The sequence below is a fragment of the uncultured Sphingomonas sp. genome (genome assembly GCF_964244265.1).
In the GTDB taxonomy this organism is placed as follows: Bacteria; Pseudomonadota; Alphaproteobacteria; order Sphingomonadales; family Sphingomonadaceae; genus Sphingomonas.
This window is the reverse complement of sequence record NZ_CAXTHV010000011.1, coordinates 1-55683: the sequence shown is the minus strand read 5'-3', so window position 1 is coordinate 55683 and position 55683 is coordinate 1. Positions and strand designations below refer to the sequence as shown.

General features: G+C 65.7%; 63 protein-coding genes and 1 tRNA gene (1 of these 64 only partly in view). 41 read left to right on the top strand and 23 right to left on the bottom strand.

Going from position 1 to position 55683, the window contains the following annotated elements; all coding sequences use genetic code 11:
• Positions 1 to 694, bottom strand: the 5' portion of a protein-coding gene (gene serS / locus ACFE7K_RS06425) for a serine--tRNA ligase (RefSeq protein ID WP_375397349.1). Its footprint begins 584 nt before the window's first position; only the first 694 of its 1278 coding nucleotides appear in the window; the start codon lies at positions 692 to 694; the stop codon falls past the left edge of the window.
• 9 nt (positions 695 to 703) lie between these two features.
• Between serS and ACFE7K_RS06420 the strand changes: the two genes are divergently transcribed.
• The 4 genes from ACFE7K_RS06420 to ACFE7K_RS06405 all read left to right on the top strand — a co-directional run bounded on the left by ACFE7K_RS06420 (position 704) and on the right by ACFE7K_RS06405 (position 3122).
• Positions 704 to 937, top strand: coding sequence for a hypothetical protein (locus ACFE7K_RS06420; protein WP_375397348.1), 234 nt, complete (start codon positions 704 to 706; stop codon positions 935 to 937).
• 93 nt (positions 938 to 1030) lie between these two features.
• Entirely contained in the window at positions 1031 to 1567 is a 537-nt protein-coding gene (locus tag ACFE7K_RS06415) for a hypothetical protein (protein ID WP_375397347.1), read from the top strand.
• 638 nt (positions 1568 to 2205) lie between these two features.
• Positions 2206 to 2670 (top strand): RNA polymerase-binding protein DksA, encoded by a 465-nt coding sequence (gene dksA, locus ACFE7K_RS06410; protein WP_375397346.1) that lies wholly within the window; start codon positions 2206 to 2208, stop codon positions 2668 to 2670.
• A gap of 77 nt (positions 2671 to 2747) precedes the next feature.
• On the top strand, positions 2748 to 3122 hold the full coding sequence (locus ACFE7K_RS06405; RefSeq protein WP_375397345.1) for a PilZ domain-containing protein: 375 nt from the start codon (positions 2748 to 2750) through the stop codon (positions 3120 to 3122).
• A 62-nt stretch (positions 3123 to 3184) separates the two neighbouring features.
• Here ACFE7K_RS06405 and ACFE7K_RS06400 read toward each other — a convergent pair whose 3' ends face one another.
• Positions 3185 to 3340: a YdcH family protein gene (locus ACFE7K_RS06400; RefSeq protein WP_375397344.1), complete on the bottom strand. Its 156-nt coding sequence runs from the start codon at positions 3338 to 3340 to the stop codon at positions 3185 to 3187.
• A 146-nt stretch (positions 3341 to 3486) separates the two neighbouring features.
• On the opposite strand from ACFE7K_RS06400, the gene ACFE7K_RS06395 reads away from it, so the two are divergent.
• The gene (locus ACFE7K_RS06395) at positions 3487 to 3684 is read left to right on the top strand and encodes a DUF465 domain-containing protein (RefSeq protein WP_375397377.1); all 198 of its coding nucleotides are present in this window, start codon (positions 3487 to 3489) and stop codon (positions 3682 to 3684) included.
• An 83-nt stretch (positions 3685 to 3767) separates the two neighbouring features.
• Positions 3768 to 4214, top strand: coding sequence for a DUF1465 family protein (locus tag ACFE7K_RS06390; protein WP_375397343.1), 447 nt, complete (start codon positions 3768 to 3770; stop codon positions 4212 to 4214).
• Positions 4215 to 4221: 7 nt separating this feature from the next.
• Here ACFE7K_RS06390 and bla read toward each other — a convergent pair whose 3' ends face one another.
• The 5 genes from bla to ACFE7K_RS06365 all read right to left on the bottom strand — a co-directional run bounded on the left by bla (position 4222) and on the right by ACFE7K_RS06365 (position 9472).
• The gene (bla, locus tag ACFE7K_RS06385; RefSeq protein ID WP_375397342.1) at positions 4222 to 5103 is read right to left on the bottom strand and encodes a class A beta-lactamase; all 882 of its coding nucleotides are present in this window, start codon (positions 5101 to 5103) and stop codon (positions 4222 to 4224) included.
• Positions 5103 to 6056, bottom strand: a complete 954-nt coding sequence (locus tag ACFE7K_RS06380; protein WP_375397341.1) for a LysR family transcriptional regulator — start codon at positions 6054 to 6056, stop codon at positions 5103 to 5105. The genes bla and ACFE7K_RS06380 overlap by 1 nt, the downstream gene beginning before the upstream one ends.
• A 187-nt stretch (positions 6057 to 6243) precedes the next feature.
• A complete protein-coding gene (locus tag ACFE7K_RS06375; protein WP_375397340.1) occupies positions 6244 to 7434 on the bottom strand; it encodes a cytochrome P450 in 1191 nt (396 codons plus the stop codon).
• Positions 7431 to 8192, bottom strand: a complete 762-nt coding sequence (locus ACFE7K_RS06370; protein WP_375397339.1) for an SDR family oxidoreductase — start codon at positions 8190 to 8192, stop codon at positions 7431 to 7433. The genes ACFE7K_RS06375 and ACFE7K_RS06370 overlap by 4 nt, the downstream gene beginning before the upstream one ends.
• A gap of 95 nt (positions 8193 to 8287) precedes the next feature.
• On the bottom strand, positions 8288 to 9472 hold the full coding sequence (locus ACFE7K_RS06365) for a cytochrome P450 (RefSeq protein WP_375397338.1): 1185 nt from the start codon (positions 9470 to 9472) through the stop codon (positions 8288 to 8290).
• A gap of 222 nt (positions 9473 to 9694) precedes the next feature.
• On the opposite strand from ACFE7K_RS06365, the gene ACFE7K_RS06360 reads away from it, so the two are divergent.
• From ACFE7K_RS06360 to ACFE7K_RS06345, 4 genes are all read left to right on the top strand, one after another.
• Positions 9695 to 10069, top strand: a complete 375-nt coding sequence (locus ACFE7K_RS06360; RefSeq protein WP_375397337.1) for a VOC family protein — start codon at positions 9695 to 9697, stop codon at positions 10067 to 10069.
• Positions 10070 to 10302: 233 nt separating this feature from the next.
• Positions 10303 to 12726 carry a TonB-dependent receptor gene (locus tag ACFE7K_RS06355; RefSeq protein WP_375397336.1) on the top strand — a complete coding sequence of 808 codons (2424 nt, stop codon included), beginning with the start codon at positions 10303 to 10305 and terminating at the stop codon, positions 12724 to 12726.
• A 12-nt stretch (positions 12727 to 12738) separates the two neighbouring features.
• The gene (locus ACFE7K_RS06350; protein ID WP_375397335.1) at positions 12739 to 13992 is read left to right on the top strand and encodes an MFS transporter; all 1254 of its coding nucleotides are present in this window, start codon (positions 12739 to 12741) and stop codon (positions 13990 to 13992) included.
• Between the two features lie 12 nt (positions 13993 to 14004).
• Positions 14005 to 15270, top strand: a complete 1266-nt coding sequence (locus ACFE7K_RS06345) for an MFS transporter (protein WP_375397334.1) — start codon at positions 14005 to 14007, stop codon at positions 15268 to 15270.
• Positions 15271 to 15303: 33 nt separating this feature from the next.
• Here ACFE7K_RS06345 and ACFE7K_RS06340 read toward each other — a convergent pair whose 3' ends face one another.
• On the bottom strand, positions 15304 to 17082 hold the full coding sequence (locus ACFE7K_RS06340) for an amidohydrolase family protein (protein WP_375397333.1): 1779 nt from the start codon (positions 17080 to 17082) through the stop codon (positions 15304 to 15306).
• A 171-nt stretch (positions 17083 to 17253) separates the two neighbouring features.
• Between ACFE7K_RS06340 and ACFE7K_RS06335 the strand changes: the two genes are divergently transcribed.
• Complete coding sequence (locus ACFE7K_RS06335; protein ID WP_375397332.1) at positions 17254 to 18048, top strand: SDR family NAD(P)-dependent oxidoreductase; 795 nt, start codon at positions 17254 to 17256, stop codon at positions 18046 to 18048.
• 49 nt (positions 18049 to 18097) lie between these two features.
• Here the strand turns inward: ACFE7K_RS06335 and ACFE7K_RS06330 are convergent, their stop codons facing one another.
• The gene (locus tag ACFE7K_RS06330) at positions 18098 to 18391 is read right to left on the bottom strand and encodes a hypothetical protein (protein WP_375397331.1); all 294 of its coding nucleotides are present in this window, start codon (positions 18389 to 18391) and stop codon (positions 18098 to 18100) included.
• A 356-nt stretch (positions 18392 to 18747) separates the two neighbouring features.
• Here ACFE7K_RS06330 and ACFE7K_RS06325 point away from each other — a divergent pair, with 356 nt between their 5' ends.
• From ACFE7K_RS06325 to ACFE7K_RS06210, 24 genes are all read left to right on the top strand, one after another.
• Positions 18748 to 19494, top strand: coding sequence for an alpha/beta fold hydrolase (locus ACFE7K_RS06325; protein WP_375397330.1), 747 nt, complete (start codon positions 18748 to 18750; stop codon positions 19492 to 19494).
• Between the two features lie 118 nt (positions 19495 to 19612).
• Entirely contained in the window at positions 19613 to 20191 is a 579-nt protein-coding gene (locus ACFE7K_RS06320; RefSeq protein ID WP_375397329.1) for a TetR/AcrR family transcriptional regulator, read from the top strand.
• 54 nt (positions 20192 to 20245) lie between these two features.
• Complete coding sequence (locus ACFE7K_RS06315; protein WP_375397328.1) at positions 20246 to 20824, top strand: 2-oxoacid:acceptor oxidoreductase family protein; 579 nt, start codon at positions 20246 to 20248, stop codon at positions 20822 to 20824.
• Positions 20821 to 21081: a 4Fe-4S dicluster domain-containing protein gene (locus ACFE7K_RS06310; RefSeq protein WP_375397327.1), complete on the top strand. Its 261-nt coding sequence runs from the start codon at positions 20821 to 20823 to the stop codon at positions 21079 to 21081. Before ACFE7K_RS06315 ends, ACFE7K_RS06310 begins: the two co-directional genes overlap by 4 nt.
• Positions 21078 to 22187 carry a hypothetical protein gene (locus ACFE7K_RS06305; RefSeq protein WP_375397326.1) on the top strand — a complete coding sequence of 370 codons (1110 nt, stop codon included), beginning with the start codon at positions 21078 to 21080 and terminating at the stop codon, positions 22185 to 22187. The genes ACFE7K_RS06310 and ACFE7K_RS06305 overlap by 4 nt, the downstream gene beginning before the upstream one ends.
• Positions 22184 to 22990 (top strand): thiamine pyrophosphate-dependent enzyme, encoded by an 807-nt coding sequence (locus ACFE7K_RS06300; RefSeq protein ID WP_375397325.1) that lies wholly within the window; start codon positions 22184 to 22186, stop codon positions 22988 to 22990. The genes ACFE7K_RS06305 and ACFE7K_RS06300 overlap by 4 nt, the downstream gene beginning before the upstream one ends.
• A 19-nt stretch (positions 22991 to 23009) precedes the next feature.
• The gene (locus ACFE7K_RS06295; RefSeq protein WP_375397324.1) at positions 23010 to 24407 is read left to right on the top strand and encodes a class I adenylate-forming enzyme family protein; all 1398 of its coding nucleotides are present in this window, start codon (positions 23010 to 23012) and stop codon (positions 24405 to 24407) included.
• The gene (locus tag ACFE7K_RS06290; protein WP_375397323.1) at positions 24404 to 25351 is read left to right on the top strand and encodes an NAD(P)-dependent oxidoreductase; all 948 of its coding nucleotides are present in this window, start codon (positions 24404 to 24406) and stop codon (positions 25349 to 25351) included. Before ACFE7K_RS06295 ends, ACFE7K_RS06290 begins: the two co-directional genes overlap by 4 nt.
• A gap of 149 nt (positions 25352 to 25500) precedes the next feature.
• Entirely contained in the window at positions 25501 to 25692 is a 192-nt protein-coding gene (locus tag ACFE7K_RS06285; protein ID WP_375397322.1) for a hypothetical protein, read from the top strand.
• Between the two features lie 12 nt (positions 25693 to 25704).
• On the top strand, positions 25705 to 26409 hold the full coding sequence (locus ACFE7K_RS06280) for a hypothetical protein (RefSeq protein WP_375397321.1): 705 nt from the start codon (positions 25705 to 25707) through the stop codon (positions 26407 to 26409).
• A 121-nt stretch (positions 26410 to 26530) separates the two neighbouring features.
• Positions 26531 to 27157: a class I SAM-dependent methyltransferase gene (locus tag ACFE7K_RS06275; protein WP_375397320.1), complete on the top strand. Its 627-nt coding sequence runs from the start codon at positions 26531 to 26533 to the stop codon at positions 27155 to 27157.
• Positions 27158 to 27809: 652 nt separating this feature from the next.
• Positions 27810 to 29189 carry an integrase arm-type DNA-binding domain-containing protein gene (locus tag ACFE7K_RS06270; RefSeq protein WP_375397319.1) on the top strand — a complete coding sequence of 460 codons (1380 nt, stop codon included), beginning with the start codon at positions 27810 to 27812 and terminating at the stop codon, positions 29187 to 29189.
• 77 nt (positions 29190 to 29266) lie between these two features.
• Positions 29267 to 29662, top strand: a complete 396-nt coding sequence (locus tag ACFE7K_RS06265) for a hypothetical protein (protein ID WP_375397318.1) — start codon at positions 29267 to 29269, stop codon at positions 29660 to 29662.
• 68 nt (positions 29663 to 29730) lie between these two features.
• Positions 29731 to 29928, top strand: coding sequence for a helix-turn-helix domain-containing protein (locus tag ACFE7K_RS06260; RefSeq protein ID WP_375397317.1), 198 nt, complete (start codon positions 29731 to 29733; stop codon positions 29926 to 29928).
• Between the two features lie 61 nt (positions 29929 to 29989).
• Positions 29990 to 30574: a hypothetical protein gene (locus tag ACFE7K_RS06255; RefSeq protein WP_375397316.1), complete on the top strand. Its 585-nt coding sequence runs from the start codon at positions 29990 to 29992 to the stop codon at positions 30572 to 30574.
• Between the two features lie 73 nt (positions 30575 to 30647).
• A complete protein-coding gene (locus tag ACFE7K_RS06250) occupies positions 30648 to 32690 on the top strand; it encodes an AAA family ATPase (RefSeq protein WP_375397315.1) in 2043 nt (680 codons plus the stop codon).
• Positions 32691 to 33013: 323 nt separating this feature from the next.
• Positions 33014 to 33634: a hypothetical protein gene (locus tag ACFE7K_RS06245; RefSeq protein ID WP_375397314.1), complete on the top strand. Its 621-nt coding sequence runs from the start codon at positions 33014 to 33016 to the stop codon at positions 33632 to 33634.
• A 26-nt stretch (positions 33635 to 33660) separates the two neighbouring features.
• A complete protein-coding gene (locus ACFE7K_RS06240; RefSeq protein WP_375397313.1) occupies positions 33661 to 33837 on the top strand; it encodes a hypothetical protein in 177 nt (58 codons plus the stop codon).
• 439 nt (positions 33838 to 34276) lie between these two features.
• Positions 34277 to 34474 carry a hypothetical protein gene (locus ACFE7K_RS06235; protein ID WP_375397312.1) on the top strand — a complete coding sequence of 66 codons (198 nt, stop codon included), beginning with the start codon at positions 34277 to 34279 and terminating at the stop codon, positions 34472 to 34474.
• A 121-nt stretch (positions 34475 to 34595) separates the two neighbouring features.
• Positions 34596 to 35165 carry a hypothetical protein gene (locus ACFE7K_RS06230; RefSeq protein WP_375397311.1) on the top strand — a complete coding sequence of 190 codons (570 nt, stop codon included), beginning with the start codon at positions 34596 to 34598 and terminating at the stop codon, positions 35163 to 35165.
• Complete coding sequence (locus tag ACFE7K_RS06225; protein WP_375397310.1) at positions 35162 to 35758, top strand: hypothetical protein; 597 nt, start codon at positions 35162 to 35164, stop codon at positions 35756 to 35758. Before ACFE7K_RS06230 ends, ACFE7K_RS06225 begins: the two co-directional genes overlap by 4 nt.
• Positions 35759 to 35775: 17 nt before the next feature.
• The gene (locus ACFE7K_RS06220; RefSeq protein WP_375397309.1) at positions 35776 to 36120 is read left to right on the top strand and encodes a hypothetical protein; all 345 of its coding nucleotides are present in this window, start codon (positions 35776 to 35778) and stop codon (positions 36118 to 36120) included.
• A complete protein-coding gene (locus ACFE7K_RS06215) occupies positions 36117 to 36404 on the top strand; it encodes a hypothetical protein (protein ID WP_375397308.1) in 288 nt (95 codons plus the stop codon). Before ACFE7K_RS06220 ends, ACFE7K_RS06215 begins: the two co-directional genes overlap by 4 nt.
• Positions 36405 to 36412: 8 nt before the next feature.
• Entirely contained in the window at positions 36413 to 40291 is a 3879-nt protein-coding gene (locus ACFE7K_RS06210) for a hypothetical protein (RefSeq protein ID WP_375397307.1), read from the top strand.
• 6 nt (positions 40292 to 40297) lie between these two features.
• On the opposite strand, the gene ACFE7K_RS06205 is transcribed toward ACFE7K_RS06210, so the two are convergent.
• The 8 genes from ACFE7K_RS06205 to ACFE7K_RS06170 all read right to left on the bottom strand — a co-directional run bounded on the left by ACFE7K_RS06205 (position 40298) and on the right by ACFE7K_RS06170 (position 47654).
• Positions 40298 to 41329, bottom strand: coding sequence for a DUF2971 domain-containing protein (locus ACFE7K_RS06205; RefSeq protein ID WP_375397306.1), 1032 nt, complete (start codon positions 41327 to 41329; stop codon positions 40298 to 40300).
• A 70-nt stretch (positions 41330 to 41399) separates the two neighbouring features.
• Complete coding sequence (locus ACFE7K_RS06200) at positions 41400 to 41642, bottom strand: hypothetical protein (RefSeq protein WP_375397305.1); 243 nt, start codon at positions 41640 to 41642, stop codon at positions 41400 to 41402.
• 184 nt (positions 41643 to 41826) lie between these two features.
• Positions 41827 to 41902, bottom strand: a tRNA-Lys gene (locus ACFE7K_RS06195).
• A gap of 113 nt (positions 41903 to 42015) precedes the next feature.
• Positions 42016 to 43143, bottom strand: a complete 1128-nt coding sequence (rodA, locus tag ACFE7K_RS06190) for a rod shape-determining protein RodA (protein WP_375397304.1) — start codon at positions 43141 to 43143, stop codon at positions 42016 to 42018.
• Positions 43140 to 45200, bottom strand: coding sequence for a penicillin-binding protein 2 (gene mrdA / locus ACFE7K_RS06185; protein WP_375397303.1), 2061 nt, complete (start codon positions 45198 to 45200; stop codon positions 43140 to 43142). Before mrdA ends, rodA begins: the two co-directional genes overlap by 4 nt.
• Positions 45197 to 45706, bottom strand: a complete 510-nt coding sequence (gene mreD, locus ACFE7K_RS06180) for a rod shape-determining protein MreD (protein ID WP_375397302.1) — start codon at positions 45704 to 45706, stop codon at positions 45197 to 45199. Before mreD ends, mrdA begins: the two co-directional genes overlap by 4 nt.
• On the bottom strand, positions 45703 to 46575 hold the full coding sequence (gene mreC, locus ACFE7K_RS06175; protein WP_375397301.1) for a rod shape-determining protein MreC: 873 nt from the start codon (positions 46573 to 46575) through the stop codon (positions 45703 to 45705). The genes mreD and mreC overlap by 4 nt, the downstream gene beginning before the upstream one ends.
• 35 nt (positions 46576 to 46610) lie before the next feature.
• The gene (locus tag ACFE7K_RS06170) at positions 46611 to 47654 is read right to left on the bottom strand and encodes a rod shape-determining protein (RefSeq protein WP_375397376.1); all 1044 of its coding nucleotides are present in this window, start codon (positions 47652 to 47654) and stop codon (positions 46611 to 46613) included.
• A 142-nt stretch (positions 47655 to 47796) separates the two neighbouring features.
• On the opposite strand from ACFE7K_RS06170, the gene mutL reads away from it, so the two are divergent.
• Complete coding sequence (gene mutL / locus ACFE7K_RS06165; RefSeq protein WP_375397300.1) at positions 47797 to 49557, top strand: DNA mismatch repair endonuclease MutL; 1761 nt, start codon at positions 47797 to 47799, stop codon at positions 49555 to 49557.
• A gap of 454 nt (positions 49558 to 50011) precedes the next feature.
• Here mutL and rplI read toward each other — a convergent pair whose 3' ends face one another.
• The 4 genes from rplI to ACFE7K_RS06145 form a co-directional block, all read right to left on the bottom strand.
• The gene (rplI, locus tag ACFE7K_RS06160; protein ID WP_375397299.1) at positions 50012 to 50608 is read right to left on the bottom strand and encodes a 50S ribosomal protein L9; all 597 of its coding nucleotides are present in this window, start codon (positions 50606 to 50608) and stop codon (positions 50012 to 50014) included.
• A 12-nt stretch (positions 50609 to 50620) separates the two neighbouring features.
• Complete coding sequence (gene rpsR / locus ACFE7K_RS06155; protein ID WP_066583513.1) at positions 50621 to 50845, bottom strand: 30S ribosomal protein S18; 225 nt, start codon at positions 50843 to 50845, stop codon at positions 50621 to 50623.
• A gap of 11 nt (positions 50846 to 50856) precedes the next feature.
• Positions 50857 to 51282, bottom strand: coding sequence for a 30S ribosomal protein S6 (gene rpsF, locus ACFE7K_RS06150; protein ID WP_375397298.1), 426 nt, complete (start codon positions 51280 to 51282; stop codon positions 50857 to 50859).
• Between the two features lie 160 nt (positions 51283 to 51442).
• Positions 51443 to 51796: an RcnB family protein gene (locus ACFE7K_RS06145; protein ID WP_375397297.1), complete on the bottom strand. Its 354-nt coding sequence runs from the start codon at positions 51794 to 51796 to the stop codon at positions 51443 to 51445.
• A 195-nt stretch (positions 51797 to 51991) separates the two neighbouring features.
• Here ACFE7K_RS06145 and fabD point away from each other — a divergent pair, with 195 nt between their 5' ends.
• The gene (gene fabD, locus ACFE7K_RS06140; protein WP_375397296.1) at positions 51992 to 52927 is read left to right on the top strand and encodes an ACP S-malonyltransferase; all 936 of its coding nucleotides are present in this window, start codon (positions 51992 to 51994) and stop codon (positions 52925 to 52927) included.
• On the opposite strand, the gene ACFE7K_RS06135 is transcribed toward fabD, so the two are convergent.
• Positions 52924 to 53289, bottom strand: coding sequence for a hypothetical protein (locus ACFE7K_RS06135; protein WP_375397295.1), 366 nt, complete (start codon positions 53287 to 53289; stop codon positions 52924 to 52926). The genes fabD and ACFE7K_RS06135 overlap by 4 nt on opposite strands.
• Positions 53290 to 53309: 20 nt before the next feature.
• Complete coding sequence (locus ACFE7K_RS06130) at positions 53310 to 53570, bottom strand: hypothetical protein (protein ID WP_375397294.1); 261 nt, start codon at positions 53568 to 53570, stop codon at positions 53310 to 53312.
• A gap of 75 nt (positions 53571 to 53645) precedes the next feature.
• On the opposite strand from ACFE7K_RS06130, the gene fabG reads away from it, so the two are divergent.
• The 4 genes from fabG to ACFE7K_RS06110 all read left to right on the top strand — a co-directional run.
• Complete coding sequence (gene fabG, locus ACFE7K_RS06125; protein WP_375397293.1) at positions 53646 to 54383, top strand: 3-oxoacyl-[acyl-carrier-protein] reductase; 738 nt, start codon at positions 53646 to 53648, stop codon at positions 54381 to 54383.
• Positions 54380 to 54949 carry a hypothetical protein gene (locus tag ACFE7K_RS06120; protein WP_375397292.1) on the top strand — a complete coding sequence of 190 codons (570 nt, stop codon included), beginning with the start codon at positions 54380 to 54382 and terminating at the stop codon, positions 54947 to 54949. The genes fabG and ACFE7K_RS06120 overlap by 4 nt, the downstream gene beginning before the upstream one ends.
• A 128-nt stretch (positions 54950 to 55077) precedes the next feature.
• Positions 55078 to 55314, top strand: coding sequence for an acyl carrier protein (locus ACFE7K_RS06115; RefSeq protein ID WP_375397291.1), 237 nt, complete (start codon positions 55078 to 55080; stop codon positions 55312 to 55314).
• 119 nt (positions 55315 to 55433) lie between these two features.
• The coding region (locus tag ACFE7K_RS06110; protein ID WP_375397290.1) for a beta-ketoacyl synthase N-terminal-like domain-containing protein at positions 55434 to 55683 on the top strand (250 nt) is incomplete at its 3' end.

The following is a 55683-nucleotide window of genomic DNA, read 5'->3' as shown; positions in this document are numbered from 1 at the left end:
CGGCGGTGGGGATCAGCCAATGGCCTTCGGTGGTACGGAACATGTCGTCCGCCGCCTTGGGCAGCTGGCCGGTGCCGAACACGATTTCGTCGCGCACCAGCAGCGGCGGCACAACCAATTCATAGCCGTGCCGGCCGGTCAGCCGGTCGATCATCAGCTGGCCCAGGGCGCGGTGCAGCCGGGCTGCGGCACCCCGAACCAACGTGAAGCGTGCCCCGGACAGGGCCACGCCCCGAGAAAAATCGAGGCCCAGCGCCGGGCCGATCGCGTCATGCTCCCGGGCCTCGAAGGTGAAGGCAGGCGGCTCGCCATGGGTGGCGACCAGCGCATTTTCCTCTTCGTCGGCACCATCAGGAACGTCGGCCAGAGGCAGATTGGGCAGGATCGCAAGCCGCGCGTCGAGCGCCGTCGCCAATTCCCGCTCCTCCGCTTCCAACGTGGGCAGGCGCGCCTTCAGCCCGGCGACCTCGGCCATCAATGCCGCCGCGACGCCCTCGTCCTTTGCTGTCCGGGCCGCCCCGATCGCCTTGGATGCCTCGTTGCGGCGTGCCTGCCCCAGTTGAAGCTCGGTGGCGGTCGCGCGACGGCGTTCGTCGAGCGCGATCAGCCCGGCGGCGATCGGGGCAACGCCGCGGCGCGCGAGTGCCGTATCGAACCCGGCGGGATCGTTGCGGATCAGGCGGATGTCGTGCATTGCCGGCCTATGGCGGCGCCGACCCCGCCGCGCAACCCGCGCGCCGTGCGACCTGGACCCGGCACGACGCGGTGCGTGCCGCCGGCAGGTCAGGCGGCGATCGTCGTTCGCCTTGCCAGCCGCTTGCGCGCCACCAACGCGGCAGCAGCGCCGCCGAACAGGAAGATCATCGGCGGCGCCGGCACCGGGGCGGGCGGGCCGCCGGTCGATCCGGTGCTTCCCGAGCTGCCGGTCGAGCTGTAGCCGCCATTGGACGACCAGCCCCCGTTCGAGCTCCAGCCCTTGCTCGACGAGCCATAGCTGGAGGACGATGTCGAGGTCGAGCTGCTCGAACCGTTGGAGGAACTCGACGTCGACGATGCGACGTTTCCCGACGAGGACGACGACGATGAGGATGAGGATGAGGATGAAGATGAGGTAGACGACGAGACGTTGCCGCTGGAGCTCGACGACGATGAAACGTCGCCGCTGGATGCGGACGAGACATTGCCCGAGGACGACGACGAGACGGCGCCGCTCGATCCGCCCGAGGCCGACGAGACGTTGCCCGACGAGGAGGAAGAGGTGCTCCCCGACGAGAACCCGCCGGTCGAACTCGATGTCGACGATCCCCCGGTTGAGGTCGACGACCCGCCGGTGGATGTCGAGGAAGACGACCCGCCCGACCCGCCGCTGGAGGTCGAGGTCGATCCGCCGCTGGTCGACGATGTCGAGGAAATCACCACGCTGCCGCCGCTCGACCCGCCCCCGCCGCCGAAGCCCCCGACGAAAAATCCGCCACCGCCAAAGCCGCCGCTGCCGCCGACCACGGTCGAAAAGCCACCACCGCCGCCGACCACCGGCACCTCGCCGCTGGAGCCGACGCCCGCATAAGCAGGGGGCAGGGGGATTGGCGTGCCGGCGGTCGTCACCGTGACGACCGCCGGCGGGCAGGACGCCGTCGTCCGCGTGACGACCCGGCGCACGCCGGTCCGGCGGGCCGCCGAAGCCACCGTGGTACGGCGCACCACGCGCTTCTTGTAGGTCTTGGCGTAACCCGAGCGGGCGCTTGAGCCCTCCGCGACCTTGACCGCGCCGCCGCCGACAATGGCGCCGCCGCAAGCGCAAGCGCAAAGTTTTGCCATGGCCATCCGCACAGACATCGCGTCACTCTCTCGTTTATTCGGCTCCACAACCGCGAAGTCGATGTGATCCTGTCGCAGCTGAGGAACCGCTATCGCGGCATGGACGAAACAAACTGTTAATTTCAATTGCGTTAACCAGCATTATAGTCTTCATCATCAACTTTCCGCTAATTATTGGCTTCGCTGCATAGTTAACGTTTCATTGTTGTACACTGATGCGCGTCGCCCCCTGTTATGCGAGCGCCGGCGACCGGCAGGACGCATCGCCTCCCAAAAGCGTATATCGTCAATTGCTTGTGGAGCAGTCGCCGCGTGGCTATACGCCCGCTCGCATCGGGTGCGTAATCGGCGTGGGGGAACGCTTTGTACGGTGACGGAGGAGTGGGGATGGCGACGGCTTTGAACCGCGTGGATGGCGGGGGCAGCAGCAGGAGTAGCGGCATCGTCGAGGCCGATGGCTATCGACCCGCCGCGGACGAGCCGTTCATGAACGCACGGCAGCAAGCGTATTTTCGTGACAAGCTATTGAAATGGAAAGAAGCCATTTTCAAGGAAGCGGAGGCCACATTGTCGCAATTGCAGGTCGAGTCGCTGCGCGAGGCCGACCTGACCGATCGCGCATCGAGCGAAACCGATTGGTCGATCGAACTGCGCACGCGCGACCGCCAACGCAAGCTCATCTCGAAGATCGACGCGGCGCTGCGCCGGATCGACGAAGGCGAATATGGCTATTGCGAGGTGACCGGCGAGCCGATCTCGCTCGGTCGGCTGGAGGCCCGTCCGATCGCGACGATGACGGTCGAGGCGCAGGAACGCCACGAACGCCATGAAAAGATCAGCCGCGAGGATTGATGCCAACGCGGGGTTAACGCTTTCGACAAGAATTTACGTTTACGCTGCTACCGCACGGATCACCTCTCGAGCGGACGATGGATCAGCTTACCCCAAACCCTTTTGCTGAGATATCCGACAACGACGCGGCGCTGCGTCGCCAGGAGTCGCGCGACAGCCTGTTGCTCACCGCTCAGTTTCGCCTGGTCGACGGCGAGGACGTTATCCAGGTCCGCATCCGGAACCTGTCGGCGGGTGGACTGATGGCTGAATATGCCGGCGTCGCGGATGTCGGTACGGCGGTCAGAATCGGGGTACGCGGCGTCGGCTGGGTTTCGGGCCGGATCGCCTGGGTCACCGCCGGCCGAATCGGCATTGCATTCGATCATCTGATCGACCCGAAGCTGGCTCGCCAGCCGGTGGGACGGGCCAAGCGGGCCGCGCCGCCAACGATTATCGCACCGCCGCGCTGATTGGTACAGCAAGGGCCGACGACGACGGACAACGCGCCGCGCCGTCCGTCCCGGCATTGACGCTAACAGGCGGCTATCGCCTCCTTCACCCGTAATTTCTGCTTCTTGAGGTCCGCCAGGATACGCGTATCAGGAAGCGGCCGCTGTCGTTCGGCATCGATCTGCCGATCGAGCACCATGTGCTTGGTTTCCAGGGCCGAGAGGTGCGAGTTCTGCATCGAAGCTCCTCCTGTAGTGCGTTGGGGGGACATCGAGTAGATCACGTTCCGATCATACTCGCCACCGATTTTGCTTGCGATTCGACGCGTTGCATTGTTTTGGCGACGATCGGTTGATTGCGACCACGCGGCGTGGATGGTGGGTGGTGGACGAAGCGGAGATCGCCAAGCGGCTTGACCTTCTACGGACCGACCATCGCGATCTCGACGCGGCGCTGGCCGCGCTGATCGCGACCGGATCGGCCGATCAGTTGCGCATCGCGCGCCTGAAGAAGCGCAAGCTGCTGTTGAAGGACGAGATCGCGATGCTCGAGGACCAGCTGATTCCCGATATCATCGCCTGATTGCCTTTTCCCGGGACAAGAGCGGCCATGGCGATCTGCCCCGCGAACCGTTATGGCATCGTCGCGGGATCGCAGAGGGCGCAATGGAATCGGGCATATTTCGGCGTGTGGTGGATTCGCTTTATACCGAGGCGATGCTGCTCGCCGACGAGGCGCGCTCGTATTTCGACGTGGGCGGTCGCGCCGAGCGTGATGCTTTGGCCCCGCTGGCCCGGGTGACCTTCTCCTGCGAATCGCTGAAGGTGACGACCCGGTTGATGCACGTCATCGCCTGGCTGCTGACACAACGTGCGGTTAACACCGGTGAGTTGTCGCCGCGTGATGCCCTGGATCCGTCGCGCCGGCTGGGCGATGCGCCGATGACCGAGGACGATGTGCTTGCCGCCATGCCGGGCGACGCACGCCGGGTGATCCTCGCCAGCCTCGACCTTCACTGTCGCGTGGCGCGGCTGGAGACGGCGCAGGCCGAGCCGGTCATCGACCACAGCCCCGTGCAGCTCCTGCAGGCCCGGTTGGCCATGGCGTTCTGATCGTCGGTCAGGCGCCGGTGATCGCCGCCGCGGCCAGCGCGCCGATTGCCGCATGGACCGGATTGCGCGCCAGCGGCTCCCCGCGGCCACCGGTAATATAGCAGGCCAGAAAGGCAGGGTGCGTCCGCTCGCGCCCGGGCGGCCACAGCAAGGCGACCTCATTATTGCTGCCATGATCGCCCGCGCCGGTCTTGTCCCCGATCGACCAGCCGGCGGGCAAGCCTTTCTTCAGCCGCTCGCCGCCGGTCCGATTGGCCGTCAGCCAGTCGATCAGGATCTGTCTCGATGCGGGACGCAGCACGTTGCCCGCCGCAAGCCCGTGGAGATTGGCCACCATTTGCGCCGGAGTGCTGGTATCGCGCGGGTCGCCCGGAACTGCTTCGTTCAGGTCGGTTTCGATGCGGTCCAGCCGCGTCAGCCGGTCGCCGATCGAGCGCTGATGACGGGTCAGTCCGGCCGGCCCGCCAAGGGTTGCCAGCAGCAGGTTGGCCGCGGCATTGTCGCTCTGCGTAACCATCGCCTCGCACAATGTGCGGACGGGCAGGGCGCCCTCGGCATGATCACTGCTCACCGGAGAGTTGGCGATGATCGCCGCCCGGGGGATCGTCACCATGCGGTCGAGCGACTCCAGTCCGCGGTCCACGCGGTACAGCACCTGTCCCGCCAGGAGCAGCTTGAACGTGCTGCACATCGGGAAGCGCTCGTCCGCGCGTCGGCCGGCCGCCAGCCGTTGCGGCGGGTCGACCAGCCATACGCCGATTCGCGCCCCGGCGCCGAGCGTCCGCTCAAGCGCCGCCACGCCGGCGATGAACGATGCGGCACGCGACATCGCCGCCGCCGGCAGCAGCGCCGCCGCGCCCCCCGCGACGAACCGGCGACGCGAGAGCATCACAGGCGCAACCTCCCCGGTGCCGCGGCATAGAGTGCCGGACGCACGTTTCGCGACAGTGGCGCCCGGAGCGGCACGGGATCCCGGACCAGGTCATGCAGAAAACGGATCACTGCCCGGATGCGCGGCATCTGGCGCAGATCGGCATGGACCGTGAGCCAATAGGTTCGCGGTTCGTTGATTTCATCTGGAAGGATACGAACGAGACCCGGGGTGAAGCCGGTTGCGAACCCATGCAGCATCCCCAGGCCCATCCCCGCCTGAACCGCGCTATGCTGCGAGATGATCGAGCTACTGCGGAACACCACATGCGGAGCATCGACGATCTGCGTCAGCGACCCGTGATCCTCGCTTTCCAGCAAGTCCTCGATATAGCCCACGAACCGGTGGCTCTGGAGCTCGTCAATCGAGGCTGGGGCGCCATATCGGTCGATATAGGCCTGGCTGCCATAAAGCCCCATGCTCATGTCGGCCAGCTTGTTGATGAACATTCGTCCACGTCGCGGACGCACGGTAGATACGACTAGATCCGCGTCGCGGCGTCCCAGGCTGACGGTGCGCGATTCGGGAATCATCTCGATGCTGATGTCGGCATGGTTCGCCTGCATCCGATGCAGGTTGGGCGTGACGAGGAAACAGCCGAACGCTTCCGGCACCGCGATGCGCACCGTTCCGGACAGCAGCGCCTCATGCCCGGCGACGCAGGCCATCAGCAGGTTCGTCTCCTGCTCGATTCGTTCGGCATGGACGAGCAGTTCGGCGCCTTTGCTGGTCAGCGTGATGCCCTGAGGCGAGCGATCGAACAATCGTGTCCCGATTTCCTGCTCGAACGCACTCATCTGCCGGGCGACAGTGCTGTGGTTCAACTTCAGCCGCGCGGCGGCCGCGCTTAGCCGTCCCGTACGCGCGACGTGGAGGAAGACGCGCAGGCGATCCCAGTCGAGATCGCTCATGCCGACCGCCAAAGGCTCGAGAGGTATGACATAGTCAGGCAGGGCTACGCCCTGCCATTCCAATTGTCATCAAATGCGCGGCCGTAAGACGGCTTGCTGTCGGCAACGGCCATGGGAAAGTCCGCGCACGTCAAGATCGTGATGCGGGTTGCCCGCAAACCCGCGCCGCGCGTTCCGGCGCAGACTCTCAGGCATGCGCGCCCGGCGACATCGGCAGGCCGCTGACGCCCCGAACGTTGGCGACAATGTCACGCCTCGCCCGTTCGCGATGGACCTTGTGGTCGGGAAAGCGCGCGAACATTTCCTCAAGCGCGATGCGCAGCTCGACGCGAGCAAGGTGGATGCCAAGGCATTTGTGGATGCCGAAGCCGAAATGGATCGCGCGGGTATCGAGTTTGCGGTCGAGGTCCACGCGGTCGGCATCGGCAAAGGCGGTTTCGTCGCGTGTCGCCGATCCGTTGACCAGCATGACCATGTCGCCCTTGGGAATGGTGACGCCGTGCAGCGTGACGTCGCATGCGGCCGCGCGGCCCTGGAACTGTGAAGGCGCATCCCAGCGGAGCAGCTCCTCGACCGCGTGACCGATGCGCGCGGGTCGGGCGGTGATCTTGGCGCGTTCGTCGGGGAACTCGTCTAGCGCGAGCAACGCGTTGGGAATGGCCTTGGCGACGGTCTCATGCCCTGCCGACGCGAGTTCGGAGAAATGATAGGCGATTTCCTCGTTGGTGAAGCGATGGACCGCGCCGACTTCGTCGGTTACGGCCATGTCGATCAGCGCGGTGATCATATCCTCGCGCGGGTGGCGGCGCCGGGCCTCGATCAGCTCGAGATAGATGGCGCGCCGCCTAACGTGCGACTCGCGTATCATCTCCATGCTGCCATCCTCGCCGCGCAACAGCGAGCGCGACGTCCAATGGTGGATTTCAGCCCGGTATTCCGGCGGGATGTCGATCAGTTCGCTAATCACGTCGAGCGGCAGTCGCACCGTGAAATCCTTGAATATGTCGACTTCCTCGTGGTCGGCGAGCGCCTCGATCAACTCGATCGCGCGCGCGCGGATGAACGGTTCGAGCCGGGCCATCCGCCTGCTGCTGAACACCTTGACCGCCAGCGCCTTGTGCCAGCTGTGATCGGGCGGATCGCGGGTGATGAGGTAGGGGAGACCCTTGCCCATCCGCTCGATGGTTACGCCCTCGCTGCTGATGAAGCGGCGGTGGTCGCGGAATGCCGCCAGCACGTCGTCATAGCGCGTCAACGCCCAGAACTGGCGTTCCTCGTTGTGATAGACCGGCGCTTCGGCGCGCAGCCGGCGATAGGTGGGATAGGGATCGTCGGTATGTTGGCGGCTATAGGGATCAAAATGGACCATGAGACTCATTCCCAGCGTGTCTTGGCATTTTCATAGCCCGGTTGCGCAGGGGCGCCGATCGCGGCAATCTGGCGGGCATGTACCTTTTCGAGCGCTGCGCGCACGTTGGGGTGGGTGATGATGAATGGGGCATTGTCGCGCACGCCCTCGACGATCGCGGCGGCGACGTAGCGTGCATCCATCCCCATGCCGACAGTCATGTTGGAGCGGGTAAGGCCGGGCGCCACCACCGTCACGCCGACGCCCGACGGCGCGAGCTCGATCCGCAGGATTCCGCTCAGGCCGACGACGCCGAATTTGGCGGCGCCGTAATCGCCCAGCATCGCCATCGGCACGAGCCCGGCCTCGGAAGCGATGTTGACGATGTGGCCGTATCCGCGTGCGCGCATGTTCGCCCCGAAGGTGCGCACGCCATAGAACACGCCGCTCAGGTTGGTGGCGATGCGCGTTTCGAAATCGGCAACGGGCATATCGAGGATCGACGACATGCCGGGCGGCAAGGCGGCGCCGTTGACGAGCAGGTCCACCGCGCCGAACCGCGCCTCCGCCTCTTGCTTCGCGCGTGCCCATTCAGCGAAGGAGGACACGTCCATGACGATGCCGAGTACCGGCCCGTCGAATGTCGTCACCGTCGCGTCCAGCCGCTCGCGATGGATGTCGGCGAGCACGACGTTCATTCCCCGGCGCGCGCAGATCCGTCCGATCTCCAGCCCGATTCCCCCACCGCCACCGGTGACGAACAGCGTCTTCAGGTCGTCGATCGGCATGCTTTGTCCATTTGCCGGTGAACGCGCCGCATTGCGCTGCGATCGATGCCTGTCCCAGGCGCGTCAACGGTCGAGATTGCCATGCCCCGGCGCCTTCAGGCGTGGCCGCCGGGCGAGATCGTCAGCGACCGCACGCCGCGCAGGTTCGAACTCGCAGCCCTGGTCACGCTCGACAGGTCGATCTCATACTTCGGAAAGCGGCTTAACAGCTCCTCCAGAACGACGCGGATCTCGGTTCGTGCCAGGTGGATACCCAGGCATTTGTGGATGCCCGCGCCGAAATGGATCGATCGGGGGTCGACGGGGCGCTGCACGTCCAGCCGACGGGGATCGTCGAAGCGGCGCTCGTCGTTGATGGCCGATCCCGCAACCATCAGCACGCGTTCGCCGGCCGGGATCGTCACGCCGTGCAGCGTCGTGTCGCGGCTCGTCGTGCGGCCGAGATATTGCGCGGGGTTATCGTATCGGAGCAGTTCGTCCGCCCCGCCCTCGATCAGCCCGGGATCCTTGCGCAACTTGCGCCGCTCATCGGGAAACTCGTCCAGCGCGAGCAGGCAATTGGGGAGCGACCGCGCCACCGTCTCATGGCCGGCATTGCCGAGTTCCGAATAGTGATAGACGATGTCATCCTCGCTCATCCGGTATGTGCCGCCCTGATCGTCGCTGATTTCGGCGGTCATCAGAAGCGTGATCACATCGTCGCGCGGGCTGCGTCGGCGTTCCTTGATCAGGCCCCGGAAGATGTCCAGCCGGCGACGGTGCGATTCCTTGATCAGCTCAGGATCGGCGTCGTCGCCGCGCAGCAGGAAGACGTTGGTCCAGCGGTGAATTTCATCACGAAATTCCGGTGGTATGTCAGTCAGTTCGCTGATCACATCCATCGGCAGTTTCGCGGCGAAATCCTCCGCCCAGTCGTAGCGATCGCGATCCCCCAGTTCCTCGAGCAGTTCGATCGCGCGCGCACGGATAAAGGCATCCAGTTTGGCCATCCGGCCGCGAGTGAAGATCTTGACCGCGAGGCCCTTGTGCCAGCTATGCTGAGGGGGATCCTTGACGAGCAGATAGGGCATGCCTTTCTCGGCGCCCTCGATCGTCACGCCCTCGCCGCTGACGAACGTCTCGTTGTCGCGCAATCCCGCATATACGTCATCATATCGTGTCAATGCCCAGAATCGCATCGCCTCGTTATGATAGACCGGCATCTCGTCGCGCAGGCGCCGATAGATCGGATAGGGGTTGCGGGTATATTCCGCGCCGTAAGGATCCAGTTCGATCAACACCGCCTCCCCCTTTCTTGTCGATGCGCTCTGAACGGCATCATCTTTGGGCTCGAGAAGAGCGCGTCCGGCGCCGTCGCGCAAGGGCGGATCGACGCGGTCGGAATGTACGGGGCTGCACCCCAGTATAACTGCGCCTCGGCGATATCGGTCGATCGACGTGGCCGCGATTGCCAGAGGTTGAATGGAGGTACATGGCAATGATGAACGAGGTGGGAGGATGATATGGCGACATTGAACTATTTCGCGGTTGGCTCAAACCGGCTGGACGAGGCCAAGGCGTTCTATGACGAGCTGTTGGCATCGATCGGGTGGGAGAAGATGTTCGATCACCCTTCCGGCGGGCGTCTGTACACCGCCCGGGGCAAGGGCATATTCGGGGTGCTCGCACCGATCGACGGTAACCCGGCGACCGTCGGGAACGGTTTCACCGGCGGCTTTGCCTTCGACACGGGCGAGGAGGTCGCGGCGTTTCACGCCAAGGCCATCGAACTCGGCGGGACCAACGAGGGCGATCCCGGCGAACGCGCGCCCAACATCCATTTTGGCTATTTTCGTGACTTGGACGGAAACAAGCTTTGCGGGTACAAGATGGGCTGAGAGCCTCGGCCGGCTGCCGGAGCAGCCGATACCTTATCGGATCGCTTCGGCCCCGGGGCGCCCCTGGCTCCTTGCCGGGACCGCCACGGCAGATTCCTTGGTCAAAGGTTGCACTGCCGTTGTGCAAAATTGCGGAGATTGCCGCCGCCGCCTTTGTATTACAGATCCTGACAAATCGCTGCACAAACCGACAGTGATAATCGCCGGAAAGGCGAAGTCAGGGGAGATGTCACATGGTGATCCGTTTCACGCGCGGCAGGCTGATGGCTGCGGCGGCACTTGCCGTCGTCGCATGGCCGCAGGCACAGGCATCCGCGCAAACCGGAAAGCCGGCCGGCAGGCAAACCGGTCCCGCCTATCCGACAGCGCCTCGCACCGCTCCCGATGGCACCGCTCCTGACAACGATGCCAGCGAAGGCGATATCGTCGTTACCGCGCTTCGCCGCCAGGAGCGTCAGGTCAGCGTTCCCGCCGCGGTGACCGTAGTGAACGCCGATACGCTGGTGAAGTCGGGGGTGAGCAAGTTCCAGGACCTCGGAAACCTCGTCCCGGGGGTGCAGATTTCGCGGTCGGGCTCCTACACGCAGCCCGCCATCCGCGGCGTGACCACGACGTTCGCCGGCAATGGGCAGGAAACGAACGTCGGCGTCTATATCGACGGATTCTATCAATCGGATCAGCTGTCGATCAATCAGGACTTTGCCAATCTGGCCAACATCCAGGTCCTCAAGGGTCCGCAGGCCGTGCTGTACGGCCGCAATGCAACCGGCGGCGCGATCCTGATCACAACCAAATCGCCGGGCGATCAGCTGGAAGGCAATGCGTCTATCAGCTATGCGCGGTATGACGACATCATTGCCCAGGCCTATGTCTCGGTGCCGGTCGTCAAGGACGTCCTTGCCGTCAATATCGCCGGATATTTCCGCAAGAATGACGGGTATTTCAAGGACGTCAACAATTTCGCCCCCAACCAGATCATCCGTACGCCCGGTTTACGCGATGCCATCGGGAGCGGTGACAATACGGTCAATTACCGCCAGCGTTCGCTCCGCGCAAAGGCCAGGTTCACGCCGGGCAGCGGCGTCTCCCTGACTTTCGGCTACAATTACACCTTCATCAACGATCCACGCGGCTTCGCCTACGGCATCATCGGCCAGTCTCCATATGCCGCCCTCGTTCCGACAGCCGCGGCGCCCAACGTACAGGTCAATCAGCGCGACAAGACCTCGCTCAACCTGCGTCCCCAGAATTTGAGTGAAGGAGACGAGTTCACGCTGCTCGGCGAATTCGACCTGGGAAGCGGAGGATCGATCACGACGCATACCGGCTATTTGACCAAGCGCGACCACCAGATCTATGATTTCGACGGAACGCCGTTCGACGGGTTTGAAGGCCTGCAGATAAACAAGCGGCGAACGTTTACCCAGGGATTGGATTATTCCGTTAACCTGGGGGATCGATTGACGCTGCTGGCCGGCGCTTTCTATTACAGCGACAGTTTTCGCACGACCAACGGTACGGTAAATTTCGTCGGAGCAACCGGCGTGCAGAATATATTCACCGTGCTTCCGTTCAGCACGCGGTCCTATTCCGCCTACATTGATGCCACCTACAAAATCGGCAACCATCTCTACTTAACGGCCGGCGGTCGCTACAATTATGACCGGAAGGTGCTTTCGAGGACCGACATCGTCACGGTTGGCGGGGTGGTCCAGCCGGTGACGACTGGCGGCGCTGCGCAGAATTTCGGCGGACCGGTTCGGGAAAGCAACAAGCGGTTCACGCCCCATGCCGTAATCCGTTATGAGTTCGACCCCGACACCAACCTCTACGCCTCGATCTCGACGGGCTTCAAGGCGGGCACGATCAACAGCGCCTTTCCCCTAAACGTGCTGAAACCGGAGACGGTCACCGCCTATGAGATCGGTTACAAGATGCGTCGCGGGCCGTTTTATCTAGACGCCTCAGGCTTCTATTACGACTATAAGGACAATCAGGTGGCGGCGCTGCTGCCGGTGATCGGCCAGACATCGACGTTCATCCAGAATTCGGGAGGCGCCGAAATCTACGGTGCGGACGGATCGATTACCGCGCGCGTCGCCGACGCGTTCAACCTGCGCGCCGGGCTGGCATACCTTCACGCCCGCTACACCAACTTCGCCAACGCCAACAACATCTCTATCAATGCGTCGGGCACGGCAAACACCACGGTCATCGCCGACTGGACGGGTCGCCGGATCGCCCGGGCCCCCGATTGGACCGGAAGCTTCGGCGGCGACTATACGGTCAAGCTCGCGGGCGGCGACCTTCAGTTTTCGGGCACGGCGTCGTTCTCCAGCCGCTATGCGCCGCAGAACGCCTCTTATAATTGCCGCGCATTCGGAGTCGTGAACGGCGTCAACACCTGCGTGGTGCCGGGAACACTGACGCCGGACCAGGGCAAGGGCCAGCCCGGCCGGCTCGAGGAAAATGGATGGTTTCTGTTCGGCGGCCAGATCCAGTGGACCGATCCGAGCGATCATTATACGATCGCCATCTATGCCGAGAACCTGACAAACGAGCGTTACAAGATCATTTCCTCGGCGAGCGCTTATGGTACCTATGAGATGTACAACCAGCCGCGCAGCATCGGAGGCCGGCTCGGCGTCAAGTTTTAGCGCGTGGCGGCGGTGAAGCGGGGCGCCGCGCTTGCCGAATGGCAGGCAAACTGGCCATTGGTCGTGGCGGCGACGATCGGCATGTCGATCACCGGCGTCCACCTCTATTCGCTGGGCGTGCTGCTCGCGCCGATCGCAGCCGAAACCGGCTGGAGTCGCACCGAGATCACACTGGGGCAGACATTGTCATCCGCGGTCAACGCGGTCCTGGCACCACTCTGCGGCGTACTGATGGATCGCTATGGGCCGCGCCGGATCGCGATCCCCGGCACTATAGTGTTCTGCCTCGGGATGGTGGCGTTTGCGGCGATCGGCCACTCCTTGTTCCACTGGTATGCGACATGGGGCATCCTCTCGGTCGGGCTCATCGGCCTGAAGCCGAATGTCTGGACAGGGGCCGTCTCCAGCGCTTTTTCGGCATCGCGGGCCCTGGCGTTCGCGCTGGTCATCAGCGGCGTCAGTCTTGCCGGCGCGCTGGTGCCCAGCATCACCAACCTGCTGCTGGACCATTATGGCTGGCGCGGCGCCTATGTCGGGCTGGGCATCCTATGGGCGGCGATGCTGCTGCCGCTCTGCCTATTATTCCCGAAGGCGCTGCCGCGCAGTCCCGCGGCGTTCGCTGCGGCCGACGGCATCGGCGTCCTCCCCGGCCTGACGGTAAGAGCGGGCTTGCGATCACGCGCTTTCGCGGGGCTGGCGATTGCGGGCTTCGTCTTCAGCACTGCGCTCTTCGCCATCACCTTCCACTTCGTGCCGATGTTGCGCGATCGGGGCTTCAACCCCGCGGCGGCGGCGGCGATCGCCGGGCTGATCGGGATATTCTCGATTATCGGGCGACTGATCACGGGCGTGCTGCTCGACCGCTATGCCGGCGCTCTGGTCGGCGGGATCGCGTTGCTGCTGCCGATCATCCCGGTAACGCTGCTGCTCATGCTGACAAGCGACAGCCTGTGGCTGATGACGTTGCTCGCGATCCTCATCGGCCTGTCGGTCGGTTCGGAGCTCGATATCCTCGCCTATCTGGCTACGCGATATTTCGGGCTGCGCTTTTACGGGACGCTGTTCGGCTGTATCATCGGTGTGCTGGCGGCCGCAACCGCGCTGGGCCCGGTGCTCGGATCCATGATTCGCGATCAGACCGGAAGCTACCGGCTTTTGCTTTGGCTGGCGCTGCCGGGCTTCGTCATCAGCGCGCTGGCGATCGCCACCGCCGGCCGCTACCCCGAATTCAACGGACCGCGGAGCCTGCCGCTTGACCCGGCCTGACCGACCGAAATGATGGATAGCGCGCGTGCCGAATGGCGAAGCTATTGGCATCTGCCGCTGCTGGGGGCGCTCGGCATGTCCGTCTCGGTGCTGCACGTCTATTCGCTGGGCCCGTTCATGCAGCCGCTCGCGCGCGAATTCGGCTGGTCGCGCGCGCAGATCTCCTCGGGCATCACCATCGCCAACGGCATGGCGTCGCTGCTGTCGGTCTTCGCCGGCATGGCGGTCGACCGTTTCGGACCGCGCCGGGTGGGGATTTGCGGCATCGCCATCATGTGCACCGCAATTGGCTCGTTAGGCGCGGCGACGGGCAGCAACGCGGACTGGGTCGGCCATTTCGTCCTGGTCGGGCTAGGATGCCTATCGGTCCACACGACGATCTGGGCAGGCGCGGTCGCCAGCCGTTTCCGGCAAGCGAGAGGGCTGGCGATCTCCATCGCGATGTGCGGCAGCGGGATCAGCGCGACGATCATGCCGCTGGCTGCGACCTGGCTGATCGGATCGTTCGGCTGGCGGGGCGGCTTTGTCGGTCTCGGTTTCTTGTGGCTGGCAGTGGCGATGCCGCTGATTATCCTCTTCTTCAGCGGCGCTCAGGACGAGGGACGCGGGCGCCGTGCCCGGCCCGAAACCGCGCCAATCATCCCCACAATAACGCTTCCCGGTCTTACCGTTGCACAGGGCTTGCACTGTCCGGCATTCTACAAGCTGGCGGTGGCGGGGGGGATGTATTCGTTCGTGTTGATTGGCACCATTGTTCATTTCGTTCCGATCCTGGAGGACCGCGGTCGCGCGCCGTTGGCGGCCGCGGCGACCGCGGGCCTGATCGGCTTCGCCTCGATAATCGGCCGGCTTGGCACCGGATTGCTGCTGGACCGCTTTCCCGGCAATCGGGTGGGCGCGGCGGCGTTCGTCCTGCCGACGCTGGGGCTGGCGCTGCTGCAATGGAGCGGCAGCGCGTTTGGCGAAGTGGCCGCGGCGATCGTCATCGGCCTGTCGGTGGGCGCCGAGCTGGACGTGATCGCCTATCTGTCGACCCGCCATATCGGGCTGCGCCGGTTCGGCGCCTTGTTCGGCATCATGATCACCGCGCTGAGCGCCGGCCTTGCCCTGGGCCCGGTGGCTGCGGGGACGACGTTCGATCATTTCGGGAGCTATGGCTGGTTTCTCGCCGCGGGCATGCCGCTGATGGCCGGATGTGCGATCGTCCTGGCAACATTGGGGCGCTGTCCCGAGTTCGCCCCCGTGGAGCCGGCCTCGACCGTGCCGCCCGTCACCTGATCACACAGGTATCGGTGAGCGGGACGCAGCTTTTCAAGCGGCCTCGGCGAACGCCTTCATGCGCAGCAGCCGGCCCGGCCGCGCGCCGGTGTCCTGGTCGTCTCGCCGGGTGACCACGCCCTTGACGATGGTCGCGCGATAGCCTCGCGCCCCCTGGACCATCCGGCCGCTGCCGAGCGGCAGGTCGAACACCATTTCAGGCATTTCGTTGTCGATCCGATCAAAATCGATGACATTGATGTCGGCGCGCTTGCCCACCGCGATCGTCCCGCGGTCCGCCAACCCGTACAGCGCGGCCGACGCGCCGGTAAGCTTGGCCACCATCGTCTCCAGCGGCAGCGTCGGCCCGCGCTTCCGATCCCGGCTCCAGAAGGAGAGGTGAAAGGTGGTCATCGCCGCGTCGCAGATCATCAACAGGTGCGCGCCGCCATCGCCCAGGCCACTGACGGTGTCGGGATGCGCGAGCATGTCACGCACCGAGTCCAGGCTGCCGCCGGTATAGTTCATCGCGAAATCGGCCGCCATGTTGCCGCCGTTCCCTTCAGAAAAGGTATCGTAGAGCACCTCCTCCATGGTCCGGCCGGTTGCCTCGGCGATGACATCGAGCCGCTGCTCGGGGCCGGGTTCATAGTCGAGCGGGGGCTTCATGACGTAATAGCGGTCGAGCACTTGCCGGAAGCGTTCAGCCAGACCGTGGATCCGCAAGCTCGGCGCCTGCTCGGGCGGCACGGCGGCTTCCGACAGGATCGCGCGGCGCCGTTCGGGATCGCGCATCGCGGCCGCCCGCTCGGCGCGCGGCAGGTGCGCGATCGCCATGTAGGAGGGCCGTGGCTGGAAGATGTGGTAGCCATCGAGCGCCAGCAGCAGCCCGACGCCTCGCGCGGCGACCTGCGGGTGGATGTCCAGCCCGCGATCATTGGCCGCCTCCGACGCCGCGATCATCGTCCGCCATTCATCCGGTGCGTGGTTGTGCGAATGGAGCAGATAGGTGACCGGCCGCCCCGCCGCCTCGGCGATACGCTCGAACCGGGCATGCTCGCCAAGCCGCTCTTCGGTGGGAATCTGGGTGCCGACGGTGTCGCCCGAACAGCCTAGCGGCACGATCTGGAACACCCCCTTGCCGGTCTCCCCCATCGCTTCGGCTATCGCGATCAGCTCGCGATCCTCGGCGAAGGTGCCCGGAACGAACTCGCCCTTGCTCGACTTGTGCTCGAGGATACGCGACCCCGAAACGCCGACCGCGCCGGCATCCATCGCTTCGCGCACGATCCGCTGCATCTCCGCGAGATCGGCGTCGGTCGCGGGCTCATGGCTGATCGCGCGCTCCCCCATCACCGCAACGCGCAACGGCGCATGGGCGAGGTGGGCGGCGACATCCATTGTATAGGCGTTGGCATCAAGCCGGTCGAGATAATCGGGAAAGCTCCGCCAGTTCCAGTCCAGCCCCTCGTCGAGGACGATGCCGGGAATGTCCTCCACGCCCTCCATCATCTCGACGAGCCGCGTGCGGTATTGTGGATCGGCGGGGGCAAAGCCGACGCCGCAATTGCCCGCAATCGCCGTGGTCACGCCATTGGAGAAGCTGGGCTCCAGCTGCTGGTCCCAGATGAACTGGCCGTCATAATGGGTATGGATGTCGATGAAGCCCGGCGTCACGATCGCACCGCCCGCATCGATCGTCTCGCGCGCCTCGCCTTCCAGCTTGGCGCCGACGGCAACGATCAGGCCATTGTCGATCGCCACATCGCCCGCAAACGGCGCCGCACCCGTGCCATCAACGATCGTCCCGCCGCGAATGATCATGTCGTGCATCACTGTCTCCTGGTCGCGCTGACCGTCTTGCGGACGGCATCGTTTGTTGACCAGATTGGCATCCAGTGACATCGATTGCAATGACACGGGACGACAGCATCCGTCCGGTTGCCCGAGCAAAACGACGGCAGGCAACGCCGCCGTCACGGGTGCGGCGAGGGGGAGGGCAAGATGGACTTCACGAGCAAGCGCGCGGTCGTGACCGGCGGCGCATCGGGGATCGGCGAAGCGGCGGTGCGGATGCTCGTCGGGGCAGGCGCCCGGGTCGCCATCATCGACACGAACGCCGCGGCCGGGGATCGCATCGCGGCCGAGCTGGGCGATGCCGTCAGCTTCTGGGCGTGCGACATCGCCGATGTCGAGCAGGTCGGCGGCGTGGTGACGGAGATCGCCGCCTGGCTCGGCGGGATCGATCTCCTGTTCAACAATGCCGGGATCGGCAAGTTCGGCACCGTGACCGACACCGATGCCGCGACCTGGGACTTCATGATCGCGGTCAATCTTAGCGGAGCGTTCCACCTGTCGAAGCAGGTCCTGCCGCATATGCGGGCCGATGGCGGCGGGGCGATCGTCAACACCGCGTCGATCTGCGGGCTGGCGGGCGATTACGCGCAGACCGCCTACAATGCCGCCAAGGGCGGGCTGGTCAATTTTACCCGGTCACTGGCGCTCGACTATGCCGATGACGGCATCCGGGTGAACGCGGTCTGCCCCGGGGTGATCGGGGATACGCCGATGACCGCGCACATGGACCAGCTTCCCGGCGGCACCGCGCCATATTTCGAACGTATTCCCTTGGGGCGGTTCGGCCGCGCGGTCGAGGTCGCCCGGGCGATGCTGTTCCTGGCGTCCGACGACGCCTCGTACATCACGGGACAGGCGCTCGCGGTGGACGGGGGGCTGCTGTGCCATTCGGGGCTACCGCGCATCCGTCGGCTCTCGCCAAAATCCGCGCTCGAGCGGTAACGGCGGGCATCGGAGGAAAATTCGCTGTTCCGCGAATACCAGCGGACCCTCAGGTCCTGATCGGACGCCCGAACCGCGCCCCGGGGTCGAACTGTTCCAGGACCTGCTCAAGCCCGCGCGGCGGCGGCTTGTTCGCCGGATTGTAGAACGCGAGAGGATATGGCGCATGCCCCTCTTCATCGGATCCGGCCGCTGTTTCGCGCGCTGGAACGCCTTGATCATAAAGGGTTCCAGGTAACACGGCGTGATCGAGGAGGCGTTGTTGAAATGCGCACACTCCCAGATGCGGCGCCCAATGCGGAAACACGCCGTCAAAGTCGATCCGGGGATAGCGAACCTTCATCGAGCATATTCCCTGGCCAAGCCGCAGCTTGTCATTCGCCGGCATCGAGATCAAGCGAGGCGCGCGTCGGCCCAACATGCTGTCCGCGGCGGCCGGATCGTAAAATGATCTATGTTGCCGCCATTGGCGCGTGGCGCGCAACGAAAGGAAGGCTAGACTTGAGCAGCGATCACCGCATTGACCCGTGGGTGTTGGAGGCCAGCCCCGATTATCCGCTTGTTTCGTTTCACGGAGCGCGGCCACCCGCGCCTGCATGGTACGAGGCGCTGCGGGATCAGTCGCCGGAGCAAATGCGGACTAAGGTGAACGGCGCCGAGATCGAAGTGCTCGCATGGGGTGAGCGAGGACGGCCTGGCGTGCTCCTGGTGCATGGCAACCGCGCTCATGCCGGATGGTGGGGGCCGGTCGCGCCGCTCCTCGCCCGGAACTATCGTGTCGCCGCCTTGTCCCTTTCCGGCATGGGCGGATCGGACTGGCGCGATACCTATACTAGCACTGACCATAGCGCCGAGCTGTTCTCCGCAATAGCGGCGGCCGGGCTGGCAGAGAGCGTCGTCCGGCCCTTGATCGTGGCGCATAGTTTCGGCGGCACCGTCGCCGGCAACGCCGTGCGTGGCCAAGGCGACAGGGTTGCGGGGGTCGTATTTGTCGATTCCGCGATGACCCCGCCGGCGATGCGAGAAGGCATCCGGTCGACGATGCGCGTGCCGCGTCGCTATCCCGATCTCGCATCGGCACTTGCCCGTTTCCGGCTGTCGCCCACGCAGCCGAGCCACTGTCCGTTCATCCTCGACGATGTCGCACGCGGCGGGCTGGTTGAGGAAGACGGCGTATGGCGCTGGCGATTCGATCCGATGATCATGCAGAAACTGAACACTGTTGAGGCCTGGGACGTCGTCCTCGATCCGCCGTGCCCGATCGCCTTCATCTATGGCGAGCGTTCGGCGCTCGCGAGCGAGCCGATCATCGCCGCGCAGCGTGCCGGCGCACCCCCGGGCACGCCGATATTCGGCATAGCCGAAGCATGGCACCATGTGATGTTCGACCAGCCGATCGCCCTCGTCGCCGCGATCCGCGCGCTTGCCGCCTGCTGGCAGGGATAGGTGAAGTACCGATAATCTGGGCCGAAATCGCAGTGATGCGGAGCTTCGGGCTTGCCATTCCCGGTCCATCGCGGCGAGTATGGGCGCCGTGCCCGCTATCGCTCCGCCCCGTCCCTCAATGCGCATCATCCAGCGGGAGTCAACTCGCCGCAACGTGCTCGCCGCCGCGCGCGCCTTGTTTTGCGCCGAAGGTGTCGATGCCGTATCGATGGAGGATGTCGCGCATGCGGCGAATGTCGGGCGGGCGACGGTGTACCTCCATTTCACGGGCAAGCATGCCTTGCTGGTGGCGCTGCTGACGGAAGATTGGGCCAGCCAGTTGCGCCTGTTCCGGAAACTGGGGGATAACGGCCAGGTAGACGATGGCGCTATAGAGTCGTGGCTTGGCCGGGTGATCGACGGCATGCGCAGCGCGCAAGGCAGCTTCGCCATCCATCGCATCGCGCTGGGGCAGGACGAACGCCTCGCCGATATGCACCGCGCCCATCGCCGCATGCTCGCTTCGGTCCTGCTCGACCGGCTGGCCACGCTGGGTGCGAGCGAGGTGGGCATACGGGTAGAAGCGGTAATGATCGTCGCCGAGATCGAGTATCTTGCTGCGGCAGCGGCGGTGGAGTGGAATGCGGAAGAGACCGCGGCGGGGGTCAAGCTGATGACCGATCGCCTCGCCGCATTTGCCGCGCGGCCAACTGGATAGACAGTCGTCCAGCAAGTTCCTATGACGCGGCAGCGCGGCACGAAAAGGATCAGCGTGGAAAGAGAAATCCTGTTCTCGGGGATCGGCGGCCAAGGCATCCAGCTCGCAGCGCGATCTTTAGCCGTCGCCGCGATGCGGGAGCGGCGCCGCGTCCTTATGTTCGGCACCTATGGTGGTGCCATGCGCGGCGGCGATACCGATGCCACGATCGTGATCGGCGTCGACAGCCTGGTCACGCCGCCGGTGATCGATCATGCCTGGGCAGGGCTCGCGATGCATCCCAAGGGCTGGCCCGCCATGGCGGCCAAGCTTCGCCCGGGCGGCCTCGTGATCGTCAATACCAGCGTGTTCGAGGAAACGGTGACCTATGACGGCATCGTCCTGCCGCTCGCCGCGACCGCGATCGCAGCCGGCGCCGACATGCCGCAGGCGGGCGCGATGATTGCGCTGGGCGCGTTCGCTGCGGCAACGGGGATAGTGGCGCTGGCCACGCTTCTGGAGATCGCCGAGGAGGTGCTGCCCCCCTATCGACAACAATTCGCCGAGCCTAATCGCTTGGCGCTGGCATTGGGTCATCAGGCTGTCACCGATTTGCGGTGCGCCGCCTGGTCGCGGCTGGAGATGGCGGCGTGAGCAGCGGCCAGCTGTCGCGCGGTACGCTCGTGATCGATGTCGATGCCTGCAAGGGGTGCGAGCTGTGCATCGACGCCTGCAAGCCGCACGTGCTGTCGATGACGACCGGCAAGCGCAACGCCATGGGCTATCTTTATCCCGAGCTGGAGCCCGGCTGTACCGCCTGCCATGCCTGCGCATTGATCTGTCCCGATTTCGTGTTCCAGGTGTGGCGCTATGACGAGCCGGTCGCGGCCGAGATGCAGGAGGCGGCATGAGCGTGGAGCTGCTCGAAGGGTCGGACGCACTGGCGCGCGCGATGGTTTCGGCCGGCTGCCGCTTCTTTGCGGGCTATCCGATGACGCCCTTCACCGAGGTGCTGGAGGGCATGGCACGACTGCTGCCCGAGGTCGGCGGCGCGTGCGTCAATGCCGAGAGCGAGCTCGAGGCGGTGGGGATGGCGTGGGGCGCGGCGGCCGGCGGGGTGCGCGCGGCGACCGGATCGGTCGGCCAGGGCCTGTCCCTGATGCAGGAATCGATTGCCGAGCTGTGTTTTGCACGCGTGCCCATGGTATTCATCAACATGGCGCGCGGGCAGGGCGATTATTTCCAGGCGACGCGTGGCGGCGGCCATGGCGACTATCGGACGGTGACTTTGGCCCCCGTCGATCTCGCCGAAGCCGTCGTGCTGATCCAGCGGGCGTTCCATATCGCCGACTGCCTGCGCAATCCGGTGATGTTCATGGGCGACTATTATCTAGCACACGTGATCGAGGCGGTCGAGACGGGGCCGGTCGACTTCGGGCCGGTGCCCGACAAGGACTGGATGCTCGACGGATCGACCAGCGGATCGGGCGCGGCACGGATCGTTTCCTCGATCATGCCCTACAAGCGCAATGACCCGCGCTACATCAAGTACGGCACCTATTTGGAGACGAGCGGCGACAAGGTTGCCGCGCTGGAGGCGGGCATGCCGCCGCTGTTCGAGCAGGGCTGGTGCGACGGTGCCGATTACGTCGTCGCGGCTTACGGCACGCCGGCGCGGATTGTCCGCTACGTCGTCGGCCAGTTACGCGCCGAAGGCATGCGGGTCGGCTTCTTCCGGCCAATCACGCTGTGGCCATTCCCTGCCGAGGCCTTGCGCGCGGCGACGCGGTCGGCGCGTGCGATCGGCGTGTACGAGCTCAATGCCGGTCAGATGATCGAGGACGTGCGCTTGTCGGTGGGGGACCGTGCGATCGCCGCGATCGGCGGGATCAGCTTCGATCATTCCGGATTTGGGGTGGCGCCCGATCTGACGCCGGTCAAGGTCGCCGCGCGCATCCGCGCCGAATTGGCGGCGCTCGGCCCATCGGCCGCCCCCGCGACGGAGATCGCCGCATGACCGCACCTACGCTCGTCCGCACCGACTCTGCTCCGACGCGGCCCGCGCGGCTGGTCGACGATTTCTCGCCGCCGCTGATCCTGCCGGGCAAGCATCACCTGTGTGCCGGCTGCGGCGAGCCGGCGGCAATGCGATCGGTGGTGGAGATCATCGACGAGCTGGGGCTGACCGACCGATCGGTCGGCGTGTTCGGGATCGGCTGCTACACCGCCTTTTCGCCGGGCATGGACGTTGAGGTGCTCCAGGCGCTGCACGGCCGCGCGCCGAGCCTCGCCACCGGGCTGAAACGGGCGCGGCCGGCGACGATCGTCTTCACCATCCAGGGCGATGGCGACATGGTCAATGAGGGGCTGCAGGAAGTGATCCACACTGCCGCGCGCGGCGAGAACGTCACCTGCATCATGCTCAACAACGGCGTGTTCGGGGAGACGGGCGGACACATGACGGCAACCACCGTGATCGGGCAGCGCACCAAGACGTCGCTGGGCGGCCGCGACGCCAAGCAGCACGGCTATCCTATCCGGCTGGCCGAGATGCTCGCTCCGCTCGACGGCGTCGCCTATGTCGCGCGGGGGGCCACCAACAATGCCGGCAACGTATTCCGCACGCGCAAGATGCTGGGGGCCGCGTTCCGCGCGCAGAATGAGGAGCGCGGCTTCGGCTTGGTCGAAATCCTGACGATGTGCCCCACGGGTTGGTTCATCCAGACTGGCGAGGCACCCGATTATTTGACCGACAAGATGGCGTCGTTCCACAAGATCGGTGTCATTAAGGATAACAGCAGCACCGTAGCGAGCGTATAGCGCGGATCGGAGATAGGGATTGACGCAGCGCCTGCTCGTCGGCGACATCATCCGCACCGCGGCGGTACGCACGCCCGCGCGTCGGGCGGCATGGCATGGCGACAGGGCGATCAGTTTCGCGGAAGCGGCCGCCTCTTCGGAGGCGGTCGCGCAGGCCTTGCTGGCACTTGGGATAGGGCGGGGCGACCGCGTCGTCTGGATCGCGGAAACCTGCCTCGACGCCGTAATGATCCATTTCGGCACCGCACTTATTGGCGCGATCTTCACACCGCTCAATCCCAAGGCGCCTGCCGCCGAGATCGACGGTCTGATCGCGCATGCGGAGCCGGCGCTCGTGCTTGGCGACGAAGCGAGTGGCCGCATGACGCTCGACATGCTGCTCGCGCGGCACGGTGGGGCAGGGCGCGCTTTTCCCGACGTCGAAGAGACCGACGCGCAGGTGATGTACTATACCAGCGGAACAACGGGCGATCCCAAGGGCTGCCTGCTGTCGCACCGGACGCAACGCCTCAGGATCGGCGTCGGTAGTCATTGGCCGGTGCCGCCGACGGTCGTGATGTTCCCGCAATTCCACATGGCGGGCTGGACGCGGGCGTTGCGCTGGTGGCTCCAGAGTTCGACAATCGTCTATGTCGACCGGGCGGAGGCAGGATTGCTGATCGAGGCGATCGACCGCCACCGCTGCGACGCCTTGCGCGCGATTCCCGCAGTGCTGCGGCGGATCGTCGAGGCGGACCGGGGCGGCCATGACCTATCCTGCCTGCGCAGCATCGAGACGGGCACATCGATGGTCACATCCGAACTGATCGGCGTGATCCGCGACGCCTTCCCCGGCGTTGCGATCTCGATTGCCTATGGGTCCACCGAGGCGGGATCGGTCTGCACGCTGGGGCCCGACGATATCGATCGCAAGCCGGGGTCGGTCGGCCTGCCCGTTCCTGGCGTGACGATCGAGGAAGGAGCGAACGGCGAGATGCTGGTCGCCAGCCCTACCGTGTTCGACGGCTATTTCCGCAATGAAGCGGCAACCGCCGCGGCGTTCGAACGCGGCTTGTTCCGTACTGGCGATCTCGCGACGACCGACGATGAGGGATATCGCTCGGTGGTCGGGCGCGCGGGCGACCTGATCCGGTCAGGTGGCGAGTGGATCTCGCCTGCCGAAGTCGAATCGGTGCTGCAGGCGCACCCGGCGATTGCCGATGCGGCGGTCGTCGGCGCCGCGGATCCTGATTGGGGCCAGGTGGTCACGGCTTTTGTCGTCGCGCGGGCGGACGCGACGATCACGATCGATATGCTGCGCACGCATTGCGCAGCAACGCTGGCACCGCACAAACATCCCCGGCGGCTGAAACTGGTCGATTCGCTGCCGCGCACGCCCGCGACCGGCCAGGTCCAGCGTCGGCTGCTGGAGGCATGAGGATGGTCAATAAGCCTGGCCTGCTGTTGTTCACGCCGGGCATGGCCCGGCTGGGTGCCGACGTCATCAAACGCTTCGACGTGCTCAAGCTTTGGGAAGCCGGCGATGTCGATGCCGCGTTGGCCGACCATGGCGCCGGCATCGTCGCGATCCTGACGACGGGCAGAGACCGTATCGATGCGTCGTTGCTCGACCGGCTTCCCGCGCTGCGTGTGATCGCCGCCGCCGGCGCCGGCTATGAGGGCATCGACGTCGCCGCAGCGGATGCGCGCGGCGTGATCGTCGCCAATGCCGGCGATATGCATAGCCGCGACGTCGCCGATCACACGGTTGGACTGATCCTGGCGGCGATCCAGCAGATCGCGATGGGCGATGCGTGGGTGCGGACGGGGCGATGGGGTAGGGAAGGGTATCCGCCCTATCGGCGCGCGCTGTCCTCGCATCGCTTCGGAATCGTCGGCCTGGGCCGTATTGGACAGGCAATTGCGGCGCGGCTGACACCGTTCGGCGGCGAGATCGCCTGGTGGGGGCCGCATGCCCGCCCGGCGGCGTGGCCGCGCAAGGAGAGCATTCTAGGGCTGGCCCAATGGTGTACGACGCTGGTCGTGGTGGCACGCGGCGATACCCATCGCCTGATCGATCGCGCGGTGATCGAGGCGGTCGGCGCGGACGGCCTGATCGTCAATATCGCGCGTGGCGACGTGATCGACGAGGAGGCACTGATCGTCGCGCTCTACGATGGCAGCCTGGGCGGCGCCGCGCTTGACGTGTTCGTCAACGAGCCGGCGCGACCGGAGCGCTGGGCCGGCGTGCCCAACGTCATCCTCTCTCCGCACAATGCGGGACAGACGCACGAGGCGATGGCCCGGCTGCGCGCGGCGGCTGCGCGCAACCTGCTGTCGGCGCTCGACGGCGGCCCGGTCATCAACAGGATTGCCGCATGAGCGAGGTTAGCGGGAATGTACACCTCGGCGATATGCTCACCGGCGACGTCGGCACGCGGCTGGTTCATGAGGACGATCGCATCCGCATCTGGGAGCTGAGCCTCTAACCGGGCGAGGAGACCGCGCCGTACGAGCATCGTCTCGATCACGTGATCGTGGTGCTGGACGGCGACCGCATCGCCGGCGTGCCGCACGCCCGCTCCACCGGCCGTTCCGCCAGCTATATCGAGGCGGACGTCACGCCGGGCCGCTGGTTCGTCCAGCAGCGCGGCGGCATCGAGGCGGCACGCAATGTCGGCCGCAAGCCCTATCGCGAGATCCTGATAGAGTTGAAGGACTGAAGGGAAAGCCGCATGGATGCCGCCCGGCCATCGACCAGCTTTGGGCATCTTGCCTTGCATTATCGCGACGTGACGGATGGCGCGCTCGCAGCGCGCCTGCTGCGCGCGCTCGGCTTTGTCGAATGCTATCAAATGCAGCGCACCGACAGCGGCCCGTTCTGGCACTTCATCCTCGACGCAGAGGCGCAGGGCGGGGCCGACCGCATCATCTACCTCATGCAGATGCCGGCGGAGATTCGGGCGGTCTATAACGCAATCGCGCGCGAGGTCGGCGGATCGTCCGAGGTCGCGCAATGGCGCTTGGCGCAGGCGCATGATCCGGAACTGGGTTTTCACGCGGCAGTGCTGGTCCACTCGCTGGAGGAACTGGAGGCAATGGTCATGCGGGTCCGGGCGCTCGGCGAAAACGATGCCGAGTTGCACGGTCGCGTCCGTGTCACGCTGAACCGCGCGCGACCAGGGACGCCGGAAGTCGACGCGCGGATGGACGCCTCGCCCGTCTTCGCCGACATTACCCGCTACACCTATGGCCGCAACGGCGTGCAGGTGTTCGTCGAGACCGACCTGGTCGCCGGCGGTCCGCTGGGCGACAATTGGGTGTTCGAGTTCGATTATGTCTTTCCGGGCTATGTGGATCACATCCTGAGCCGCCCCATGCCAAGGCGCCGACAGCACAGACGGCATGACGGCGCTCGGACCAAGGACCAGCTGAGTTAAACAAACCCGATCTTGCGGGGGGCAGTGCGGCGCGCTGCCGGCACGAAGACTCACTGATGCCAACTCACGCATGGTCGCCGGCACGCCTATGTACCTTGGTTGGAACGACGGATAGCGCCACATGATTGCTGACCCGCTTCCCGAACTGCCGGCCGGCGCCTTCGCCAAACAGGATGCCGGCGACGACCTGGCCTTTTACGCACCGCCGCGGCTGGTCCATCATATCGACGAAGGCGCTATCGCCGCCCTCACCCGGTGCTATCGAGAGCTGCTGCCTGATGGTGGGCGCGTGCTCGACCTGATGTCGAGCTGGGTCAGTCACCTGCCGACCGATCGCACCTACCCCGATGTCGTCGGCCATGGCATGAACGCCGAGGAGCTTGCCGCGAATCCTCGCCTGGACCGCTGGTTCGTGCAGGACCTTAATCGCAGCCCCATGCTTCCGCTGGAGAGTCGATCGTTCGATGCCGCGCTCTGTTGCGTCGGTGTGCAGTATCTTCAGCGGCCTGTGGAGGTCTTTGCCGAAGTGCGCCGGGTGCTGACGGAGCGGGCGCCGTTCATCGTCAGCTTCTCCAACCGCTGCTTCTCGACAAAGGCAGTCGCCATCTGGCGCGCGCTCGATACCGAGGGACATGCCGCGCTTGTCCGCCTTTATCTGGAGCGGGCAGGCTTCGGGCAGATCACCGTCGAGATGCTCGTGGACGGGCGCAAGAGCGATCCCCTGGTAGCGCTGGTGGGCAGAGCCTGACCGCCCGCCTAACGGACGGCTGCCCGGCGCGCCCTTGAACGGGGGCCAAGTTTGACGGGATCCAGCCGCCGTACAAGCCGCCCGGTGAGGTGCGACCATTGCCATCGTCCCATAAACGCGCCCGAAACAGGTGCACGTCTTTGACAATAGTAATCAGCTGTTTGCCGATCAGACGATCGACGGTGCGCTTCGCAGCAGCAACGGCGCCTCGTATTGCGAACCTGCCCTTGACCGCTTCATAGCGGGTCTTTGGCCTGGCGGCGGTCAGCGCGGTGGCGATCACCTCACCGGCGGCGCGATCCGGCTGCAGTATACCATAAGTGGCTGTTACGTCCATAGAAGTGGACGCACGCCGCTTGAACCAAAGACCCGCTGAATTAATACGAGATGTGGTGGACGCACTTGGGCTCGAACCAAGGACCCGCTGATTAAGAGACGACGTGGGCTCGATCTTCATTTCTCTACGACGCTCCACCAAACTAGCTTGGGCTCCACCGAAAAGCCTTCTAACACGTTATGTCCCGCTTGACCGATCAGCGGGTCCGCTCTTAGATTCTCTATTAGTCGCTCAATCGGCATGCCCGATGACAGCGGATTTTTGGAGCCCATGTGGAGCCCATAGTGGGGCAGTACATGATCGAAGGGAACGAGAATGGCCGCTGCACTCACAAAGACCGCGATCGACGCGGCCATCGCAAAGGTTGGCCAGGGGCAGCGCATCGTCCTTCGCGACGATCGCGAAGCGAACCTACAAATCCGCATCGGCCAACAGTCCGCGACATGGGTTTGCGATCCTCGCTTGAAGAACGGGCAGCGCACGCGCTTCACCCTAGGTCGTTGGCCAGGGCTCGGCATCGCCGATGCCCGCAAGGCTGCGCAGGACATGCGCCGCAAGATCGATGAGGGCATCAACCCCAATGAGGAAAAGAGGGCGGCCGTCCGCGCCGCCGAGATCGCGCGGCGCACTCGCACGACGCTGCGCGACGTGCTCGATCAGTATGAGACGGCCAAGCTGTCGCAACTTCGGCAGGGTGCGGCCACCCGGCGGGCGCTGGACGGGAAGAAGGGCTTGCTCCGCGACATGCTCACTCGCGCGCCGGGCTCGATCATCCGCGCCGATATAGCCGATGCGGTGCGCCGACATGCGAAGACGTCGCCGATCAGCGCAAATCGGAGCCTCGCCTACGCCCGCGCCTTCTTCAATTGGTGCGTCGGCGAAGAGATCATCGAAGCCAACCCGGCCGAAAAGGTGAAGAAGCCGGCCAAGGAGAATCAGCGCGACCGCACGCATACGCTCGGCGAGCTTGGCGAGATATGGACGGCCGCCGGGACGCTCGGCTATCCGTTCGGCCCGCTCTACCGGCTGCTCATGGTGCTGCCGATGCGGCGTGAAGAGATCGCGGCGATGCCCGTGGCCGAACTTGATCTCGGCAGCGACGGTGCGCCAGCCGAAGACATCTGGACCCTCCCGGCCGGGCGCACGAAGCGCGCCAACGCTCTCCGCGTGCCGCTGTCGCCGCTTGCCCGGTCGATCATTAAGGAAGCGCTGGCCGATCCAGCACGGCCGAAAGAGGCGGTGGGCGATGACGGGCGATCAAGGCCGAACCCGTTCGTCTTCAGCACGACAGGCGCTTCCCCCGTTTCGGGCTTCACGAAGGGCAAGCGGCGGCTGGACAAGGCCATTGCCGACGCCCGCGCGAAGGTAGCGGCCGAAGAGGCGTCGCGCACTGGCATACAAGACGGAAATGCACCTGAACCGGACGTCATGCCGGGCTGGACGATCCACGATCTGCGAACGTCCTTCGCGACCAATGCTTCCGATCGGCTCGGCGTCGACGCCACCGTCGCCGATCGATGCCTGAACCACGTTGGGTCCGCCACGACGTCGAAGATCATGCGAACCTACAATCAGTCGGAGCTATTCGAGCCCCGCAAGGCGGCGCTCTGCGCATGGGCGTCGCTGATCGAAAGCGAGGCGCTTGGCCGCCCGGCCGGGAATGTCGTGCCGCTGCGATCGGCCGAAGCCGCATGAGCAACCGGAGGAAGCGATACGCGATTGGAGCCGGCACCGACGCGCTGTTGCCCCGGCGCGATCGAAACCGCCTCCGGGTGAAGGACGGCGCGGGCGCGCCGAAGCGGACCGGCAAATACATTGACGATGGCGAGCGCCTGCGCCTGGCGCTCATTCTTCGGGCGACGGGGGAAAGTCCTAGCTGGCCGCGCGCCGCGCAGGATGCGGCACTTCGTCTTGAAAATATCGATCCTTGGGACGGATCGGTTTTTCGCCAAATGGTCGAGCTCGCCGACAACGGAGAACTGAAAGGCGCTGATCTTGAAGTGGTGCGCGAAGCTCGCCGCCTCTGGACAAAAATCTACGCGGCCCGTCGTGTTTGGGACGACCACCTGCACCATTTAAGCGGGCTGCTTGCCGGCGCGCCCGCGTTTCGAGCAGCTACGGTCGCCATTAGGGACCGGATGCTGGCGAGCGCGGTCCTGCCCGATTGATCGTAATCGCCGAGTGGCCGCCGCTCTAGCAATGTCTCCGGGTCGATACTTCGACCGGAGATTGAGCGATGGCAAAGCAAGAAGATTCGATCGAGCCCGGCGCGCTTACCGTGCCTGCGTTCTGCAAATGGGCGGGCGTGTCGCCGGCGTGGACATGGCGGTTGATTGCCGAAGGACGGCTCGGCAGCGTGAAGCGCGGCAAGCGGCGGTTGATCCCGATGGAGGACGCCCGCGCATGGCTCGAAGCCGGCCGGGAAGCCGCTTGACCCAAAAGCGAAACAGCCGGCGCGCGAACACCGACTGCTCGATATCGCAGAAAGGAACGCCGTGACTTATGGCGAACAACCGCCCGAAGCCAAAGTGCTTTCGCGGCTCTCGACCCTTCGCTTGGCCGGTGCGCGGGCGCTGCTCAATATCGAAGCGGATGGTTGCGTCGTCGCGCCCGGCGAGCGGCCCGTCGCCGAGATCGTCAACATGGGCGGCAATATGCTGCGCACAAAATGGGGCATAGCGGACGGCGACAAGCTCGGCCGTCGCATCGCACCGATCGACGCACCCGCCTTGCCCCCGGAGCCGGTCGCCAAGCGCGGATCGGACGAAGACAAGGTGCGGCGCTACGGCGGGCGCTTCATTCGGCGGCTGCGCCCGCATGAAGAGGCTGAATACTTTGCCGTTGTCGGCGAGCTTCCTCTGATCGCGCGCGATGCCCTGCACGGCCAATGGCGCTCCAGCCGGGGAGGCGCGTATCGCCGCGCCGTCATGGAGGTTGTGGCGGTAGGCCAGGGCGCGATCCGTAAGCGGCCTTGGTCGATCCCGGCCGGGCACCTCACCGCTGCGGTCAACCCGAAAAACCGATGGGCGGTAAGTCAGCTTCAGGCCGGCAAAGCACCCCCCGGATGGGCGCGCATCTAGCTCACCCCTTTACTGCATCTCGCGCCGTGCGGCGCGCCCAGTGCCCGGCTGCGCCGGATAACGCTGCGGATCATTGGACCCGATCACCATGACCGCGAGTGTTGTCGATCTCTTCCGAACCGGCCCCGGCACCTCGCCGCCGAACCTTGCCGTTGCGCTCGATCATGCGCGGGCCGGCTTCCCGGTGTTCCCGTGCCGCCCTGTCGCCGAAGGCGAGTTCACGGCGAAGAGCCCGCGCGTCGCCGGCGGCCATCGGGCGGGCACACTGGACGAAGCGACGATCAGCGCATGGTGGAGCCGGTGGCCTGATAGCCTTGTCGGGCTTGGGCTCACCGCCGCCGGCGTGATGGCGATCGATGCCGATCGGCACGGCGGCCCCGATGGCGTCGCGGCTTGGGATGCTCTCGCCGGCGCGCAAGGGTTCACCGGGGCGGCCTTCCCGGCCGTTGAGACGCCGGGGCAGGGCCGCCACGTCTATATGCGACGCCCCGCCGGTATGGAGCCAACGAACGGGGAAGGCGATCTGCCGAAGGGCATCAACGTGCGCGGGGCGGGCTATACGATCGCGCCGGGGTGTGTGCTGCCCGATGGCCGGCGCTACGAGCCGGCCGCCGGCACCCCGCCGCTCTCGCTCGATATTCCCGATGCGCCGGCATGGCTTGTCGCCCTGATCGGCGTCGCTCGCCGCGCGGCCGATACCGCGACGCCGGTGTGCGAACTGGATACGCCGGCCGCGATCGAGCGGGCCGCTGCATATCTTGCCAGTGAAGCACCGCCAGCGATCGAGGGCCAGGGCGGTGACAACACCGCCTATCGGGTCGCTTGTCAGGTGAAGGACTTCGGCATCTCCGAACACGAGTGCCTGAACCTCATGCTCGATCACTATCAACCCCGGTGCGCGTCGCTCGGCGGCGTTGAGGATGAGGCGGCATGGCTGGAGCGCAAGGTGGCCAGCGCCTACGCCAACGGGCAAAACGCACCGGGCATCGCGTCGCCGGCGGTCGACTTCAACGGCGTGGAGATTATCCCACCGCCAGCCGTCCGGGTGGCCGCTCCGTCGATCGTGCGCTTCCTCTCCGATGCCGGTGCGGCTTTGCGGCCGTCGTGGCTCGTGAAGGAATGGCTCCCGAAGCAAGGCGTCGTGCTGCTCGCCGGGCAAAGCCGCATCGGCAAGACGTTCCTGTCGCTGGAGCTTGCGGGTGCGCTGGCCACCGGTGGCACCTTCTTCGGCCGTCCGGTGCGCGAGCGTGTCGGCGTCCTCATCCTGGCCGCAGAGGGCGCGGGCACGATAGCCCCGCGTCTCGAAGCGCTCCGGCTGCACCGGCTCGGCGGCGTTGATGCCGCTATGCTGCCGATCGCGTGGGCGGAGATTGCCGATGCGAACGAGATCGGCGCGATCGTCATGGCGGCGGCCGCAGAGATGCAAAAGCGCTTCGGGCTCCGTCTCGGCATGATCGCCGTCGATACGGTGGCAGCGGCCTTCAGCGTCGACGAGAACGACGCGCAGCTTGCCACGGTCGCAATGAAGGCGCTCCACAAGCTGGCCGGCGATGCTGACTGTCTCGTCGTCGCGGTCGCGCACTATGGCAAGAGCGACGGCGCGGGCGTGCGCGGATCAAGCGCTTGGACGGCCAGCGCCGACGTGATCCTCGCCGCGACGGGCGAAATCTCGGAGATCACCGGCGAGGTGAAGGATCGCAAGCTGGCACTGACGAAGAGCCGCTATGCCGAGACGGGGTCGGTTGCGGACTTCGAGCTTCGCAGCGTCAACGTCGGGTTGGACGAGGACGGCGATCCGATCAGTGCGGCGATCGTGAAGCCGGTGAGCGTCGCCGACTATGATCCCCATCAAGTGCTCTACATGGACGGGCTGGCAGGGCTCATGCTCGCCGCCGGTGAGGCCACGGCTGACGGCCGCAAGGGGGTGCCGCGCGATCTGCTCCGGCAACATTGCTACGGCGAATGGGTCGATAGCAATCCGGCTACACGCAAGAAGCGCTTTGCACGGATCGAAGAGCGGTTGATCGCCGGGAAGCAGATCGAGCGGACTTTCGGCACCGGCGGCGTCGAGTTCGTCGTGCCCGCGCCGCCGATCCACCCCGCATCGCTGTTTTAGGGGGACGGAGTGAGAGACACCCCTTTGTCGCGCTGTCCCCCTGTCGAGCGGGATAGGTTGAAAACCGCAGAAATCCGCCAATCTCATTGCGCCGATCAGGGGGACAGCATGAGGGACAGGGCGGCCGATGCTGTCTCCCGGCCCCTTCGCATGCCGCCGCGCAGCGCTCCGCGCAGCGGCGCAGGGGGACACGGTTCCAAGACACTAAGGGCTGTCCCCTGTCCCCCTACGATAAGTGTCTGGAAAAGCGCTATAATTCAGCGACGTTTTGGCCGTCGAAATGTGGCCTGTCCCCCTGTTGTGTCCCCCTAGGAGTTATGACGATGAAGCTCACCGATCCCCCTGCAACGGCATTCGATAGCGAAGATGCTACGGATCGCGATGCCGTGACGGGTCAGTTTTTAACGGGCCGCAAAGGGGTTGGTGGACGAAAGAAGGGAGCCCGTGCGCGTTGGTCCGAACAGTTCATGGCGGATATCGAGGCGGCGTGGAAAGAGGGAGGTAAGTCGGTGATCGACCGCGCCATGTTCCACGATCCGGCCGGCACCTTGAAGGCGCTGATCGGCATTCTCCCGAAGCATGCAAAGCTGGAGATCACCACACCGATCGACGGCATGACGGACGAACAGCTAGAGCGTATGCTGGAGATCGCCGAGCGCTTCGCTGACGGTGCCGTGATCGACGGCACCCGTATGCGCAACGTCACGCCGACGCTCCCGCCGCCCTTGGCCGATGCCCCGCCCACGGCGGCGCAGATCGCCGCAGAGGCGCTTCGCCGCGACATGATCGATCAGCACGACGCCCTGGCCGCCGCTACGCCGGTGTTGCCGTCGCAGGTGCTCCCGCACCCTGTAGGGCGTGCCGTGCCCGTCTCCGCTCGGGAGGAAGAGCGTCGCAATATCGCCAAGCTCCACGATGACGTCGATCCGGCGAGCTTGTTCTAATGAGCCGTGATCGCGCGTCCTGCGCCTTGGCCACGCTTTACCGCGTCTATCGCCGCCCGGCCGGCGAGGCGATCGACGCCATGCGGCCAGATGATCCCGATGCTTTCGATGACGCCTTCGCTTGGCTTCATGAGCAGTCGCGTGAAGAGCAGCTTCGGCTTGGCGCGCTGTTCAACGCGGGCGACGGCCAACCTCCGAATTGACTGGACCCGCTGATACTTGATCGAAGGGCAAGGCCGCCGAACGCCTCTTAAGTCCTAGGGTTTCTGCGTATCCGATCAGCAGCGCACGGCATGGGCTCCGCATGGGCTCCAGCGCAGCCTAGTCACTCCCCGCACGGCGTTGCCACCCTGCCTTAGCCGCCCCCATCTCGGCGCATGCCGCCGCCTACGAAAATCGCGATCTGCCAGTGCGGCCCGAAGAGGGGGGTGGGGGACCGTTTCGCGTGGAGCCTCATAGGGGTGAAAATACCTCATACGCATTGCGGCCGCTCCGAGCGAACCGACCTTCCCGACCGCATAACCCGTTATACATAGCAGCGTTGCCACCCCTAGGCGGCCGATCGTCGCCCGCCCGATTGTCCGTAATGGTCGCTCGCCGCGTGATCCCTTCTAGTCCGACCACCTGAAGCGGAGATCACCGGTGGCCGATGAAGCCGAAATGCTGCGCAAGCTCTACGCCAAGCGCGAGACGATCGTGACGGCGGGGCGCGTCGCCGAAGCGGCCGCCGCCCGTGGGGACCGAAGCGCCACCCTTCAGGCCGAAAAGCTCTTTGACGAACTGAAGCTCGTCGATCTGCGCATCACTCGACTGGAGGCTACCAATGGCACGATCCAATAATCCCGATCCGGCCGAGAGCGCCCGCGCTACGGCGACTGCGCTCCAGGAACGGCTCGCCGAACTTCAGGTCGAGCGCGAAGCCCTGGCCGATGCCCGCGCCGCCGCGATCACCCGCAACGCCATGAGCCCCGGCGATGCCGCCACGGTCGCCGAGATCGCGCGGCTCGGCGCGAGCATCGCGACGCTCGATCAGGATATCGCCGGCAACGCCGACGCGCTCGATCGGGTGCGCATGGCAGAAGGCGAGATCGCCGTCGATCAGGAAGCGGCCGGCGCGGCGGCGATGCGTGCCCGGCTGGCCACGCTGGCGCGGGCGGCCCGTAAGCGCGCCACCGCGATCGACGAAGCCGCCGATATGCTGATCGCCGCACTGCGCGATGGGCGCGAAGCGACGAAGGGACTTTGGGAGGCATCGGACGGCCCGACGCGCCGCGAAGGGCTCGGCGAACTTCCCCGGCTACTCTCCGATCTGCCGATGGTGATCTATGAGCGGCTGGCGCACGGCGACGTTTTCGCGTCGCGAAGCGCGGCCTTCGATCGCTCCGCAGACGCGCCGTCCGTTGAAGGCCACCTCGATATCGCGCTGCGCGAGATCGCCCCGCCGCCCGGCCGGCCGAAGAACGGCACCGTTACCCCCGCCACCGACGAAGAAGCTGCGCGAGCCGCGATCGAAGAGGATATTGCAGCATGAGCGACAATGCCGTTCCGGCGGGTGCTGAAGCCCCGTCGCTCGAAGCCTTGATGGAAAAGCTGTCCGATCCGGCGACGCCGGCATGGGGCCGGCAATCGTTGCTCGATCAGGTCGAGGCGCACCACAAGGCGACGACCGCGACCGATGCCGCCGCGCCGCTGACGAACGGCGAGCCGCTGGAGGGCTTCGAAGCGCCGGTGAGCGGCCTTGCCTATCAGTTCGAACAGGCGCTCCCGCCGGGCGTCGAGATCACCGACACGACGTCGCTCGGCGCGCTGAAGGGATCGCTCGCCGACGCAGGCGTGCCCGCCGATATCGGCAACGCCGCGTTCGGCGACATCGCGCGGCTATCCACTACGGGCGCGTATGAAAGCGAAGCCGCTTACGTCGACGCCTGCGGCCAATGCCGCGCGCAAATCGAGCGTGTGCATGGCGAGGGGGCGAAGGGACTGATCGCCGACGCCCTGTCGTGGATCGAAGACGCCGTGCGCGCGAACCCGAAACTCGAAGAGGCCGCCACGTTCGCGATGGCGTCGCCGATGGCCCTTCAGGCCGCCGCCAACATGAAGCGCTTCGGCCGCGCCCGCAAATAACAGAGAGGAACTAGACGATGGCAACCCGTGCTTTCACCACCGACCGCAGTCAGACGAACATGGCCTATATGCAGTGGAGCGGGCTGCTGAACGGCGACGATGGCGCTCCCGCCGTCATGAACGGAATGGAGCTTGTCAGTTGGCAGGTGTTCGGGACGGTCGGCGCGGGCGGATCGGCGCAAGTCGAGGCGTCGAATGAAGCCACGCCGACGACTTGGGGACTGATCGGGGCGGCCGCGACCACCGCTGCAATGGTCTTTCCGGCGGACGATATCGTCGCGCGCAATATCCGGCCGCGCGTGACGGCCGGGGACGGCACGACAAGCCTCACCGTCATCGCGTGCTTTCGGCGGCTGCTGTGACGACCAGCGTCACCTACCGCAATTGGAACGGCAGGCCCGCCCTTACGCAGAATGGCGAAGCGCGGGCCATACTGGAGCCCGGCGGTGGGTGGGTCGGCGCAGACGCCCACGACGGTATCGACGTCCTCACCGTGTCGCGGGGCGGTGCGAACATCGGAGAGGGGCACTTCGCCGACATGTTCGCCGGCTGGAACCTACCTGATCTGGACGGCTGGTATCAGCGTCGCGATCCGAACCGCCCTTATGACAGATACGCCAAGGTCCGCTTTTGGGCGAGCCGATAGGAGCCTTCATGTCCCTCGTCGACGCCCGCCGGGTCCAACCGGCTGTTACCCTGAACATCGGCTCGGTCGCGCTGCCCGACGATGAAGAGCAGCGCGCCCCCGCCCCGACGCTGGCCGCCACGATCGGCGCTGCCTTCGGTGCGGATAACAGCGTCGTCAACGCCTTCACCTACCTGCGCGACACGATCGGCACGCCGAATGACGTCGATCCGGGCTACAGCGCGTGGAACGATATCAAGGGCACGCCATACGAAGAGCGCTGGAGCAGCTTCGTCAGTTCGAACAACGCTCGATATACCGCTTTGCTGAAACAGCGGATTGACCGTGAAGAGGACAACCGGCGCACCGTGGCCGCCGCCGGCACGACCGGCGTTATCGCCAGCATCGCCGCGTCGGTGCTCGATCCCACGATCCTGATCCCGATCGGCGGGGAGGTCGCGGCCGCTGGCAAGGGCGCATATGCCTTGGGGCGCACGGCAGTGCGTGTCGGCGCGGTGGCCGGGGCGTCGACCGCGCTTCAGGAAGGCGCGCTGCAATTGACGCAGGAAACCCGCACCGCCGAAGAGAGTGCGGTCAACATCGGAGCGTCCGTCGTGCTCGGCGGGCTTCTCGGCGGAGGGGCGGCGCTGCTCACGCGCGGCGAGCACGACGTCGCGGCCAGGGCGTTGCACGGCATCGTCACTTCGCAGCCGGGCAGCGTCGGCGCGGCGGCCGTCGAGCGCGCCACCGTGGCCGATCTGACCGTTGCCGGCCGGGGCGCGGAACGGCTGGCGTCGGCGACGCAGGCGATCAGCCCGAACCTGCGTGCCAACTTCAGGGAGAGCGCCGCCGCGCGCGAGGTGTCGCAGCAACTCGCCGAAAACACCTTGTATCAGACGATGCACGGCGAGGGCCGATCGCTCGGCGCGGCCGCCGAGACACTGGCGCGATCGACCTACAACGCCCGCATGGTCGACGCCGTGAAGGCGCATAACGCCATCTATGCCGAGATGAAGAAGGCCGGCACGAATATGAGCGGGCAGGACTTCGAAGAGGCCACCGGCAACGCGATGCGAAACGGCGACGCCGACGCGAACCCGTTCGTCGCGCGGGCCGCGTCGGCGTGGCGCGAGCGGGTGTTCGATCCCTTCAAGAATGAAGCGATCGACCTCGGACTTCTTCCCGCCGACGTAGGCGTCGACACGGCGGCGAGCTATCTGTCGCGCGTATGGAGCCGGGAGACGCTCACCGCACGGGAGCCGGAGTTCAAGGATATCGTCACCCGGTTTTACGGCGATCGGATCGCCGGCGATTATGCGGAGAGCGTCGACACGCTGAAACGGCGCAGCACGGCACTGGACGGCGAACTTGCGGACCTTCGGCTATCGCCGGATGAACGCACCGCCGCCATGTCGGAGATAGAGGCGGCCGCCGACAAGCTGGACGGGGCGAACGCCGATCAGATCGACCGCGCGGGGCGGATCAATGAGCTTCGCGGCCAGGCGCGGGCCGCCGACAAGGCGGGCAACCGTGCCGCCGCGCGCGACGCACGCGCAGAGGCCGCCAGCGTGGCCGCAGAGGGTGGTGACGGGCTGCGCTTCTACCTGAAGCAGCGTGGAGCGCTGCGCGGCCGCCAGCGGCGGGTCGACATGAACTATGCGGGCGTGGCCAGTCGCGCCGATACCGCGCTGAACGCCGTGGCCGATATCGGGGAAGCCAATGCGCGCAGTCTCACGCGGCTGATCGCGCGCGGCCGCGTCTTTGAACGGGAAGCGCAGCGCCTCGATCCGGGCAAGCTCGCCGCCAAGCTGTCCGATCTTCGCACCGCCTTCGCCGACGTGGTGCAACGCTCCGAACGGGCGCAGGACCGGATCGCCCGCGCGGCGGATCGGCTCGGCGACGATGCCCCGGCCGGCATGGCCGAACGGCTGAAGCGCGAGGCAGCGGCGGAAGCGGCGCGGCACGAACGGCTGAACAGCATCTCGTCTCGGCTGGAAGCGGCCGACGCACTCGATCCCGACGCCGCCCTGGCCGAACTGCGCGAGGCGATGGAGGGCGCAGCGCGCGAGGTGTCCGATATGACGTTGGCGCGGGGAGAGCGAGCGCAGCGGCTAAAGGATCGGCTCGCAAGGCTCGATCCGGCGAAGATCGACGCTCGCGTTCAAACCATCGCCGATCTGCGCGCCAAGCTGGAGCGCGACTTCTACGATCGGTGGGAGATCAAGCATGGCGGCCAGGGCGTCGATCTTGCCAGCGGCGCACGACCCGACTTTAGCGACGCCGCCCGCGACATCGCCGATAGCGTCTTCGACAAGCTCACCGGCCGCACCATCTCCGGCGGCGAGGCACTGCCCGAATATCTCACGCCGATCACGCGCGGGCCGATGAAGAACCGCACGTTCAATATCCCCGACGCGCTCGTGACGCCGTTCCTCGATAGCAACGTGCTGTCCGTCGCCGAGCGCTACGGCCGCACGATGGCGGCGGAGACGGAGCTAACCCGCCGCTTCGGCCGCGCTGATATGAGCGATCAGATCACCGCAATCCGGCGCGACTACGGCGATCTGCGCGCGGCCGCCGGGACGGACGAAGCCCGGCTGAAGACGCTGGCCAATGATGAGAAGGGGGCGATCGAGGATTTGACCGCCATGCGCGATCTGATCCGAGGCACCTACAAGGCCGCCGAGAACGGCGGCGACTTCGGCCGCATCGTGCGCGGGCTCACCGCCTTCAACTATATCCGCAGCATGGGCCGCGTCGTGCTGTCCAACCTCTCCGATCTGTATCGCGGCGCGACGGCGCAGGGCGTCGGGCGTTTCATGTCTGAAGGCGTGCCGGCGCTGATCGGCAATCTCGACGCCGTGAAGCTTTCCGTTCATGAGGCGCAGCTTGCCGGCCAGGTCACAGAGCGCGTGCTTCAGAACCGGCTCGCCACGCTCGGCGAGATCGGCGATCCCTACCGCTCCGGCACGGCAATCGAGCGGCTGCTTCAGAACGGCACCCGCATCGGCTCGAAGTGGAACGGCATGTCGCTCTTCACTGATATGTCGAAATCGATCGCGTCGATTATGTCGCAAAACCGTATCCTAGATGCCGTCTCCGGCCGGGCGGACGATGCCCGCTTCCTCGCCTACCTCGGCATTGACGGCGATCAGGCCGGCCGGATCGGGCGCGAGTTCGCAGAGCATGGCGAGGTGATCGATGGCGTGCGCGTGGCCAATACGGAGCGATGGGGCGACGGCAACGCGGTGCGCGCCTATCGAGCGGCCGTGTCGAAAGAGGTGGATAGCGTCGTCGTGACGCGCAGCGTCGGCGACGTGCCGCTCTTCGCCCATACGCCGCTCGGCAAGGCGCTGCTTCAGTTCCGCACCTACAACCTCGCCTCGCATCAACGAGTGCTGCTCCGGGGCATGCAGGAGGGCAGAACGCAGTTCACGAGCATGATGGTCGGCATGACGTCTGTCGGGCTGCTCTCCGCTTGGCTGCGCGCCTATGCGGTGGGCGGCGAGCGATACGAGCGCTTCACGCAAGCGGCCGACAATCCCGGCTATCTGCTCGGCGAGGCGCTGGATGCGTCAGGCTTTTTCGCCCTGCCGATCGAGGCGGCCGCGACGACCGACACGATGACCGGCTTCAACCCGGTGAAAGACCCGCTCATGGCGGCGTTTCCCGACGCGCCGCAGAGCGGCCAGGGCGTGCGGCGTATCGGCGTCGATCCAGTTGGCAAGCTGCTCGGCCCCACGGCTGGCCTGATCGCCGACGTGTCGAAGGCGGCAGGCGCTCCGATCGGGGCGGCCACTGGCGACGCGATCACCGACAGTCAGGCCGAAGCGGCGAAGCGACTGGTGCCGTTCCAAAGCTATATCGGGATGCGACAGGCGCTCGATCTGCTCACAACGGACGAGTAGCGGTTCCTAGCGTTCAAATGGAACGCGGATCGGGAGGCCGTTTCGCCAACGAACGATACCGGTACTTGCGCCTACGGCGTCCGCTAGCGCTCCGGCTTTCTCCAACTCATCTTCGGTTGCACCATCGCCGATCATTACTTCAACTAAAGCCGTATCTATGGGAATGAAGCAGGTCTCATCGTGGGGCAAATTGATTAAAAGCCGAGCCTCCGATTCATACGACCAACCTTTGAACTTCGTCAGATAGTAGGATCGCCAAAACTGCATTAGCAGGTGCCCCGACAACTCGTCGGCTCCGAGTTTCAGGTAGTCTTCGTGGTTCACGAAAAAGCTGTCGGCTAGCTCGCTGTCTCCTTCATCGACATATCGAATATTGCCGTAAATCATGGTGCGCTCATTGTATGCTTCGAGTGCCGAAGCGATGAGCTTCTTTCGCTCGAAAACGAGCACGGCCCCCGGAAAGCGGCTAGCGCCATCAGACGTCTTTTTATGGCGTTGGCTGTAATGCGCCCACATGCTCGGATGCTTCCACCCGGCACTGTCATAAATTTCGGGCGCAGCGGCTTGGCTCCAGCCGCCGCCATCGGTTGAAAAACTCGCGAAACACCAATGAGTGCGCAGGCGATCGGTCAATTCGCGGCTGACATTGATCGCGACGTCGGGGCTGCGATCGTTCTCGGAGCAGTAAACGCCAAACCATAACTCGCTTCGCTCATATTCGTCGTTAGCGTTGGCGAACCTTGAAAGGCGCAGCTTCTTTGATTCCAAGATGAGCTTGGCCGTATCGAGCGAGGTGTAGTGATAGATCAGGCCGGGTCCGGGCGGTGTCCCGTCAACAATATCTCCTCTAGGAAATGAGAAGAAACAGTCGTTGTAGGTCGACGGTGCGAATGGCTTCGCGATCGTCGGATAAGACAACCCTTCTAGTGACACCCATTTAGGGTCTTCGGGTCCTAAATAATGCACCTCACCGGTTTCGCTTGAAAAGAACATGTCCGCGAAGCCGGAAGAGCAGTGAGTGACGAGGCGAAGTGCCATGCGCAGACGATCCTAATCATACGGAACCGTAGAGCGCAGCATGGTAGCAAAAACGCTTCCGGCCGTCGCGTCAACCGATCGGCTGGAGATCGTCGGGAAAAAGCGAAGGCTGTTCGGCCCGGCCGCCCTGGCCTTCGTCAAACGCGATATCGAAGCAACGCATCCGATCGGCGAGGTGGTAAGCCAGAGCAGAAACGGCCGCACTTCGGCGAAAGCGGTCGCCCTGCTGAAGCTCGCCCATAAGGCTCGGCTCGGCAGCGGCCAAGGCAACTTCGAAGTGCAGGGTCAAAGCGTCATCGTCGATTCGTCTCATCCGCCTATGAGAACAAATATGGAACACACGGTCAAGTCGGAGCGCTCACGAAAATAAATATCGTAGTGCTACAATCACGTTCGGAGCCCATCTTGGCGGTGGAGCCCATGTGGAGCCCATAGCGCAAGCCGGGCTCCAGCCCCGGAGGGCTTTTCCGCTATCTACTTGATACCATTAGGGATTTTGGTGGACGCACTTGGGCTCGAACCAAGGACCCGCTGATTAAGAGTCAGCTGCTCTACCAACTGAGCTATGCGTCCGGGCCGATTGGCGAGAGGCCGCGGGGGGCGGTTCCCGGTCGGGGAGCGAGGCGGTTAGCATCGAGTCCGGGCTTTGCAAACCCCTTTTTCCCGGGGCGCGGGGCAAAACGGCGCTACCAGTCGGCCTGCTGTCGGTTCTGGCGGTCGATCGACATCAGGATGCCCAGGCACAGCATCGTGGTCATCTGCGCCGACCCGCCGAAGCTGACCAGCGGTAGCGGGATGCCGACCACCGGCGCTAGCCCCATCACCATCGCCAGGTTGATCGCGACGTAGAAAAAGATCGTCGAGGCAAGGCCCGCCGCGGTAAGCCGGGCAAAGCGGGTCCGCGCGTGAATTGCGACCGAAACTCCCCAACCGATGACGATGAAGAACGCCAGGATCAGCAACAGGCCGCCCGCCAGCCCCCATTCCTCGGCCATCGTTGCGAACACGAAGTCGGTATGGCCCTCGGGCAGATAGTCGAGGTGGCTCTGCGTTCCCTGCAGGAAGCCCTTGCCGAAGATGCCGCCCGATCCGATCGCGATCTTCGACTGGCTGATGTGATAGCCGGTGCCCAGCGGATCGCTTTCGGGATCGAGGAAGATCATGATGCGATTGCGCTGATAATCGTGGAGGACATAATTGATCGCCAGCGGGGCGGCGACAGCGAGCCCAAGCGCCCCGCCGATGAACAGCCGCAGCGGCACACCGGCCAGGAACATCACGGTGACCCCGCCGAACGCGATCATCAGCGCGGTGCCCAGATCGGGCTGAAGGATGACCAGCCCGGCCGGCAATCCGATCAGCACGCAGGCCGGCCAGATCGCCGAGAATTTGCGCGTCTCGTTGGGCGGCAGCATCTGGTAGAAGCGTGCGCAGGCGAGGACGATGCACGGCTTCATCAACTCCGACGGCTGGAGACGGATCAGTCCGAGGTCGAGCCAGCGCTGCCCGCCGCCGGCGATCTTGCCGAGCAGTTCGACCGCGACCAGCAGGGCGAGCAGCACGCCGTAAGCGGGAAAGCTGACCGCGGTCCATACGCGCTCGCGCACCCGCGACAGGATGGTTGCGGCGGCGAGGAAGGCGACCAGGCGGATGCCCTGCGACAATGCCCAGGGCCGGATATGGCCGCTGGCCGCCGAATAAAGCACGACCAGCCCGAAACAGCCGATGGCGAGCACCAGCAGAATGATCCGCCATGGCAGCTGGGCAAGCGGCTCGGGCACGAAGCCCAACACGGCCGACGACGTACGGTTCACTGGTCGCTCTCGCGCGATCCGACCGCGGCACTGTCCGAATTGGCGATTACGGCGGCAGTGGCATTGGCCTGGTCGGTGGCGGCTTCGACCGCCGGAGCATCGGTCGGCGCGGTCGCCGTCGCCTCGGTCTGTGCGGCCTGCACCGCCGACAGGCTGGCCTTGTACGCCGCGGTTTCGGCGGCCATCCGCATCTGGATATCGCCGCCCCACGTTGCTTCGACCTCCGCCAGCGACTTGAGCGCACGCTCACGATCGAACAGATACGTCATGATGTCGCGCCCGATCATCGGCGTATCGAGGTTGCGGACGGTGTGCCCGCCATGTTCGAGCACCACGGCGGCGGCATAGCGCGGATTGTCGGCAGGGGCGAAGCAGACGAACAGCGCGTGGTCGCGCAGCTTGAACGGCAGCGATGCGTTCTTGAGCACCCCGCCGGCGCGTTCGGCCATGGTGATGCGGCGCACCTGGGCGGTACCGGTCTTGGCGGCAAGGCCGACGCCCGGCACCTGCATCCGCGCCGCGCCGCCCGTGCCGCCTTCGTTGACCACAGCGAACATCGCGTCGCGGACGAGCGCCAAATGGTCGGGCGCGATCGCCAGGGGGCTGGCGCGATTGTCGGCGCGCTTGATCAGCGTCGGGCGCAGCGCGCGGCCCGAGGCGATCCGTGAGGCCATCACCGCCAACTGGAGCGGATTGGCGAGAACATAGCCCTGACCGATCGACGCGTTGAGCGAATCAGCGACGGTCCAGTCGGCCTTGTACTTCTTCAGCTTCCACACGCTGTCGGGCACCGTGCCATAACGCTGCGTGGAAAAGGGCAGGTCGAACTTCTCGCCCAGCCCGACCAGCCGCGCGACCGGCGCCACGCGGTCATAGCCGAGCCTGCGGACCATCTCGTAGAAATAGATGTCGCAGCTGTACATGATCGCGTGCTTGAGATCGAGCGCGCCATGACCGCCACGCTTGTGGCAGTGGAAGATGCCGTTGCCGACGCGCAGCGATCCCGAACAGCTGATCCGGTCGGTCGGGCTGACCCCGGCCTCGAGCAGCGCCAGTCCGTTCATCGGCTTGACCGTCGATCCCGGCGGGTACAGCCCCTGCAGCACCTTGTTCATCAAGGGCACATGGTCGTTGTCCGACAGCATCTTCCATTCGAGATGGCTGATCCCATCCGAAAAGCTGTTGGGATCATAAGCCGGCATCGACACCATCGCCAGCATTTCGCCGGTCAAGCAATCGAACACCACCGCCGACCCCGAATTGGTGCCGAGCCGGCGCGCGGCATATTCCTGCAAGCCGGCGTCGATCGTCAGGCGCAGCGTCTCGCCGGGGCGGTCGGGCCGGGTGGCGAGTTCGCGGACCAGCTTGCCGCGTGCGGTGACCTCGATGCGCTTGGCGCCCGGCGTGCCGCGCAATGCCGGCTCCAGCGCCTTTTCCAGCCCGTCCTTGCCGATCTTGAACCCCGGCGTGATATACAAGGGGTCCTTGCTCTTCTGATATTGTTCGGCCGACGCGGCGCCGACATAGCCGGTCAAATGGGCGACCGCGGGGCCGGCGGGATAGCTGCGCGAATAGCCGCGCGTCGGCGCGACGCCGGGCAGTTCGGGCAGGCGCACCTGCACCGCGGCAAAGCGTTCCCAGTCGAGATTCTCGGCGACCGGGACCGGCTGGAAGCCCGCCGCGCGCCGCAGGTCGGTATCGATCCGCGCGACCTGCTCGTCGGGCAGCGCGAGGATCTGCTTGAGCAGCGCCAGCACGCGGTCCTTGTCGGCCAGCCGGTCCGGGATGATGTCGACGCGGAAATCGGTGCGGTTGGTGGCGATCGGCCGGCCGGCGCGGTCGATCATCCAGCCGCGGCGCGGCGGGACCATCGTCAGGTTGACGCGATTGCTTTCGGCGAGCAGCCGGTAATGCTCGTTTTCCGCGATCGCCAGCCACGCCATCCGGCCCGCCAGCGCCAGGCCGACCGCCGCCTGCGCGCCACCCAGCACCACCGCACGCCGTGAAAAGCTGTAGGCCTGCGCGGCCTCGGTGACGAGGCGGGTCGGCCGGTTCAATCCGGCGCGCTCCGCCGGGCCAGGCGAGCGACGATCATCGCCGCCGGCGGATAGAACAGGATCGAAATGGCGATCTGGAACAGCAGCACGGTATCGACATGCGCATCGAACCGCGTCGCGATCAAGCGCCCGCCGATCAGGCACAAGGCGACGGCGCCCCCCGCCAGCAGCCAGTCCTGCCAGAAGTCGCGATAGACCAGCCGCCGATCGAGCAGGTCGAGGACGATGAACGACAATGTCCACAGCAGCATCGCGCTGCCCAGCGGCTGGCCGCTGACCAGATCGTCGAAGAACCCGAAGCCGAGCGGCGCCCAGACGCGAAAGACATCCGGGCGCAACAGCCGCCACGTCAGGAAGACGAGCAGCCCGAACGGCGGCAGGAACCCGAACGTGGCGACGAACGGCAGCGCAGTGACCAGCGACCCGACGATGACGGAAACCGACGGCGCAAGCCGGGTGACCACCGGAGTCGCCTTTTCGGCGAAAACGCCGTTTGTCGGGGTCACCTGCCCGGTTCCGCGGGCGGGGGCAGGGGAGGAAGATAGGCTGGCAGGACGGTGGCAAAGTCCATCGCGTCGGGATGCTCTACCGGCCGTGCCAGCGCGCCATCGCGACTACGGCTGACGACTAAAGCGACCGGGATGTTGGGGGGATAGATGCCGCCGACGCCCGAGGTGACGAGCACGTCGCCGGGCTGGAACTCGGCATTGGCCAGCGCGATCGGCTTGACGTCGAGCAGGGTATCGCCACGCCCGGCCGCGAAACCGGCAGCGCCATCGCGCGTGCGGCGGACCGGGACGATGCTTTCTGGGTCGACCAGCATAAGCACCCGTGCAGTGTTCGGCCCCGCTTCGAGCACCCTCCCGATCAATCCCGACGGGCCCCGCACCGACTGCCCGGCACACAGCCCTTGCAACAGCCCGGCATAAAGCGTGGCGTAGCGGCGGGTGCTCGACGCCGACGATCCGACCAGCCGCGCCGTGGCGACCGGATCGCTGCCGGGCTCTCGCAACGAAAGCAACAGCTTGAGCCGGCGGTTCTCGAAGGCCAGCGCCCGTGCCCGCAGCAATGACGCACGTTCGGCCGCGAGTTCCTGCTTCAGGCGCACATTTTCGTTGTGCACCCCGAAATAGCCGCCGATATCGCTAGGCAACGCGGCGACGCCGCCGATTACCGCGCCCAATCCCCAGCCGATCGGCGCCGTCAGTTCGCCGGCACCTGCACGCAGTGCGGAAAAAGCCGGGGGGTTGATCGCGGACACGACCAGCAATCCGGCGCCCACCAAAGACCCCGCGACCGCGATCACGTAGCCAAGGAACAGACTATATTGCGCCCGACGCGAAAATCCCGGGCGCCGGTTGCGTGGCGGCGCCATCCATATCCCCTACGCTCGATGCCGTCGGCCGTCGATCAGGCGTTATGCAAAACACCGCGGAAGATCGGATCCTCCAGCGCGCGGCCGGTGCCGATCGCGACGCAGGTCAGCGGATCGTCGGCGATCGTAACGGGCAGGCCGGTCTCGTCGCGCAGCACCTCGTCTATGCCCTTGAGCAGCGCGCCGCCGCCGGTCAGCACGATGCCCTGGTCAACAATGTCCGCGGCGAGTTCGGGCGCGGTATTTTCCAGCGCGATGCGGACCCCCTCGACTATAGTCCCCACGGGCTCGCTCAGCGCCTCGGCGATCTGGCCCTGGTTGATCTGGATTTCCTTGGGAACGCCGTTGACCAAGTCGCGGCCCTTGATATGAATCGTCATGCCGATGCCGTCGGCCGGGGGCTTGGCAGTGCCGACCTCCTGCTTGATGCGCTCGGCGGTGGCCTCGCCGATCAGCAGGTTGTGGTTGCGGCGGACATAGCTGACGATCGCCTCGTCCATCTTGTCGCCACCGACGCGGACCGACGTGGTATAAGCGAGACCGCGCAGCGACAGCACCGCGACCTCGGTCGTGCCGCCGCCAATGTCGACGACCATCGACCCGATCGGCTCGGTCACCGGCATGTCGGCACCGATCGCGGCGGCCATCGGCTCCTCGATCAGCCACACCTGGCTGGCGCCGGCGTTAGAGGCGGCGTCGCGGATCGCGCGGCGCTCTACGCTGGTCGAGCCCGACGGCACGCAGATCACGATCTGCGGCCAGCGCAGGAAACGGCGCTGGCCGCCATGCGCCTTGGTGATGAAATGCTTGATCATCTGTTCGGCGACATCGATGTCGGCGATCACGCCATCGCGCAGGGGACGGATTGCCTGGATCGAATCGGGGGTCTTGCCCATCATCAGCTTGGCATCGTCGCCGACCGCCTTGACCTTCTTGACCCCGTTGATCGTCTCCACCGCGACCACCGACGGCTCGTTGAGCACCACGCCGCGCCCACGCAGATAGACAACGGTATTCGCGGTCCCCAGATCGATCGCCATGTCGTGCGACATGAATTTAAAGAAGCGTCCGAAGACCATGTCGTTGTTCACCGTCCGTGATCGAGCCGCATCGGCGGCTGGTGCGCGATAGCTTTTTCCTTGCCGCCAAGCCTGCAATCCGGGCTCCGGGTGCTTGCGTTAGCGGTCGCGGGATGGCGCCGATTGGGCTAGGAACACACCCATGTCAATACGCCGGCTTCCCGAGCATCTGGTCAATCGCATCGCCGCCGGCGAAGTGGTCGAACGGCCCGCCAGCGCGCTGAAGGAACTGGTCGAAAACGCGATCGACGCCGGTGCCGCGCGGATCGCCATCTGCCTGGCGGCGGGCGGCACCGACGCCATCGAGGTGGTCGACGACGGCGGCGGCATGACGCCCGCCGACATCGCGCTCGCGCTTGAGCGGCATGCCACGTCGAAACTGCCCGACGAGTTCATCGAAGCGGTCGAGACGTTGGGCTTTCGCGGCGAAGCGCTGCCGTCGATCGCCAGCGTCGCGCGGCTGACGATCGACAGCCGCATGGCGGGCGGCGACGGCTGGCGGCGGATCGTCGACAATGGCGTGCTGGTGGAGGACGGGCCGGTGGCGATGCCGCTGGGCACGCAGGTGCGGGTCGACGGGCTGTTCGCCCGGGTGCCGGCACGGCGCAAGTTCCTGCGCTCGGTACGCGCCGAATATGCCGCGTGCCTCGATATCGTGCGCCGGCTGGCGATGGCGCGCCCCGACATTGCGTTCAGCGTCGAGCATGACGGGCGGCGCACGCTGTCCACGGTCGGTGGCGAGGAACGACCGGCACGGGTCGCCGCGCTTACCGACCGCGCGTTGGCCGCCAACAGCGTCGCGGTCGATTTCGCGCGTGACGGCATCCGGCTGGGGGGTGTTGCCGGGCTGCCGACGTTCAATCGTGGCATTGCCGATCACCAATATCTGTTCGTCAACGGCCGCCCGGTGAAGGATCGCTTGCTCGTCGGTGCGGTGCGCGGCGCCTATGCCGAGATGCTGGCGCGCGACCGCCATCCGGTCGTCGCGCTGTTCCTCGACCTGCCGCCCGGCGAGGTCGATGTGAACGTCCACCCGGCCAAGACCGAAGTCCGCTTCCGCGATCCGCAATCCGTGCGCGGGCTGATCGTCGGCGGGCTGCGCCGCGCGCTCGACGAGGGCGGGCACCGCAGCGTCCAGCGGCCAGGGGCCGACGCGATGACGGCGTGGCAGGCCGAGCCGGCCGGTCCCATGCCGTGGCAGGCCGGCGACATGCCGACGATGCCCCGCCAGTCGGCGGTGTTCGATCGCCGCGACGGCTTCGCTGCACCGCCCCCGCTGGCGCGGGGCGACGCCGCCGTCGCGCCGCCGCCCGACCGCGCCGATTATCCGCTGGGCGTGGCGCGGGGCCAGGTCGCGAAGACCTATATCGTCGCCGAAGCGGAGGACGGACTGGTGCTGGTCGACCAGCATGCCGCGCATGAGCGGCTGGTGCTCGAACGCATGCGCGCCGCGCTGGCGGGCGGCCGGGTCGCCGCGCAGGTGCTGCTGATCGCCGACGTGGTCGAACTCGACGAGCCGGCGTGCGACCGGCTGGAGGCGCGGGTCGACGAACTCGCCGAGCTGGGGCTGGAGATCGAGCGCTTTGGCCCCCGCGCCATGCTGGTCCGCGCGACGCCGGCGCTGCTGGGTCCGGGCGACGTCCCCGGCCTGCTGACCGACCTGGCCGACGACCTGACGGCGTTCGACGACGCGCTGACGCTGAAGGAGCGGATCGATCATGTCGCGGCGACCATGGCGTGCCACGGATCGGTGCGCGCCGGCCGCATCCTGTCGGTCGCCGAGATGAACGCGCTGCTCCGCGAGATGGAAGTGACGCCGCGATCGGGCCAGTGCAATCACGGCCGCCCGACCTGGGTAAAGCTGGCGCATGGCGATATCGAGAAGCTGTTCGGGCGGAAATGAGGGGAGGGCATGGCAAAGCATACCGGCGCCCGCATGGCCAAAGTTCACGAAAGTTCACACCCTCGGCGCTTGTAAATACCAGAAATCCCTAACAAACGGCAACGTCGAAGAGAAACGCGATCGGGCATGATATCGGATGAAATCCTACATTGCCAGCTGGCTCAGCCGGCTGCGCGACCGTTCCGTTCCGGCACGCCGGCGCTGTCCGTTCAGCCGAGCGAAACCTTTGCCGTTGCTGCGCATTTGACCCGCATCAGGTAAGTGAAACCGTGCTGGAACCAAGACCGTGAACAAGATCATGCCCATCGTCTTCGCGCTGATCCCGCTGGCCGCCGTGCTGGGCGCGTGCGTGACATCGCCCTGACGGGCGGGCGCGGCATCCCGATGGTAAGTGATAGCGTACGGCAACAAGGCCGCCCGATAGCCACCGGGCGACCCTGTTGCCGTCGGGTGATCAGCCCTCGCGGGGGTCGCGCTCGCCTGCCGGCATGTTGGCGATCTCGCCCGGTTCGGCGTTGGGATCATAGGCTTCGACGAAGCCCGCCTCGTCCTTCTCGAACATGACGGCCATGACGTCGACGCCCTGCGCCTGCATCTCGGCTTCTTCGGGCGAGCGCGCGACGTTGATCTTCACGACGACCGCGACTTCGGGGTGAAGCTGGATCTTGACCTGGTACAGCCCGATCGCCTTGATCGGCTTGTCGAGCACGATCTGGCTCTTGGTGACCTTGTGGCCATCGGCGACCAGCGCCTCGACCAGATCGCGCACTGCGACCGAGCCATATAGCTGGCCGGTGTTCGACGCCTGGCGGATGAGCATGACACTGGCGCCCGCGAAGGTGTTGGCATCCTTTTCGGCATCGCCGCGACGCGCGGCGTTCTCCGCCTCGATCCGCGCGCGGCCGGCTTCGAACACCTTCTTGTTGGCGTCGTTGGCTCGCAGGGCCTTCTTGTTGGGCAGCAGATAGTTGCGGGCAAAGCCGTCCTTCACCTTGACCACGTCGCCGATGGCGCCGAGCTTCTCGACGCGTTCCAGCAGGATGACGTCCATCGTATCCGCTCCTTACTTTACGAGGTAGGGCAGCAGGCCCAGGTGACGGGCGCGCTTGATCGCCTGGGCAAGCTCGCGCTGCTTCTTCGCGCTCACCGACGTGATCCGCGAGGGAACGATCTTGCCACGCTCGGAAACGAAGCCCTGGAGCAGCCGGACGTCCTTATAGTCGATCCGGGGCGCGTCCTTTGCGGAGAACGGACAGCTCTTGCGGCGGCGGAAAAAGGGTCTTGCCATGTCGTTACTCCTTATTCGCCGTCAAAGCCGCCGCGCGGGCCGCGGTCACCACGATCGGGCCGATCCCCACGGTCGGGGCGGTCGCCCCGATCACGGTCACGGCCACGCTCGCGATCACCCTTGCGCATCATCACCGTCGGTCCGGCCTCATGGGCATCGACCTTGACGGTCATGTAGCGGATGACGTCCTCGTTGATCTGGGTCTGGCGCTCCAGCTCGACGATCACCGATCCCGGCGCGTCGATCTCGAGCATCACGTAATGCGCCTTGCGATTCTTGGCGATGCGATAGGCCAGGCTGCGCAGGCCCCAGGTTTCGGTCTTGACGACCCGGCCCTGATTATCCTCGATGATCTTTGTGGCGGTTTCCGCCAGCGTGTCCACCTGCGCCTGTGCCAGGTCCTGGCGCGCAAGGAACACATGCTCGTACAGAGCCATGTCTCGTCCTCAAGTCTTGGCCGATCGCTGACCGTTGCCCTATGCGAACGGCCCCTCCGGCTGTCGTCTGCTCAAACAGGATCGGGGCAGGGAGACTGGCTCCCCGCCCCGGCTGTAACGGTTCCTTACGCGAAACCGCCCGATTTGCAACCCTGGCGGATCAGCGGATCGCGCCGGCAATGACCGAGGCGATCACGCCGGTGGTCACCGCGACCAGCACGGCGTCGTTGCCCGAGCGGACCCAGTGATAGCCGCGCGGCGGCTGGCGGAGACCGCGATAGGAGCGGTAGTTGATCTCGCGATATTGCGGCGCATAGCGGCGATCGAAGCGCTGGCCCGACCGCCAGGTGCGATATTGGGGACCGGCGGGCCGCCGCGTCTCGACCCCGCGATCATCGCGGCGGCCATCGCCGTTGCGCGCTTCACGCTGCGGCTGAGCCGACGCCGGGACGATCGCCAGCGGGCTGGCGAGGAGCGATACGGCAACCGTGCCGAGCAGGAACTTGCGAAACATCTCAAACCTCCATTGCGCCATCATGGCGACGACATGGATGTGGGCATTGCGTGTCGCGAATGTATCGCGCCAGCAATCACCAATGGTCGCCAATTGTCGCAGAATCATCGCCGGGCTGAATAGGCATTCAGCTTGGCCTACACTTGCGCAGGTCGGCGCGGCTTTCTACGGCCACGGGCGTATAAGGAGAGGATCATGCGCGCCTTCATCTTTCCCGGCCAGGGCAGCCAGGCGGTCGGCATGGGCCGAGCGCTAGCCGACGCCAGCCCCGCGGCGCGCGCGATTTTCCAGGAAGTCGACGATGCACTGGGCCAGCATCTGTCGCGGCTGATGGCCGAGGGGCCGGAGGACGAACTGCAGCTGACCGAGAACGCCCAGCCGGCGATCATGGCGAACGCCATCGCAACGCTAAGGGTGCTCGAACAGGAGGGCGGTATCGCGCTGTCCCAGAAGGCGGATTTCGTCGCGGGCCATTCGCTTGGCGAATATGCCGCTTTGTGTGCGGTGGGTGCGCTGGCGCTGGCGGAAACCGCGCGGCTGCTCAATCTGCGTGGGCGCGCGATGCAGGCGGCGGTCCCGGTGGGGCAGGGAGCAATGGCCGCGCTGCTCGGCGTCGACCTTGCCAGGGCACGCGCGATCGCCGATGCAGCGGCCGAGGGCGAGGTCTGTACGGTCGCCAACGACAACGATCCGTCGCAGGTGGTGATCTCCGGCACGCGCGGCGCGATCGAACGTGCGGTCGTGATCGCCAAGGACCACGGCGCCAAGCGGGCGGTGCTGCTGCCGGTCTCCGCGCCGTTCCACTGCCCGCTGATGCAGCCCGCGGCCGATACGATGGCTCGAGCCCTGGCGACGGCGGCGATCGATTCGCCGCTGGTCCCGCTCTACGCCAATGTCACCGCCGCCCCGGTCAGTGATCCCGACGCGATCCGCGCGCTGCTGGTCGAGCAGGTGACCGGCATGGTGCGCTGGCGCGAATCGGTGCTGGCCATGGCGGCGGCGGGGGTCGACCGCTTCGTCGAGCTTGGCGGCAAGGTGCTGGGTCCGATGGTCAAGCGCACGAGCCCCGACGCGATGGTCGCCAGCGTGGTGACGATGGACGATATCGAGGCGCTGGCGAAAACCCTTTAGCTGCCAGCCCCCTCCTTGGCCGTGCGGGCGCCGAAGTAGAAGCCGACCACCGAGCTGAACAGCGTGACGATTGGCCCGAAGACGACATTCATCAGGCTCATCAGGCGACTGGCGTCCGCGGCATTGTCGTCCGTGTTCGGCTGGGGTGGATGGCCATTGATTTGGAACAGGGCGTAAAAGGCAGCGAGCACGATTACCGCAAGCAACAGCAGCAAGGCGTAGCTGACCCACATTCGTACCATGGTATCGGGTAAGGTCTTGGTGGGTGGAACGAACGAGGTAATGGTGGGCGAAGGCGTCTCGGCGCCTTTCTTCGTTTCGCTGTCCAGATCGCTTGGTGTACCCGAACCCGCCTCCGCCATTTTACCCCCCTTGCTGCATCCTAGATCGCCACGTCGGTCATGCTGCCCTTGAGGTTCAGCTGTACTTTCGCCCCGTTGCTGACCGCTTCGGCCAGGAATTTCTGGGTGCCGAGGGCAATGCGCAGCATGTCGCCGGTCGACACGCCGCGTTTTTCGGCAGTGGTCCGCAGATATTCGAGCACGTCCGGCGGCAGCCTGACGGTCGTCGCCTCCAGGGTCGCATCGGAGGTGACGGATTGCGACTTGATCGCGTCGGCCAACATCGCATCGGAATTCTGCATCGGCTCTATTCCTTGTTCGCATCCGACTATAAGGCAACCGGCGGCTGGTGAAAAGACGTTGGGACAGGCGCTGCGATGTTCGACCTGACAGGCATGACCGCACTGGTGACCGGCGCGAGCGGAGGGATCGGCTCGGCGATCGCGCACGCGCTGGCCGGGCAGGGGGCCCGGCTGGCGCTGTCGGGATCGAACGCCGGCAAGCTGGAGGATTTCCGCGCCTCGCTGGGCGACGATCACACGGCCCTGGCTTGCGACCTGTCCGACGGCGCGGCCGTCGACGCGCTGGTGCCGGCGGCGATCGCCGCACTCGGCAAGCTCGACATCCTGGTCAACAATGCCGGGATCACCCGCGACAATTTGGCGATGCGGATGAAGGACGAGGAGTGGGACACGGTCATCCGCGTCAACCTGGAGGCCGCGTTCCGCCTGGCCCGCGCCGCCGCCAAGCCGATGATGAAGGCGCGGTTCGGCCGCGTCATCTCGATCGCCAGCGTGGTCGGGGTAACCGGCAATGCCGGCCAGGCCAATTACGCCGCGTCGAAGGCGGGGCTGGTCGGCATGTCCAAGGCGCTGGCGCAGGAACTCGCCAGCCGCAACATCACCGTCAATTGCGTCGCGCCGGGCTTCATCCGCTCGGCGATGACCGACGTCCTGCCGGAAGCGCAGAAGACGGCGCTGCTGAAGCGCATTCCCGCCGGTGATCTCGGTCGGGGTGAGGATGTCGGCGCGGCGGTGGTCTATCTGGCGTCGCGCGAGGCCGGCTATGTCACCGGCCAGACGCTGCACGTCAATGGCGGGATGGCGATGCCGTGATTGCGCTGCGAGCCCTGGCCGCGCCGGCCACCTTCATCGCCCTGCTGGTGTCCGTTCAGCCGGCGGCTGCCGCCGACGTCACTACCATCGGCTGTATCGAGGCAAGGCTGGGACCAGCGGCGATGACGCGGATCGGCGGGCGGCTGATCGCCGCGATCGATGCCGGTGGATCGTATGACGGCGCGCTCGACCTCGATCGCGACGCCCTGACGGCGGCGCGCGATGGCTGCCGTGCGGACAACAGGTGGACCGAGCGGGCGACGGCGCTGGCCGATTCGTTTACCCAGGCGCGCGCCGCCCGGATCGGCGCCGATTCCGTGCTGCGCACCGACGGCTTTGATCCCCTTGTGCTGGCCGCGGCGTTCGCGACCCTGGCGCCGGCCGATCGGCACAGCCTGACCGGTTCCGACAGGATGACCGACGCGGTGCTGGCGAAGATCGCCACGTTGGTCAGCGCACCCCCGGTCACCCCCGCGACCCGCGACGCGGCCATCCGCCACATCGTCACGTTGTTTGCGTCGCTGTCCGGCATCGAATACTATCCGCAGGACTTCACCGCCGCCTGACGCAGGGCGGGAGCGGGAGGGGTTCTCGCGCCTGCCGACGCCACGCCCTTGCAAGCGTCCGGTGCGCGTTCTACGTGCGGTCGGCACCATGGGGTCTGGCACCCCAAGGCTAGAAAGGGAAGCGACGAATGAGCGACACAGCCGACCGGGTCATCAACATCGTCGTCGAGCACCTCGGCGCCGAGCGTGAGAATGTCACCAAGGAGTCGAGCTTCATCGAAGACCTGGACGCCGACAGCCTCGACATCGTCGAACTGGTCATGGCATTCGAGGAGGAATTCGGCGTCGAGATTCCCGACGATGCCGCCGAAAAGATCACCACCGTGCAGGATGCGATCACCTATATCGACGAGCACAAGGGCTGAACTCCGGGCCGGGGCGCGCGCCGCGGCGGGTAATGCGTGACGATCGGCTCCCCATCCCAGGGCAATACCGGGGGCGGGGGGCCGTTTCGGTTTGTTGACGACGGACAATGGAGAAAGCCATGCGCCGCGTAGTCGTGACCGGCCTGGGCCTGGTGACCCCGCTGGGCACCGATGTCGAAACCGCCTGGAAGAACCTGGTTGCCGGCAAATCCGGGGCGGGCACGATCACCCGGTTCGACGCGACCGATTTCCAGACCAATTACGCGTGCGAGGTCAAGCCGGCCGGCCACGAATATGGGTTCGATCCGAACAGACGCGTCGACCACAAGGTCCAGCGCCAGGTCGATCCGTTCATCGTCTATGGCATTG

Excerpts from the sequence above, each read along its gene's own strand:
- ACFE7K_RS06245 (WP_375397314.1), top strand. The coding sequence starts at position 33,014 with ATGAAGCTCACCGATCCCCCTGCAACGGCATTCGATAGCGAAGATGCT.
- ACFE7K_RS06260 (WP_375397317.1), top strand. The coding sequence starts at position 29,731 with ATGGCAAAGCAAGAAGATTCGATCGAGCCCGGCGCGCTTACCGTGCCT.
- ACFE7K_RS06340 (WP_375397333.1), bottom strand. The coding sequence starts at position 17,082 with ATGCACGACATGATCATTCGCGGCGGGACGATCGTTGATGGCACGGGT.
- ACFE7K_RS06290 (WP_375397323.1), top strand. The coding sequence starts at position 24,404 with ATGAGGATGGTCAATAAGCCTGGCCTGCTGTTGTTCACGCCGGGCATG.
- ACFE7K_RS06335 (WP_375397332.1), top strand. The coding sequence starts at position 17,254 with ATGGACTTCACGAGCAAGCGCGCGGTCGTGACCGGCGGCGCATCGGGG.
- rpsR (WP_066583513.1), bottom strand. The coding sequence starts at position 50,845 with ATGGCAAGACCCTTTTTCCGCCGCCGCAAGAGCTGTCCGTTCTCCGCA.
- bla (WP_375397342.1), bottom strand. The coding sequence starts at position 5,103 with ATGCTCTCGCGTCGCCGGTTCGTCGCGGGGGGCGCGGCGGCGCTGCTG.
- fabD (WP_375397296.1), top strand. The coding sequence starts at position 51,992 with ATGCGCGCCTTCATCTTTCCCGGCCAGGGCAGCCAGGCGGTCGGCATG.
- ACFE7K_RS06210 (WP_375397307.1), top strand. The coding sequence starts at position 36,413 with ATGTCCCTCGTCGACGCCCGCCGGGTCCAACCGGCTGTTACCCTGAAC.
- ACFE7K_RS06130 (WP_375397294.1), bottom strand. The coding sequence starts at position 53,570 with ATGCAGAATTCCGATGCGATGTTGGCCGACGCGATCAAGTCGCAATCC.
- ACFE7K_RS06370 (WP_375397339.1), bottom strand. The coding sequence starts at position 8,192 with ATGCCGATCGACGACCTGAAGACGCTGTTCGTCACCGGTGGCGGTGGG.
- ACFE7K_RS06225 (WP_375397310.1), top strand. The coding sequence starts at position 35,162 with ATGAGCGACAATGCCGTTCCGGCGGGTGCTGAAGCCCCGTCGCTCGAA.
- ACFE7K_RS06200 (WP_375397305.1), bottom strand. The coding sequence starts at position 41,642 with ATGAGACGAATCGACGATGACGCTTTGACCCTGCACTTCGAAGTTGCC.
- ACFE7K_RS06115 (WP_375397291.1), top strand. The coding sequence starts at position 55,078 with ATGAGCGACACAGCCGACCGGGTCATCAACATCGTCGTCGAGCACCTC.
- ACFE7K_RS06270 (WP_375397319.1), top strand. The coding sequence starts at position 27,810 with ATGGCCGCTGCACTCACAAAGACCGCGATCGACGCGGCCATCGCAAAG.
- ACFE7K_RS06275 (WP_375397320.1), top strand. The coding sequence starts at position 26,531 with ATGATTGCTGACCCGCTTCCCGAACTGCCGGCCGGCGCCTTCGCCAAA.
- ACFE7K_RS06230 (WP_375397311.1), top strand. The coding sequence starts at position 34,596 with ATGAGCCCCGGCGATGCCGCCACGGTCGCCGAGATCGCGCGGCTCGGC.
- ACFE7K_RS06345 (WP_375397334.1), top strand. The coding sequence starts at position 14,005 with ATGGATAGCGCGCGTGCCGAATGGCGAAGCTATTGGCATCTGCCGCTG.
- mutL (WP_375397300.1), top strand. The coding sequence starts at position 47,797 with ATGTCAATACGCCGGCTTCCCGAGCATCTGGTCAATCGCATCGCCGCC.
- ACFE7K_RS06375 (WP_375397340.1), bottom strand. The coding sequence starts at position 7,434 with ATGAGTCTCATGGTCCATTTTGATCCCTATAGCCGCCAACATACCGAC.
- ACFE7K_RS06205 (WP_375397306.1), bottom strand. The coding sequence starts at position 41,329 with ATGGCACTTCGCCTCGTCACTCACTGCTCTTCCGGCTTCGCGGACATG.
- ACFE7K_RS06280 (WP_375397321.1), top strand. The coding sequence starts at position 25,705 with ATGGATGCCGCCCGGCCATCGACCAGCTTTGGGCATCTTGCCTTGCAT.
- ACFE7K_RS06145 (WP_375397297.1), bottom strand. The coding sequence starts at position 51,796 with ATGTTTCGCAAGTTCCTGCTCGGCACGGTTGCCGTATCGCTCCTCGCC.
- dksA (WP_375397346.1), top strand. The coding sequence starts at position 2,206 with ATGGCGACGGCTTTGAACCGCGTGGATGGCGGGGGCAGCAGCAGGAGT.
- ACFE7K_RS06135 (WP_375397295.1), bottom strand. The coding sequence starts at position 53,289 with ATGGCGGAGGCGGGTTCGGGTACACCAAGCGATCTGGACAGCGAAACG.
- ACFE7K_RS06300 (WP_375397325.1), top strand. The coding sequence starts at position 22,184 with ATGACCGCACCTACGCTCGTCCGCACCGACTCTGCTCCGACGCGGCCC.
- mreC (WP_375397301.1), bottom strand. The coding sequence starts at position 46,575 with ATGGCGCCGCCACGCAACCGGCGCCCGGGATTTTCGCGTCGGGCGCAA.
- rplI (WP_375397299.1), bottom strand. The coding sequence starts at position 50,608 with ATGGACGTCATCCTGCTGGAACGCGTCGAGAAGCTCGGCGCCATCGGC.
- ACFE7K_RS06390 (WP_375397343.1), top strand. The coding sequence starts at position 3,768 with ATGGAATCGGGCATATTTCGGCGTGTGGTGGATTCGCTTTATACCGAG.
- ACFE7K_RS06420 (WP_375397348.1), top strand. The coding sequence starts at position 704 with ATGGCGGCGCCGACCCCGCCGCGCAACCCGCGCGCCGTGCGACCTGGA.
- ACFE7K_RS06220 (WP_375397309.1), top strand. The coding sequence starts at position 35,776 with ATGGCAACCCGTGCTTTCACCACCGACCGCAGTCAGACGAACATGGCC.
- ACFE7K_RS06380 (WP_375397341.1), bottom strand. The coding sequence starts at position 6,056 with ATGAGCGATCTCGACTGGGATCGCCTGCGCGTCTTCCTCCACGTCGCG.
- ACFE7K_RS06170 (WP_375397376.1), bottom strand. The coding sequence starts at position 47,654 with ATGGTCTTCGGACGCTTCTTTAAATTCATGTCGCACGACATGGCGATC.
- ACFE7K_RS06320 (WP_375397329.1), top strand. The coding sequence starts at position 19,613 with ATGCGCATCATCCAGCGGGAGTCAACTCGCCGCAACGTGCTCGCCGCC.
- rpsF (WP_375397298.1), bottom strand. The coding sequence starts at position 51,282 with ATGGCTCTGTACGAGCATGTGTTCCTTGCGCGCCAGGACCTGGCACAG.
- fabG (WP_375397293.1), top strand. The coding sequence starts at position 53,646 with ATGTTCGACCTGACAGGCATGACCGCACTGGTGACCGGCGCGAGCGGA.
- ACFE7K_RS06360 (WP_375397337.1), top strand. The coding sequence starts at position 9,695 with ATGGCGACATTGAACTATTTCGCGGTTGGCTCAAACCGGCTGGACGAG.
- ACFE7K_RS06405 (WP_375397345.1), top strand. The coding sequence starts at position 2,748 with ATGGATCAGCTTACCCCAAACCCTTTTGCTGAGATATCCGACAACGAC.
- ACFE7K_RS06305 (WP_375397326.1), top strand. The coding sequence starts at position 21,078 with ATGAGCGTGGAGCTGCTCGAAGGGTCGGACGCACTGGCGCGCGCGATG.
- ACFE7K_RS06400 (WP_375397344.1), bottom strand. The coding sequence starts at position 3,340 with ATGCAGAACTCGCACCTCTCGGCCCTGGAAACCAAGCACATGGTGCTC.
- ACFE7K_RS06355 (WP_375397336.1), top strand. The coding sequence starts at position 10,303 with ATGGTGATCCGTTTCACGCGCGGCAGGCTGATGGCTGCGGCGGCACTT.
- ACFE7K_RS06330 (WP_375397331.1), bottom strand. The coding sequence starts at position 18,391 with ATGAAGGTTCGCTATCCCCGGATCGACTTTGACGGCGTGTTTCCGCAT.